Source organism: Chloroflexota bacterium, assembly GCA_018648225.1.
GTDB lineage: Bacteria > Chloroflexota > Anaerolineae > Anaerolineales > UBA11858 > NIOZ-UU35.
The window spans coordinates 1-43,121 of the sequence record JABGRQ010000113.1; the positions used below are offsets into that span (position 1 = coordinate 1).

The 43,121-nt window shown below is 52.0% G+C and carries 38 protein-coding genes; 16 read left to right on the plus strand and 22 right to left on the minus strand.

The genetic code is table 11. The annotated features are described in order from the left end of the window. Positions 1–159: 159 nt before the first annotated feature. The 7 genes from HN413_11095 to HN413_11125 all read left to right on the plus strand — a co-directional run bounded on the left by HN413_11095 (position 160) and on the right by HN413_11125 (position 9,673). The gene (locus HN413_11095) at positions 160–1,422 is read left to right on the plus strand and encodes a hypothetical protein (protein ID MBT3390942.1); all 1,263 of its coding nucleotides are present in this window, start codon (positions 160–162) and stop codon (positions 1,420–1,422) included. A gap of 129 nt (positions 1,423–1,551) precedes the next feature. Continuing rightward, the gene (locus tag HN413_11100; protein ID MBT3390943.1) at positions 1,552–2,307 is read left to right on the plus strand and encodes a MinD/ParA family protein; all 756 of its coding nucleotides are present in this window, start codon (positions 1,552–1,554) and stop codon (positions 2,305–2,307) included. A gap of 56 nt (positions 2,308–2,363) precedes the next feature. Further along, positions 2,364–3,104: an O-methyltransferase gene (locus tag HN413_11105; protein ID MBT3390944.1), complete on the plus strand. Its 741-nt coding sequence runs from the start codon at positions 2,364–2,366 to the stop codon at positions 3,102–3,104. A gap of 21 nt (positions 3,105–3,125) precedes the next feature. Then, positions 3,126–4,952 carry a GAF domain-containing protein gene (locus HN413_11110; protein MBT3390945.1) on the plus strand — a complete coding sequence of 609 codons (1,827 nt, stop codon included), beginning with the start codon at positions 3,126–3,128 and terminating at the stop codon, positions 4,950–4,952. 156 nt (positions 4,953–5,108) lie between these two features. Beyond that, positions 5,109–5,609, plus strand: a complete 501-nt coding sequence (locus tag HN413_11115) for a cyclic nucleotide-binding domain-containing protein (protein ID MBT3390946.1) — start codon at positions 5,109–5,111, stop codon at positions 5,607–5,609. 12 nt (positions 5,610–5,621) lie between these two features. After that, a complete protein-coding gene (locus HN413_11120; protein MBT3390947.1) occupies positions 5,622–7,235 on the plus strand; it encodes a DUF4231 domain-containing protein in 1,614 nt (537 codons plus the stop codon). A 134-nt stretch (positions 7,236–7,369) separates the two neighbouring features. Continuing rightward, the gene (locus tag HN413_11125; protein ID MBT3390948.1) at positions 7,370–9,673 is read left to right on the plus strand and encodes a DUF4071 domain-containing protein; all 2,304 of its coding nucleotides are present in this window, start codon (positions 7,370–7,372) and stop codon (positions 9,671–9,673) included. Between the two features lie 113 nt (positions 9,674–9,786). Here HN413_11125 and HN413_11130 read toward each other — a convergent pair whose 3' ends face one another. From HN413_11130 to HN413_11140, 3 genes are all read right to left on the minus strand, one after another. Then, positions 9,787–11,910: a hypothetical protein gene (locus HN413_11130; protein MBT3390949.1), complete on the minus strand. Its 2,124-nt coding sequence runs from the start codon at positions 11,908–11,910 to the stop codon at positions 9,787–9,789. 94 nt (positions 11,911–12,004) lie between these two features. Further along, a complete protein-coding gene (locus tag HN413_11135; GenBank protein ID MBT3390950.1) occupies positions 12,005–12,811 on the minus strand; it encodes an aminotransferase IV in 807 nt (268 codons plus the stop codon). Continuing rightward, positions 12,804–13,007, minus strand: coding sequence for a YwbE family protein (locus HN413_11140; GenBank protein ID MBT3390951.1), 204 nt, complete (start codon positions 13,005–13,007; stop codon positions 12,804–12,806). Before HN413_11140 ends, HN413_11135 begins: the two co-directional genes overlap by 8 nt. 302 nt (positions 13,008–13,309) lie before the next feature. On the opposite strand from HN413_11140, the gene ggt reads away from it, so the two are divergent. Together ggt and HN413_11150 are read left to right on the plus strand one after the other, a co-directional pair. Continuing rightward, on the plus strand, positions 13,310–14,947 hold the full coding sequence (ggt, locus tag HN413_11145) for a gamma-glutamyltransferase (GenBank protein MBT3390952.1): 1,638 nt from the start codon (positions 13,310–13,312) through the stop codon (positions 14,945–14,947). A 106-nt stretch (positions 14,948–15,053) separates the two neighbouring features. Further along, positions 15,054–15,563, plus strand: coding sequence for a ferritin (locus HN413_11150; GenBank protein MBT3390953.1), 510 nt, complete (start codon positions 15,054–15,056; stop codon positions 15,561–15,563). Between the two features lie 85 nt (positions 15,564–15,648). Here the strand turns inward: HN413_11150 and HN413_11155 are convergent, their stop codons facing one another. From HN413_11155 to HN413_11205, 11 genes are all read right to left on the minus strand, one after another. Then, entirely contained in the window at positions 15,649–15,930 is a 282-nt protein-coding gene (locus HN413_11155) for a hypothetical protein (GenBank protein MBT3390954.1), read from the minus strand. Positions 15,931–15,944: 14 nt separating this feature from the next. Further along, a complete protein-coding gene (locus HN413_11160; GenBank protein ID MBT3390955.1) occupies positions 15,945–16,193 on the minus strand; it encodes a NifU family protein in 249 nt (82 codons plus the stop codon). Position 16,194: 1 nt separating this feature from the next. After that, entirely contained in the window at positions 16,195–16,683 is a 489-nt protein-coding gene (locus tag HN413_11165) for a Crp/Fnr family transcriptional regulator (GenBank protein MBT3390956.1), read from the minus strand. Between the two features lie 199 nt (positions 16,684–16,882). Beyond that, positions 16,883–18,577: an ATP-binding protein gene (locus tag HN413_11170; GenBank protein ID MBT3390957.1), complete on the minus strand. Its 1,695-nt coding sequence runs from the start codon at positions 18,575–18,577 to the stop codon at positions 16,883–16,885. Between the two features lie 117 nt (positions 18,578–18,694). Continuing rightward, positions 18,695–19,525: a DUF3800 domain-containing protein gene (locus HN413_11175; GenBank protein ID MBT3390958.1), complete on the minus strand. Its 831-nt coding sequence runs from the start codon at positions 19,523–19,525 to the stop codon at positions 18,695–18,697. A 2-nt stretch (positions 19,526–19,527) separates the two neighbouring features. Next, positions 19,528–20,133, minus strand: a complete 606-nt coding sequence (locus HN413_11180; protein MBT3390959.1) for a hypothetical protein — start codon at positions 20,131–20,133, stop codon at positions 19,528–19,530. Positions 20,134–20,166: 33 nt separating this feature from the next. Then, positions 20,167–21,342, minus strand: coding sequence for a DNA double-strand break repair nuclease NurA (locus HN413_11185; protein MBT3390960.1), 1,176 nt, complete (start codon positions 21,340–21,342; stop codon positions 20,167–20,169). A gap of 139 nt (positions 21,343–21,481) precedes the next feature. Then, the gene (locus HN413_11190; GenBank protein ID MBT3390961.1) at positions 21,482–22,351 is read right to left on the minus strand and encodes a hypothetical protein; all 870 of its coding nucleotides are present in this window, start codon (positions 22,349–22,351) and stop codon (positions 21,482–21,484) included. Between the two features lie 565 nt (positions 22,352–22,916). Next, on the minus strand, positions 22,917–23,315 hold the full coding sequence (locus HN413_11195) for a response regulator (GenBank protein ID MBT3390962.1): 399 nt from the start codon (positions 23,313–23,315) through the stop codon (positions 22,917–22,919). After that, the gene (locus HN413_11200) at positions 23,312–24,592 is read right to left on the minus strand and encodes a HAMP domain-containing histidine kinase (GenBank protein MBT3390963.1); all 1,281 of its coding nucleotides are present in this window, start codon (positions 24,590–24,592) and stop codon (positions 23,312–23,314) included. The genes HN413_11195 and HN413_11200 overlap by 4 nt, the downstream gene beginning before the upstream one ends. Positions 24,593–24,611: 19 nt before the next feature. Continuing rightward, positions 24,612–25,049 (minus strand): MerR family DNA-binding transcriptional regulator, encoded by a 438-nt coding sequence (locus HN413_11205; GenBank protein MBT3390964.1) that lies wholly within the window; start codon positions 25,047–25,049, stop codon positions 24,612–24,614. Positions 25,050–25,205: 156 nt separating this feature from the next. Between HN413_11205 and HN413_11210 the strand changes: the two genes are divergently transcribed. Together HN413_11210 and HN413_11215 are read left to right on the plus strand one after the other, a co-directional pair. Next, on the plus strand, positions 25,206–26,114 hold the full coding sequence (locus HN413_11210; protein MBT3390965.1) for a hypothetical protein: 909 nt from the start codon (positions 25,206–25,208) through the stop codon (positions 26,112–26,114). Between the two features lie 67 nt (positions 26,115–26,181). After that, the gene (locus HN413_11215; GenBank protein MBT3390966.1) at positions 26,182–26,979 is read left to right on the plus strand and encodes a DUF92 domain-containing protein; all 798 of its coding nucleotides are present in this window, start codon (positions 26,182–26,184) and stop codon (positions 26,977–26,979) included. Here HN413_11215 and HN413_11220 read toward each other — a convergent pair. Both HN413_11220 and HN413_11225 read right to left on the minus strand, forming a co-directional pair. Continuing rightward, complete coding sequence (locus tag HN413_11220; GenBank protein MBT3390967.1) at positions 26,976–28,133, minus strand: glycosyltransferase; 1,158 nt, start codon at positions 28,131–28,133, stop codon at positions 26,976–26,978. The genes HN413_11215 and HN413_11220 overlap by 4 nt on opposite strands. Further along, positions 28,133–30,727, minus strand: a complete 2,595-nt coding sequence (locus tag HN413_11225) for an SMC family ATPase (protein ID MBT3390968.1) — start codon at positions 30,725–30,727, stop codon at positions 28,133–28,135. Before HN413_11225 ends, HN413_11220 begins: the two co-directional genes overlap by 1 nt. 85 nt (positions 30,728–30,812) lie before the next feature. Here HN413_11225 and HN413_11230 point away from each other — a divergent pair, with 85 nt between their 5' ends. Next, on the plus strand, positions 30,813–31,664 hold the full coding sequence (locus HN413_11230) for a hypothetical protein (protein ID MBT3390969.1): 852 nt from the start codon (positions 30,813–30,815) through the stop codon (positions 31,662–31,664). 10 nt (positions 31,665–31,674) lie between these two features. Here HN413_11230 and HN413_11235 read toward each other — a convergent pair whose 3' ends face one another. The 5 genes from HN413_11235 to amrB form a co-directional block, all read right to left on the minus strand. Next, positions 31,675–32,298 (minus strand): Crp/Fnr family transcriptional regulator, encoded by a 624-nt coding sequence (locus HN413_11235; protein MBT3390970.1) that lies wholly within the window; start codon positions 32,296–32,298, stop codon positions 31,675–31,677. A 92-nt stretch (positions 32,299–32,390) separates the two neighbouring features. Next, positions 32,391–32,897 (minus strand): phosphoribosyltransferase, encoded by a 507-nt coding sequence (locus HN413_11240; GenBank protein ID MBT3390971.1) that lies wholly within the window; start codon positions 32,895–32,897, stop codon positions 32,391–32,393. Between the two features lie 132 nt (positions 32,898–33,029). After that, positions 33,030–35,579, minus strand: coding sequence for a primosomal protein N' (gene priA, locus HN413_11245; GenBank protein ID MBT3390972.1), 2,550 nt, complete (start codon positions 35,577–35,579; stop codon positions 33,030–33,032). A 99-nt stretch (positions 35,580–35,678) separates the two neighbouring features. Further along, positions 35,679–37,016 carry an HlyC/CorC family transporter gene (locus tag HN413_11250; GenBank protein MBT3390973.1) on the minus strand — a complete coding sequence of 446 codons (1,338 nt, stop codon included), beginning with the start codon at positions 37,014–37,016 and terminating at the stop codon, positions 35,679–35,681. 10 nt (positions 37,017–37,026) lie between these two features. Further along, positions 37,027–37,881 carry an AmmeMemoRadiSam system protein B gene (gene amrB / locus HN413_11255; protein MBT3390974.1) on the minus strand — a complete coding sequence of 285 codons (855 nt, stop codon included), beginning with the start codon at positions 37,879–37,881 and terminating at the stop codon, positions 37,027–37,029. A gap of 512 nt (positions 37,882–38,393) precedes the next feature. Here amrB and HN413_11260 point away from each other — a divergent pair. From HN413_11260 to HN413_11275, 4 genes are all read left to right on the plus strand, one after another. Further along, positions 38,394–39,629: an MFS transporter gene (locus tag HN413_11260; protein ID MBT3390975.1), complete on the plus strand. Its 1,236-nt coding sequence runs from the start codon at positions 38,394–38,396 to the stop codon at positions 39,627–39,629. A gap of 57 nt (positions 39,630–39,686) precedes the next feature. Continuing rightward, on the plus strand, positions 39,687–40,694 hold the full coding sequence (locus tag HN413_11265) for a GNAT family N-acetyltransferase (protein ID MBT3390976.1): 1,008 nt from the start codon (positions 39,687–39,689) through the stop codon (positions 40,692–40,694). 117 nt (positions 40,695–40,811) lie between these two features. Further along, positions 40,812–41,828, plus strand: a complete 1,017-nt coding sequence (locus tag HN413_11270; protein MBT3390977.1) for a GNAT family N-acetyltransferase — start codon at positions 40,812–40,814, stop codon at positions 41,826–41,828. A 71-nt stretch (positions 41,829–41,899) separates the two neighbouring features. Further along, complete coding sequence (locus HN413_11275; GenBank protein ID MBT3390978.1) at positions 41,900–42,499, plus strand: HAD family phosphatase; 600 nt, start codon at positions 41,900–41,902, stop codon at positions 42,497–42,499. On the opposite strand, the gene HN413_11280 is transcribed toward HN413_11275, so the two are convergent. Next, on the minus strand, positions 42,496–43,121 hold a 626-nt coding region (locus HN413_11280), incomplete at its 5' end, for a GGDEF domain-containing protein (GenBank protein MBT3390979.1). The genes HN413_11275 and HN413_11280 overlap by 4 nt on opposite strands.

A 43,121-nucleotide genomic window follows, 5' to 3' on the forward strand; every position in this document is an offset into this window, starting at 1 on the left:
GCCTTGCGTTTGCGTTATCGAATAGAAATGCGCTGTATTTGCGCAAAAATAAGGTTTGAAACTGATGCTCTCTATCAGAATGATCCCAAATGGAAAGGTGTCAAACTGGGGCATGATAATAAAGAAACCATTGGTACGTGGGGATGTTTATTGACATCTATGACAATGGTGGCAAATGGATTTGGTAATAATGAAACGCCCGAATCGCTGAATAAAAAGCTAAAATCAGCGGGCGGGTTCCAGGGGGCATTGGTCATTCCGGCGATGTTGCCTTCGGTGTGTCCTGGGATTGTCTACAAAGGGTATCAACCCTGCGAGAATAATCCGGCGCCGTTGGCCCAGATTGATGCCGCGTTGGCTGCCGGGATGCCAGTCATCGCTCAGGTAGACTGGTCACCTAAAGCTGGTTTGCAAACACACTGGATCGTGATATACAGCAAAGAAGGCGACCGCTACTTGATGAAAGACCCTTATCGCTATCGCGGCGATGCGCCCGATAAAAAACTCTACCTCACTGACCGCTACAAACACACGGGGAAGAACCCAGGTCAGGCCATAACCGGCACAGTCTGGTTCGAGGGCACTCCTTCTGGGGGCGGCACTACCACAGTTACTGTGAACGCAGCCGCAAAGCCAGAGAAAGTACCTGTTCCCGATAACACATTTACTGCCTTTGGCACCGCCGATGGTTTAGCCTTCCGCGGCTCACCATCGATTGGAGGCGCGTTAATTACTCGCTTGCCCCTGCATGTTGAACTGACTTCGCTTGAACCGAATGCCCAAAACAAAATTGGCGTAATGAATGAGTGGCTGCATGTGCAAGCGCCGAGCGGCGACCAAGGTTACGTGGCGGCCTGGTATGTCTCAAAATCGAAAGAAGAGGAAGAAGAGAAAGCTGCGGCACCGAAAACAGGCGATAATAGCCTGGTGGTGCGCCCCACGACAGGTGGGCTGGCTTTCCGCACAACAACTCGGGTTTCTCCGCAAACTTTGATCAAACGTCTACCAGCAGGTGCTTCCCTCGTGGTGCAGGAGCCAATTGCCGTAGCGAAAAAGAAGATTGGCGCGCGCGGCAAATGGCTCAAAGTTAAAGATGTCACCGGGCAGGTTGGGTACGTGGCAGGTTGGTATGTGACCCCGGATGGAGAACCAGCGCTGGGTGTTCGTCAAGACCAAAAGAGCGCCAAACCCACCGACGACGATGATATTGTGTTACGCACCACAACTGAAGGTGTAGCTCTGCGCAAGGAGACGGTAGTGGCGCCACACACACTTATTAAGCGCATGCCCAATGCCTCCGAATTACTTTTGCTGGATGAAGCAGAAGAAAGCAAAATTGGCGCGAACGGGCAATGGCTGCGAGTACGGGATATTGAAGGGGATGAAGGTCATGTCGCAGCCTGGTATGTGACAAGGCGGTAAAGATTGAGTACGCTGCAAGGGTGACGATGTATGTATCTACAAGTCACCCTTGAACTTTGTATCTATCAAGCATCAGGCGAATACTCTTTGGTAGGTGCCAAGCGTTTTATCTCTTCAGGAGACAGCAATATGGCAAAAATAATTATGCTCCATTCGTTCCGCGGGGGTACCGGGAAGACCAATACGTCAGCAAATATTGGGGCGTTGCTAGCGATGAGCGGCCTTCGGGTGGCTGTCGTAGATGTAGATATTCAATCGCCAGGCATTCACACCTTGTTTGGCGTTGACGATAAATCTATGGGGAAAACACTGAATAATTATTTGTGGGGCGAATGTGCAATTGAAGATGCCGCCCTGGATGTGACCGATCAATTGGGCGGAAAAGCCGAAGGCAAATTCTTCCTGATCCCATCCAGTATCAAAGCCAGCGATATCGCCCGGATTTTGCGTGATGGCTATACGGTCAACTTACTTGATGAAGGTTTTAAAAGCCTGCAAAACAAGCTTGAACTGGACGCATTGATTATTGATACGCATCCAGGGCTAAATGATGAAATTTTGCTATCAATGGCGTTTGCCGATGCCCTGGGCATTATCTTGCGCCCCGATCAACAAGATTACCAGGGAACCAGCATCTCAGTAAAACTTGCTCGCAACCTCGAAGTGGAAAATATACTTTTAATCGTGAATAAATCGCCACAATTATTCAATGATGAAACGGTGAAGTCACGCGTTGAGGAAGCCTATAATGCAGAGGTTATTGCTGTAGTTCCGCATTCCGATGAAATGATGGCGCTATCCAGCGCGAAATTATTTGTGCTGGAATACCCGGATGATCCCGTAACAACTCACTTCAAAAAATTAGCTGTACGCTGTATGTCCTAGTGCTTCTGGTTCAGGGATGCAACGACAATAGTTCTAAGGAATGAACAAAAGCCAGTATGCAAATTCAACAAGAATTTTTCTCCGACAATGGTCGGTCGGCATTACCCATTGTCCCACAACAATCTGATGATCCACTAGCCGGATATGCCCTACAATTATTGGCGCGTCGAATCCCAGAATTGCCTCTGGATACTGTTTTACTTGAAATGGAAGCGCTCGCTGAACGCGAGCAAATCCCCATTATCGGCCCGCTGGAAGGCGCCATCATTCAGGCGCTGCTTCAAATGCGTCACCCAGCACCGCGCTGCGTGTTGGATATAGGTACATCCATCGGGTATTCAGCATTATGGTTGGCACGTGGCCTCCCCGCTGAGAGCAAAGTCGTCAGCATCGAGATTGATCCGCAGCGTGTTCGTCTGGCACGTAAGTTCGTTGAGAAAGCCGGATACCAGCACCAGATTGAGATCATCGAAGGCGACGTGATGGAGTTATTGCCCACCTTGGGGATGTTTGAACTAATTTTACAGGATGTCATTAAGCACGTATACTTTGGGAAAAGCGCACAATTATCGTTGCAATTGCTGGATTATTGCCTCGAACATCTGGTGGATGGCGGTGTGCTACTAGGCGATAATGCTTTTTGTATGGGTGAAGTACTTCTGGAAGATGCGGATGAACTTCCGGTGCAGGTGCTTGGCATCAAAGCCTATAATGATCTGGTTGCAACTCACCGTCAACTCGATAGCGTTATTCTCCCGGTACGAGACGGTCTGTGGCTATCGCATAAACGCGGTTAGCAAAAATATAAGGAGAGCCGCATGAAAATACTAAAATCAATAGGAATGAATTGGTCCTTGCCTACCAAGATCGCGGTCGCATTTTTATTGGCCGCGCTATTGCCCTCGCTTGCGGTTTCGGTGTATCAATTTGATACTGGGTCTACTTTGCTGCACGATTTGGCCCTAGATGAAATCCATTTACTGGCATCTGGTGTGGCCGGGCGCCTAGACCAACTTTTTGATGATACAGAAATTGTGGCATCGCAGATCAGTACAGACCCCACCGTACTCGGCATTCTGCTAGAGCCCGACAATGAAGCCGCGCGTACAGCCATCGAAGAACGCTTTTGGGATATTCTGCGCTCAAATCCAGACTATGAATATGTATACCTGCTGCAAGAAAATGGCGATGTAATTGTTTCAATCCAGCAGCCTGGGCTTCCTACAGTTCAAGGCGGCAATTTCAGTAATCGAAAATATTTTAGCGAGGCCATTGCAGGTCGCAGTCATATTGATGCGCTAGTTGGGCGAAATAGTATGCAATTGGGATTTTATTTTTCACACCCGGTCGTAGATGCCCAGGAAGGCATTGTGGGTGTAGTTGCACTTAAACTGAAAGGCAGTGCGATTACCAGTATCATCAACGATTTCGATGAGAGCAGCGGAGCGGTTTCTGTATTTTTGGTTGATCACGACGGTATTGTGGTCAGCGCTCCCAGTTACGCATCGGAGTGGCACCTCAAAGGGCTGGTTAAATTATCCGCCGATGAAGCCGCGGAAGTTGAAAAGCGCTTTGTCATGGATGAGCCACTTACATATTTAGACATCCCTGAACTAACCAAACTCACCAAGTATAACAATGGCATCACCGAATATCTCGATGAAGTGATGGATGCTATCTATATTGTTGGCTATAAAACCACCGAGAATCTGACCTGGGTTGTGGGGGTCTCCATGTCCGATGAGTATTTCCGCGCCCCGATGGTAGACCTGGCATGGCAGAGCCTCGCTGCGGTGGGAGTAATGATCGTTATCATTGTTTTGCTGGCCCTGATGCTGGGACGCGGTATTGCCCAACCGGTGCTAAAACTGGCTCATGTTGCCCAAGACGTTGAAGATCACAAACCCTATTCTCCAGAAGATATTGCCGATGTGATGTCTCTGGGCGATGAAGTCGGACATCTGGCGCGCGTGTTTAACGATATGATTTTGGCATTGCGGGCACGTATGGCTGAACTGCAAACCATCTACGAGATTGGCAATAAAATTAGCTCCAGCGTTGAACTCGAAGATACGCTCCGTGATGTAATTGATTCCCTCGGCAATGTGATCAGTTTTGAAGCCGCGGAAATTTGTCTTTACGATACCCGAGACAAACATTTGTTGCTCTATGTCACCCGCGATGATGTCTTCAGCGACGATGAAACGGTTGAAAAATCGATTTACAGCCCCAAAGAAGATTACTTCCCACGCCTCTTTACCGACCGGCACGGGTTGCTGGTTCCAAATATGGACGCGTTCGAAAAATATCGGATGACAACGGCGCGTTCCTGGGATGCTTTTGCTCCAAAATCCTATTTGGGTGTTTCCTTGCGCCACCAGAGCCGTGTCGTTGGTACAATTGAATTGGTTAGCAGTGTTGTAAATGCTTTTAATGAAGATAATTGCCGTATCTTAGAGAGCATCTCCATTCAGGCTGCTGTCGCTCTCAGCAACGCCCAAGAAGTGCGCGAGCGCGAACGTCGTCTGGTAAATATGGAAATTGTCGTCGATGATGGGCGTGTTGATAACGAATTAGAAGTTGTTACGAAACGCCCCTTCTTCCAGGAGTTAAAGCAAAAGGTTTCCAAGCGCAAATCTTCATAAAGCCTATACATTGCGCGCTCAAATTAGTGCATTTTTAGCACATTGAACAGGTCTCCGGCAACAGAGATGTATGGATCAGGTTTCGTGTCCAATACGTTTCTGTTGCCAGCTTTTTAGAAGCTCTAAATAAGGTTATTCGATTTCCGGGAGGAACCTATGCTCTCGATACCAGAAAAGATCAGTTTCCTGCGCAAAGTATCGGCATTTGAAGAATTGACCCGTGAACAGCTCATCGCGTTAGCAGAGATTTGCAACGAACGATCTTTTAGCCAGGGAGATAATATTTTCCGCCAGGGCGATATTGGCGGAGTTTTGCATATAGTTATTTCTGGAAAAGTGACTATTGAACGCGAACTTCAGCAGCAAAGTAATAAAGTTTCCATTATGCAGGTAGAACCCTACGACTATTTAGGTGAGATGTCGTTGTTTTATGACGCGCCACGCTCGGTAGCTGCGGCAGCCATGGAAGATACGATCACATTGGAAATGGAAAACGATGGCTTTATGAAAATTATCCGCGATGATCCTGATTTGTTGATTGAATTCTGCCGCGTACTCAGCGTTCGGCTGTGCGAAGCTTACGATAAAATAGCAGAAGCAAATATGGATAAAAAACCACGTGAATTACGTAAACTCTATGACAAACTCGATTTCTAAGGAAGGTACTCAATGAATGATGCGACGCCTCATAACCAATTGCTCGAAACTGCCTGGCGGCGTTTTGCTACTTTAGATAAAAACGCCATCAGTGTGCAAAAACAATATATCCGTCTGCGCAGAATTATGGCCGTCTTGGGAGTATTGGCTGTGCTCTTTGCCATTTTGGTAGATAACTATAGTCAGCCAAATACTGTGGTCGCATACATTTTGCAGGGGTTTCTTATTCTTATGCCAATTTCAGTTTCGATATTTGCCGCGTTTACCAACAAATTTCAGCAAGGACAGAAATACATCTCTTACCGGGCCGCGGCTGAATCTATTCTCAAAGAGATTTACCTCTACCGTACAGCGAACAAAAATGAGCCGAATCGTAATCGAATCCTCAGCGACCGCCTGGCAACCATTCAGCGAGATTTGTTTCGCGGCGCCGGTGGCGAGTTGGTGCTGACCGAATTTCAGGGTGATGTGCCCCCCTACTACGATCCCAAGAAAAATGTTGGCGACCCGGGTTTTGACAATCTTGCCGGTGATGCGTATCTAACGTATCGCCTGGAAGACCAACTGGCCTGGCACATCAAACAAAACCTGAAACTGCAACGCGACCGCAAGCGCATCCAGTGGGCCATTCTGATCTTTGGCGGGGTAGGGGCCTTCTTGGCAGCCTGGGGCGGTTCAATGGCGTTATGGGTAGCCTTTACCGCGGCAATTGCCTCGGCGCTGGTTGGTTGGGAAGAATTGCGCGGCCTGGATATGCGCGTGGGCAATTACAGTCAGGTTATTTTGGAGTTGAACATCATCCGCGACTGGTGGTTTACGTTGGGAGATGAACAGCGCGCCGACAAAAATATCAGCAGGCTGGCTGAGAAAACCGAAAAAGCGCTATTCGACAAAAACCTCGAATGGGCAGGCGCCATGCGCAAAGCCCTGGCAGAGGCTGAAGGCGATGAAGCTGATTTGGTGGAACATTTTGTTGAAGAGGGCCGTGAAGTTACCGCTCGCATTCAAGCAAAACTCTATGATGAAGTGGAAGAAATCTTTGATGAAAATATTGGCGAGGTTGCCGAGCGGGTTGAATCTGTAATTGAAGATTCGAGCGACGTTCTGGGTAGCCTGTTTGCGGGACTTACTGCCATCAATGAAGATGAACTCGATTTACCGCCCGAAGAAGCTGCGGCAGACATCATTGATGATGCGCTGGAAGGCGTTTTTGATGATCCTTTTGCGGCTTATGAAGATGAGGCTGTCAAAGAAGATGAAACCTTCTTTGATCTCCCCCCGGAGGCAGAATCGGCTCCGGAACCAGCATACAGCCCTCCCCCCGAACCGAAAACCGTTGAAAGCGCCGTTGATGCCGCAATTGCTGCCTCGTCGTTGTTTTCAGATGAATCCGAAGAAATTCCCGTGGAAGAAGCTACACAAGTCACACTATTTGATGATGAAGCTGAAATTGTGGCTGAATCTGAAAGCGAAGAACTGGATGATGACCCCGAAGCTGAAGGCGATATGCACGAAACCTGGGATGATGACGACACGGATCAGGATGGTGATATGCACGAAGTTTGGGATGACGAAGATGATGCCTTCGAATACGATGGCGATGTAAGCGAATCCTGGGATGATTAGCTTTTAGCTTCACCCCTGAGGAGGGCACAATGAGCAAACTTGGCGATGCATTCAAAAACTTATTGTCTGCGGAAGATGACGAAATAACAACAGTGGATGAAGTTGTAATAACACAAGGCGCGGAGGAAACTGAGATGGTTGATACGAAACTGGAAGAAGCTGCTGTTGAAAGCGCTGTCGAATCTGTAAAAGCCTCGGTGAGGGTAGCGGTAGAAGAAGCCGTTAGAGATGCGATTGCAGAGGCCAAAGGGACAGTTACAGACGCAATTCAGGAAGTGGTAGAAGACACGAATCTTGTTGCCATACCTCCAGCATCTCAACCCGGCAAAGAAGAATCGCGCGAAGCTCGCCCCCACGCCTTTGTAGTGATGCCTTTTGGCAAAAAGAAAGGTTTCGATGGTACCGAGATTGATTTCAATGCCATTTATCAAGACTTGATCAGACCTGCCCTGGAAGAAGCCGGTTTTGAACCTTTCCGTGCGGATGAAGAAACGACTACGGGCGATATTCTCACGGATATGTTTCAGGAATTACTCCTGGCTGATTTGGCAATCTGCGATTTGAGCATTGATAATGCCAATGTATATTACGAACTGGGCATTCGCCATGCGTTCCGCAAACGCGGCGTGGTGCATATTCAATCGGGGCGCGCCTATATGCCCTTTGATATTTTCAATGTGCGCACGATTCCGTATCACACAACTGATGAAGGCCTGCCTGACCCTGAATTTCTAGAGAAAGATATTCAGGCCATTTCGCGCGTTTGCCGTGATACTTGGGCTTCCGATCAGGAGGCCATTCACAGCCCGGTGTTCAATCTGCTAACCGGGCTGGAAGAACCCGATCGCAAAACCCTGCGCACACCGCTGGCAACTGGTTTCTGGCGCGAATATAATGAGTGGAAAGAACGCGTCACCGTGGCGCAGCGTCAGAAGCGCATCGGCGACATTATGCTGCTGACGGAAGAAATCAGCAATCCGCTGATTAAAGAAGAAGCCATTAATCAGGCCGGTCAGGCACTGCGCAGTATGGGACGGCACGAACTGGCTTTGCAGCAATATCGCCAGGGGATTGAACTGAACTCAAAAAACACCGAATTTCGCCGCCAGGAGGCTTTCCACCTGAACCGCTTGGGGCGCGTAGACGAAGCCATCGTCAAGCTGGAAAATTTGCTCGAAGAGGAACACAGCGACACAGAGGCGATCTCCTATTTGGGGCGCATCTACAAAGATATGTGGACCGAATCCTGGGAGCAGATCGGCGACGAAAAAGTGCGCCTGCAAGAAGCGTTTGATGCATCGCATTGGCTGGTCAAATCCATTCAGACCTACCTCAAAGGTTTTTACTTCAATCTCAACGAGTATTATCCCGGCATCAATGCCCTGACGCTCTCCATCATCCTCGACCACCTGGCTGAAATGTATGACGAGGGCGATGATCCCGATGTTCAGGCTGTGCGCGATTTGCTTTCCAACCTCAAAGGGACGCTGGAACTGGCGCTCGAACATCTCTCGCAAGATGACAGCAGCGATTACTGGACTTTGGTTTCCCTGGCCGAGTTATTGGTGATGACCTCGGATAACCCCAAAACTGTAAAACGCGCTTACAAAAAGGCGCTCACTGCGGCTCGCAAGAATATCTTCTTCCTGGAATCATCCATCAGCCAGCTCGAAATTTTGAGTTCGTTGGCCCTGCGTCCGGAATATGTAAAGGTGGGGGTTGAAGTTCTCAAAGATGAAATTCGCCGCATCCGTAAGGAACAACCCGAAGAAGAGAAGGATGAAATTGAAGACCCCAAAGCGAAAGACGAGCGCGTGATCCTGTTTGCCGGGCATAAGATGGACCGCGATGGACAAACCGAGCGCCGCTTCGTGACAGAGATGGAAAAAGAAGCCCGCAAGCGCATTGACGCCGCACTCGACAAATTCGATATTGGCAATGACGATTTGGGCGTAACCGCAGGGGCAGCCTGCGGCGGTGAGATCATTTTTATTGAGGCCTGCCTGGAGCGGGGGATGAAAGTTGAAGTCCACCTGCCTTATAGCGAGCCGCAATATATCAAACAGAATATTAGTTTCGCTGGCGATGCGTGGGTAGAGCGCTTCTACAATCTGCGCAATCACCCCGATGTCAATATCAGCTTCCAGCTTGACCATGTGGGTAAGGTAAAAACTGGAGATGATCTTTATAAGCGTAACAACCGCTGGGCGCTGTACTCCTCGTTGTTGTTGGGCATCGATCGAGCACGCTTGGTGGCTTTGTGGGATGGCAAGGGCACAGATGTAGATCGGGATGGCGAGTTGGTCAACCACATGGTTGAAGAAATGCGCCACATGGGCGGTTTTGTGGAGCATATCAACACCACCAAATTTGACTACTGGCAGGCCGGTGGCAAAGTTGGCGCTGCCCTCGATAAGCTGGCAGGGCTGGATATGTAACCCCCACCCCTGACCCCGCCCCCAATTTGGGAGAGGGGGATCCGCGAATAAAAAAACAGATGAGCCGTAACAATGTTGCGGCTCATCTGTTTTTTCGAAAATGAGCGTGAGCGTTACTCAGAAACCTTCAAAACACCAAATCCCTTCGTTGCATAATACACCAGGCGCGGCTGATTGGTGTCGAATTGGATCGCCTGGATTTCGATACCTGTCAACTCCGTTGGGCCTGCTTTCCAGGTTGCCCCGCCATCATCTGAAATAAATGCTCCCTCAGTTGTGCCTGCGTAAATCAGGTTAGCGCGTGTGGGATGCGCGGCAATACTCGTCACCACCGATCCGCTCAGCGCGGCAGGCACCCAGCCGATTCCGCCAATATATTTATAAACCCCGTTGCTGGTGCCCACATACAACACATCATGGTTAAATGTATCCAACGTCAGTGAGTAGGCTGCCACGCCCGCCAGCCCCATATCTCCCCAGGTCGCGCCGCCATCCAGGCTCATTTGCACGCTGCCCGCCCTGTTGGTGGCGGCGTACACCCGATTAGGTTCCCCAGGTACAACTACCAGCGCATACACGCTCGTCCCTGCCAGCCCCATCGCCGCCCAACTTTGCCCATCATCCATACTGCGGTAAACACCCCCGCCCGCCGTCCCCAGATAGCCCATCGCTGGAGAAGTATTGGTGAAGGTTAAGCATAGCAGGGGGATAGATGCCGCCTGGGGTAGATTGGTGGGCAGGCTTTCATCGGGGAAGAGTTGCTCGAAGACGTCATCCTGATGGAAGGGGTGAACGGACTCCTCCGCTGTGGGTACGGCTCCCGAAAGAAAATTCCCGCCCGCGGGCTGCCACCCTCCCCCGTTGAGCGTGTCCCGTCGATATAGGCCGGATTCATCTGTCAGGGCGTAGAGCCAGCTTGTTTGAACAGGATGCACCACCAGAGCGTGGACGCGCTTGTCCACTATACCTTGGTGATAATCTCCCCAGGTTGCGCCCCCATCCAGTGAGCGCGCTATCCATCCGGGATACAAACTGGCGTACAGCGTTTGCGAATTGCCGGGCTGCACCAACAGCGATGTGACCTTACTGGCATTCAGGCCTTGCTGGCTGTGCTCCCAACTGCCGCCGTTATTTGTGCTGCGGAACAGCCCGTTATGCAGCGTGCCGCTGAGAAGCTGGCTGTAATGTGCCGGGCGCGGAATAACATCGAGAATAATTTCGCTGCTCAACCCCGCCGTCGACCAGCTTTCACCGGCATTGGTGGAACGCATAATACCGTGGTCAAATGTGCCCAGGTAGAGAGTGTCTTTGTTGTTGGGGTTAACGGCGATGCGATACGTGCGCACTTGTGAGACGTTGTTGGTTTTCAAACTCCACACGTCGCCGCGGTTGGTGGATTTATAGACACCCGTAGGATGGAACACGCCCAGATAAACTGTGCTGGTATTGACGCGCGGATCGGGTTCAATGGCACGTCCGGTGCGATCGCCGACACCATTATTAACCGCCTGCCAGCTTCGACCGTAGTCAAGGCTGCGATAAGCGCCATGCTCGTGCGTGGCAGCGTAGACGATATTGGCGCTATGCGGGTAGATCGAGAGATCGTAGGCCCAATCTTGCTCGCCAGAGCCGCCCACGTTGGTCAGCACAGGCTGCCAGCTTTGGCCGCCATCTTCGCTGCGGTAGACCACCCCGCGCCACGGCGCCGCGCCGTTGTTGGATTCGCCGCGCGTGGCGGCATAGACGCGAGAAGTGCGTGCGGGGTCAATTTCAATCGCGTAGGAGATCGCCCCACCCTGAATGCCTGCATCGCTGCGATACCACGATTCACCCCCGTTGATCGATTTATAAATGCCGCCGCGATACGTCCCCGCGTAGAGTACCAGCCTATTGCGCGGGGCAATCGTCACCACAGTCACATCCCGGTTTTGCAGCCCGGCGCTGACATCGCGCCAGGTGAGGCCGCCATCTTCGCTCTTAAAAATGCCGTGCCCGTGTACCGCAGCAAAGGCGGTATTGGGATTTTCGGGGTCGTAGATCAAATCGGTAACTGAACCACCCCCCGGGCCAATCCACGCGCTGAAGGCAGGGTAGTTGATCTCACTGGCAGCAATGATGGGCAGGTAAACGCGGAAAGGCTGGTCGGCAGTATTATCGGCAGAACCTGCGACACTCACAAGCCAGAAACTTGTGAGTGCAACGAGCAGTGCGGGGATGAGAAAAATGCGTTTTTGCATAGAAGAGTGAGTGCAAGAAACTTGCCGACTTACCTGATATCATTCCAAACGGTAGTTCCCAAAGAGCCAATTTTTACCTGCACAGGCCTGCGATTTAACGATCAAATAAACCAAGTAACGTCTTCGTGCGTTTTCCAACCTTGCCATTCCCAATTGGAGCGCCATCGACTTCAACGATGGGTAACACGCGTTTACTGGTCGAAGTCACGAAGGCTTCATCGGCTGTAAAAAGCTCCTCAAGCGCAATCTCTCTTTCTTCCACAGAGTATTTTTGCGGCGCAAGTTTAAGCACAATTTTTCGGGTAATCCCGTGCAAAATATGCGCCTGCGCCGTCACCAGCGTATCGCCGTGAAAGAGAAAAAAGTTGCTGCGCGGGCATTCAGTAATGCCATGCACCCCATAAAAAAGCATATCAAACGCGCCTTTTTGGCGCAGCAGCGGCAGCAAGCGGATCGAGTTCATATAGTTCAGCGATTTAACCTGCGGCAATTCGCGCTGATACGCCACGGTGATTAAATTTTTGCCATGTATATATGTTTCTGGCGGGTAGGTTGGCAATTCTTCAGTACTGACGATAAAATTTGGATTTTCCAGCGGATGGGGATCATCAGCATAGCCCCCGGTGAGAATCAGTCGGATGGCAGGATTGGCGAAGCGGCTTTCAGCGATAAGCTGCCGGGCGATATCGCTGATCTCATCATCCGATGCGGGGGGCACGAGACCCAGCTCCGCAGCGGATTGCCGGAAACGAGCCAGATGGTCATTGAAATGAAAGAGTTCGCCGCGTAGTGTACGGGCATAGTCAAACACCCCATAGCTGCGCTGCAAGCCCAAATCTGCCACCCGGATCGTGGCTTGATCGCTGGGAAGAAACTGCCCATTGATAAAGCAATTATCCATGGGGCACGACAATCTCTTTTACCCGCCCAACTTTGCCATCGGCCAGCCGCACTTTAATCCCGTGCGGGTGTGATGCCGATTTCGTAAGAATATCTTGCACAATACCTTCGGTAAGTTTACCGCTGCGTTGATCTTGTTTTTGCACAATACGCACACATAGTCCGGGTTTGATCTGATTTCGTGGAATCGTAGTCATCATACAAGCCTCATTTCTGGTTTAATTGTAACTGCTCAGCCTCGAACAAAAAGAGGCCGAAAAAAGAGGTGTGCGTGGGGGCGTACGCCCCCACGCACACCTCTTTTTTCGGAATTCCCTCTGCGAAGGCGTTAGCCTGAGCAGTTACTTAGATTGCTGCTTGCGGCAGCCAAAGCTCTATTAGTATAATGGAGAAACCATAAATCGAGGTAGGCTGAACAGACTCCTTTTGGGGTTGATTCAGTTCCAGGAGTTTTCCCTTGCACTTTGAATATAATTTTTCTTCCCGGCGCTCCCCGGTGATGGGAATGCGTGGCATGGTAGCCACATCCCAGCCCCTGGCCGTTGCCGCCGGGCTTGAAATTCTCGCCCGCGGCGGCAGTGCCGCCGATGCAGCCATCGCCACTGCTGCCGCCCTCAACGTCACCGAGCCAACTTCCACGGGGATTGGCGGGGATGCGTTTGCGCTCTACTATGAAGCCGCCACAGGGCAGGTTACGGCACTGAACGCCTCGGGGCGCGCCCCCGCCGCATTGACCATCGAGCTCATCCAAAAAGACGGCCTGTTCACCAATTCCCAATCACCAATTAGCAATCCTTACCATCCCCACACCATCACCGTGCCGGGTGCTTGCTCCGGCTGGAGTGAGATGGTGGCGCGTCACGGGTGTTTGACCCTGGCCGATGTGCTGGCTCCTGCTATACGGCTGGCCGAGGCTGGTTTCCCGGTTGCCCCGGTGACAGCTCACTTTTGGAAGCGCGGCGCAGAGCGCCAATTAGCGCAGGCGCTCAATGGCCACGAACTGACTATCACAGGGTGCGCGCCAAAACCCGGCGAGATCTTCCGCAACCCGGGGCTGGCGCGCACCTTTCGGGCGGTCGCCGCGGGCGGCGTAGACGCGTTTTACCGCGGCGAAATCGCTGCAGCCATCGTGGCTGTCATTAAACAGGCGGGCGGCTGTATGACTCTCGATGATCTGGCCGCACATCAAGCCACCTGGGATGAACCGATCAGCACCATCTACCGCGGCTACCGCGTATGGGAGTGCCCGCCCAACGGCCAGGGTTTAGCTGCCTTGTTGGGGCTGAATTTGCTCGAAGGCTTCGACATTGCCGCGCTGAAGCCGCTTTCAGCGGAACGCTTGCACCTGCAAATTGATTCCATGCGCCTGGCTTTTGCCGATACGCGCTGGTACGCCGCCGACCCCACTTTCTCTCCCGCGCCGCTTGCCGAACTGCTCTCGAAAGAATATGCCGCTGAACGCCGCGCACAAATTGACCCACAGCGCGCCAGCCTTGACCAGCAGCGCGGCACGCCTGTGGCCTCATCGGATACCGTCTACCTCAGCGTGGTGGATGGCGAAGGTAACGCCTGCTCGTTCATCAACAGCAACTATATGGGCTTCGGCACCGGGATTGTGCCCAAAGGTTGGGGTTTCACCTTGCAAAACCGCGGCCACAACTTTAGTCTTGATCCCAAACACCCCAATGCACTAATGCCGGGCAAGCGGCCATATCACACAATTATTCCCTCGATGATTACCATTCCCTCTCCCCCAACCCATCTTCCCCAGGGAGAGGGGCAAAGGGGTGAGGGCCTATTCGCCAGCTTTGGCGTGATGGGCGGTTTTATGCAGCCACAGGGGCATCTACAGGTTGCCAGCGCCTTAATCGACGATCAACTCAACCCGCAGGCCGCTCTCGACCAACCGCGCTTTTGCATTGATGCTGCGACAGCCGGTGGCGCGCTCGACCTGGAAGAAGGCCTACTCCCCGCTGAAATCCAAAAACTGGCTGATATGGGGCACCCTGTTCGTATGGTCAATGGCTATGGGCGGGCGGTCTTCGGGCGCGGGCAGGTGATTTGCCGCGACCCCGAAAGCGGCGCGCTGACCGGCGGCAGCGATCCCCGCGCCGATGGCTGCGCGATGAGTTTATAGGAATGCTAATAAAGGTTTAACACCCGTTATAAATTACAAATGCTATAATCGAATGACATTCAGGTATAGATAAAAAGGTTCACAAAAAAAGAATAAGGAGACAAAAATGATTCTCAGCAAACAACTTGAAGATGCCATCAATGCCCAGGTGGGTGCGGAATTTGCAGCCAGTTTACAATATGTGAGCATTGCGGCTTATTTCGATGCCGATGACCTGCCACAATTGGCGGCTTTTTTCTACCGTCAAGCCGAAGAGGAGAAAGAGCACGCCATGAAGTTTGCCCACTATATCGTCGAGGCGGGCGGTCAGGTGCGTATTCCTGCAATTAACAAAACAGAATACGATTTTACATCTCCGAAACACTGCGCGCAACTGGCGCTGGATTGGGAGACCGAAGTCACGCGCATGATTAACGGGCTGATGGATATTGCCATTAACGATAAAGATTATATCTCTCAGGATTTCTTACGCTGGTTTGTTGCCGAACAATTAGAAGAGATTTCGACAATGGGCACGCTGCTCAAAACCATTGAGCGCGCCAAAGATAATATTCTGTGGGTCGAAGATTTTCTGGCACGCAACCCGATTGTTGAGCCGGAAGCGGCTGCTGAATAAACCAGCCATCCCTTTGAGCATAGACTTAACACAAAAACGGGCACCCACATCGGGCGCCCGTTTGTTTTTCCTGTTTTTTAGGTGATTAATCGTCCTCATCAGGTGCTGCTTCTGTGCGCAATCCCCAATAGAGCAATCCGGCTCCGGCGCCCAGGGCAAAACCGCCCAAGCCAGCCGCCGATGCGAAACGCGCCAGCAGCGCAGCAAAGAATAACAACCCCAGGTAAATGGCGATTTGCAATTGCCAGCGCTCACCCGACTGACGATAGGCTGTTAATGTAAACCAAGCTACAGCTACACCAAAGACCAACAACCCCAATAAGCGCAACGCATATCCAGCCAGGGCGACAAAATCCATAAAGTTCATTACGTATGCTCCTGTTATTCTACGCCGATCACTTCCACATCGGGAAAAAATTGCTTGATCGTACCGGCTACCCAACCTTGCAGGGTAGCGGTGGAAAGCGGGCAACCTATGCAGGCTCCGCCCAAGCGTACATTGAGTTGATTGTCCTTGAATGAAATCATCTCAACCGAACCGCCATGGTATTGCTCAATATAGGCGCTCACTTGCGCTACCAGGCCTTTTAGCATTTCTTCTTTTGAATAGGCTTGCGCGTTTTCTGTCATTTTACGCTCCCAAAGGTTTTACGCCATTTGTTAGTCCATATTCTAACATAGCAACCACCTGACTGTGGGTGTGGGCGCGCTGTAACCGTTCGGCAATTACTTTTGCCAGGCGTTCAAGAATTAGCTTACCGGTATCAGGAAATTTAATGTGGAAACGTTTCAGGGCTTCACCACTCACGCAAAGCAATCCGGCATCCGAAAGACAATAGGCTCCCGAAGTGTAATAACCACTGCCAAAGGCAGCTGACCAACCAAAAACACCCCCGGCTTCAATTTGCGCTACCGTCAGCATTTCGCCATCGTCGGGTTTGAATCGAATCGCCACGCGGCCTTTAACAACCAGATAAAGATAATTGGCAATATCCCCTTGTTTGAAAATTTCTTCATTTTCAGCGCACTCACTGAAAGAAAACAGCGGCGTTAAGCGATTGAGTTCCGCCTCCGTTAACCCTTCAAATAAGGGCATTTGTTTGAGTATTTTTGGTAACATCGTCCAGGGTCCGCTTTCATTGATTAGCTGGGAGTGTGACCACCCCATTCATCTCCCAAATGTATAATAACCCCCTCTTTCTTCAAAGTGGCATATTTCCTGAATGCAAAGACATTTGTCCATATAGCCCCCATATGAAATTACACTGCAACATGAGCTATATCATAGTCCGAAATTTTCGTGTGCGGCAGCGTAGGAACTAGAAGCCTAATTCACGTAAATTTTGTTCAGCATCAAATTTCTTTTTTCCGAGTAACTCATCCCAGAAGCGATCGTCATAACGACGGGAACGAACCGGCAACGGCATGGGAACTCCCCACCCGAGGAGCAGGACTTCCTCTTTCGGCTGGAGGCGGGCCAGCATTCCCCGAAGGGAATCTCGCCCCGAAAGGCCAGAGAGTACCGCGCGCAGATCATCTTCATCACCCAGCCAGCCTGAGATACGCGTCCCCAACTGCGACATGACTTCGTCGTAAATTTGCGAGGGGCGCTGGTCAATAATCAGCAGGGTGACGTAATATTTGCGCAGCTCGCGGGCAATGGTACTGAAGGTAGTCTGGCGTGCCATCTCACGGTTGAGCAGTTTGTGGGCTTCTTCCACGGCAATGACCAGGGGGCGCGGCTCATTTCTGCCCGAACTGCGAAAGGCATTAGCGCTGGCTTCCCAGCGATTGCGGATATGGCGGGTGAGCAAATTGCTGACTAAAAGATAATCGAGATCGCTTTCGTGGTCGCCAAAGGAAAGCACAATATGCTGCCCGGCTTCAAGGGCTTTAACAATTTCATTGATGCCGTCCGAAGATGGGTTTTCAACGATATATTCGGTATTGAACAAGCGTCGCATTTTGTTGTGCAGGCCTTCTGCGGCAGCCAGATTGACGCCTTCGGCATTGGCCCAATAAGCCACGCTATCGGGCGCGGGGATTTTCTTGCCATCTTCAGTTTCGATGACGGAGCCTACTTTGAGTTGGCGAAATTCGTTAAACCAGTTTTGCGGACCAAAGGTCTTTTGCAAAGCATCCAAAGTAGTGGGGGTGGTTTCGCGCAAATTTAGTTCGCGCGCCAGCAATTCCACATCGGCGGGGCGAATATCGCGCATGGCAATTTCCAGGTTGAAATCGGCGGCCTGCCCGCGGATCAGGGCGCCTGCACCCAGGCCCACCACGCGCACCTTCGAGCGGAATTTGGCCTTCAACCCAACCACACGCTCGCCAGTGTCAGAGGCGGTATCATCCAGGCCGTATTCATTGTGCATATCAAAAATCAGCACGGAGGCTTTATCATACTGGATCAATCCGGCCAGCACCATTCGGGTGAGGAAAGATTTTCCCGTGCCGGTTGCACCGAAAATTCCGGAGGAGCGCTGGATAAATTTCTCCATATTGATGCGCACGGGATGTCCCTGCTCGCGCGTGTAGCCGATGACAAAATTGCCTTTTTCATCCTTGCCAAAAATTTCAGCAATATCGCCCTCATGCGCCAAATAAACTTGGGAGTGATGCGGCGGTACGGTTTTGACGGGTACGGGGCGCGGTTGGTCACGCAAGCCGGAATCGATCGCTGAGAGCCAGCGCGCGTAGTCAGGCGATTCCATATCGGGGCCAACATCCAACATCAGGGCGGGGAGAATTTCCAAATTGGTGTAGAGGGTTTGTCCGTGGAGTAGTTTCGCGATTTCGGCAGGCAGGCGCGCTTGGCTTTGCTCATCGGCAAAACGCGGGTCGGTGGCGCCGAGTTGAATATCCGTCACCAGCCCGTAGAAATGCCAGGGCAGATTATCAATGACCACAAAGGCGCCTTCTTGCACCTCCTGGGAGGGCACTTGCAACCGGGCGCGGAAACTCTCTTTTAGTCCGCCGCCGACGATATAGCCAATGGATTTTCGATTTTGCATACTAATTCCTACTTGTGTATTCCTATGAAATCATGCTATACTGATCATGCGTGACCTAATTAGCCCATTTGGTTAAGGCGGCCATGCCCAGTGCCCGCTTGAAGCGGGCATTTTTCTTTAAACATGTACGATCCCCATGCCATATGGATCTTTTCTTGAGGCCTCTAATAGTAGGCGAGGATGCAATAAATCAAATAATCGATCCACATTGTAACGTTTGAGGCTTCCGCGTGGATATAGTTTCTGATAAAGTAGGTACGCAGATACATCAACCATTTGAACAAAATAACTATGTTTAGAATCTCGAATTACAGGATCATCGACAATCTGAGTACAAAGTTTTTGTCGGGTTCCCCCACCATATAGATTTGGAACCGGGTTGTAAGCTCGCATTTTTCGAAGCAAACGACGCAACATCGGCTCATCGTTTTGATCAGCAAAAATCATTCCATTAGCTGGTACAGTTATCCCTTCAAATCTTTGATATTCAAGAAAATTATGAAATCGTTGAATTAACCGTTCCCATGCAATTAGATTTATGGGAGTTTCCTTTCTATAGTTTACCTTATTGACATGAACATGAATAAACTGAATATCAATTAAATCCAAAGCGATTCTTTGAATATAATCTCTAAGAGTTGCAACTCGATTTTTCTTGTTCCCCATTAAATCATGAAATTTCTGTTTACTTCGATTTCGCCCTAACCAATCAGCAATATGAATTTCTGTACGCACGGGAAGTCCATAGGCTTGTTTCAAATAGTATCGTATTTGACGATGTTGCTCAAAAATAACTCTCCAGCGATCTACAGGAATAATCACACCTGAAAGTATGTAATGTTGGGAATTACTTCTATCGGGTTGAAGAATTCCTGGGTCACCGGATTCATCAACATAAATTAAATAAGTTCTGGGGCAAATTGTTACTCCTGAGATTTGATTACCCATCCTCACACCTCCCTGACATCGCTCAACGCGCCCAGCACACCCATCAGCGCAGGATAATCATCGCGCAGCAGGGCAATCAATTCGCGCGTGGCGGCTTCTGTCCATTGGGGAGAGCCTTTCTGGGCGTGGGCAGCGCTGGCTTGTTCAAGATGCGCGGCCAGCAATTCACCCACAGGGGCATCCTGGGCGCGTAAAATATGCCGAAAATAGCCGAAACGCCCCTGCGATGTAAAATCGCACAACTCTTTCGGGCTGCATTGGTAGATCACATCCAGGCTGAGCGGAGGGCGCGGCGGCAACAGGTGGCGAATCGCGCCATTCTGCTGGTAGCCCACGGTCAACACGCTAATTTCGATGGGAACATTGCGATTGATGCGATTGTCAGCGACTACGTTTTCGTCCACGCGGTCGGCGGTGACAAGTTGCCGCACGATTCCATCATCATCAATGCGGATGTCGTGAATCAGACCATACACATGGTAGCCCTCCCCCAGGGGCGCACGAACCAACCCCCCAAAGGTAGGCGCATCCACTTGCGAAACACGGCAACCGGCCACAAATCCAGTGGTTCCGGCGCGTAATAAACGTCCAATCTCAATCGCTGTCATCGTTATTCCCTCTCGTTCGTGTGCTTCGTGGTTTTACGAAACCGACACATCTTTTGCCGCTTGCTTGAACGAACCTTCGCTGAATTCGATGCCATGTTTCTGCAATTCCAGCGCGATCATATTTTCAACCTGCTGGGCTTCATCGCGGCTGACCACTGCAACCTCGTGCGAGCGGTGCAAAATATAGGGGTAAGGCCGCCCTCCCAGAATATGAGACTGGTGCAGCAAAATGGCGTGCAGTTGGTCGAGCATGGCGGCATTGGCAGCCACCCAGGCAGGAATTTCGACGCGCACCGTGTAGGGCTTGCGGGGGTTGCGGCTGACATTCAGATAAAAGAAATGCAACGCTAACTCCGCCGTATACAACTCGGCATTGCGCGATTGAATGCCCAAAACAGCTGAACGCTCGCCGGGACGCAAAATTTCGGCAAAGAGATCAGCATCGGCGAGTTGCAAAAATGGGCGATGCGTGCGTCCGGCTTTCTCAATTTCATCCAGGGGTAGAAGCGCAATCTCCAACAGGCGTACCAGCAAGTCGCCGCGCGGCTTGTCGATATACCCGGCAGTCGATGCGCCAATGCGGTGCAACCGGCGCAAGGCAGCCAAATATTCTTTGAAGCGTTTCTCATATTCCCCGGTTTCCAAAGAAACTTCGCTCCCCACCCAAAGCTCCAGCGGCCCATCCGTGAGCGTAATCGCGGGGGATGGCAAATCTTCGGCCAATTCCGCCAGCAATGTGCGCTCGCGCAGATCGCGCAGCAATGCTACCATGCGCTCGTTGATATACCCGCCGCCCACATACATTTGGTCGTCATAATACAGCTTACTCTGAACATCGGTAGTTGGGGCATCCGGCTCGCCATGCTGCATCTGGATAGCCCCCACATTAACCAGACAAAAATCGACCGAGGCATGCCGATTGGGATTGATCTGGGAACCATCGGCGGCGAGCAGCGTGGCGGCGGCGGGGACCTCGGGGCTGGCTGCACGGGTAAGCAGATTCTCGTCCCGGGGCAGGGCACAGCGCAAATTCGGATTCGCCTGAAGGGCAGCATCTACCTTGAGCTGCAATTCGTCCAATTTCTCAGCCCAATCGGAGAGCGCCTGGAGTGCTTTCTCACGAGTTTCGCGCATGTGCTGCGCTCGCAGAGGAGCATCTTTTCCCATTTCGATAATTTGTTGGCGCACTTGCTGGAAATCAATTGCCATAGCGATTCCTTTAGAACATTTGTTTGGGATTATAAAGGGAAATCCAATCTAGGGCAAGGCGCAACCAGACCCAGCGGCGAAAGCTACACTGGATCTGGTTTCAGGATAACCCCCATACTAGATGTGAGCGATATTTCACTTAGCGCGCCAGCGGTAAATCTTGGAATAGCCCTGAGTGTTTGCCATTTGTGCGATTGCTCTCTTTTTCAAGATGGCCTTCATCATTCAGTGGCACAATCACGGTGCTGTTGCCATGTTGTGCCAGCACGCGAATTCGTTCCAGTTCCAGCCATTGCATATCGGCATCAGTGAAATGGTCGAATGCCTGGCGCATAATCTGATAGGCTTCAGCATCTGCTTGTGCTTGGTGCCGCCGCTGATGCGCAGCCTCAATGGTTTGAATAACGCGTTGCGGCAAATTAACATTCAGCGCCGACACACGATATACCTCAATGCCAGAATTAGCCAGTCGCACGGCTGCCCGTTGACGAAGTTCACGCTTCAAGCGACTTTGCACACCGGTCTGCAGCAGTTCATCCATAAAACGCTGCTCAAGAAGCTCGCGCAGGCAATCGCTGACATGGGTGTTTACCAGCATATCGGCCTTTTTGGGTAAAACTCGCGTCATTCCTGGGCATCGCTCCGGGGCTAATTTTTCTGGCGTTAATTTGTAAACCAACATCCACTCCACCGAGAGCGTGTGTCCATCTCTGGTCAGCGCCTGAGTTGAACCTTTGGCAATTGTCACTGCAACCGAAATTTTTTCCCAGATATATTCAATACCCGGCGGAATCCAGCGCACCCCTGCAGGGAGGAAGCGCGAAAAGGCTTGCGTTTGCCGATAGCGCACAACTGCAACTTCCAGTTCGCGAACAACAGTAAATCCACGGAGAATATAAATCACACCGACGCTGATCGGGATGCTAATCAGCGCAACCATCCAGCCGCCTATATATGCGGCGATGGCTGCTAAACCGCCAAAAATAGCCATTTCACGTTTCCAGTTCACAGGCTCCTCCTCATGTTATTTTCGCAAGATTTGGAAAATAACCTCGACCTATTTACTCGAATTCTGCGTAATTAAGTGCGCCAGACAACTTCGCACGCCGCCCAAATAATCATGGCAGCAACTATCAAGAATATGAATACCTGCATCATCATAGCCATGTCGCGTCCTTTCACTTATGGAGAGTTGTTCTCGTTAGTAATGACTATACTGAATATAGCAAATATATGTATTATTGTCAATACCTAAGGTAACAAAAAAGCCGCTTTCACGGCTTTTTTTGGAGCAGGTATCACGGTACTTAACCGTGGAGCCGTTGATGGAGCGAGTTTTTCGACCAAAAACACACTTTATGGCGACAAAATTGCTGGATTTGAGCTATTTTCGGCCGAAATCCCGCTGATTTAGGCCAAAACGCAAGCATTTGCGGACCTCAATGCTCACATGCGGCACCTTCGGCACTGACCACGGTTAAGTGCGGTGCTACCTGGAGCACAAGCAGGATAATTCCTATGAATTCGCCTAAAATGGATGGCTAACACCCATACAGACAGAGTTATATGTGGCGCTATTCGCCCCCCAACACGCCATCAACAACTTCTTTCAAAGCAGAGGGACGCACCGGTTTACGGACAATCTGTGCTGTGCCTAATTCGTTGAGCCGCTGGCGAACTTCGGGGCGATCCACAACCGTCAAAACCACCACCGGCACATCAATCGCATATTTTTCGCGAAACAATCCTAGAATGTCCAGTCCGGGATAACGCCCAAATGTGTGCTCTTCCATACCGGGGCGCAAAATCATATCCAGCAACACCAGATCCGCGGCGCGGATTTTCTCAATGGCCCCCAGCACTTCTTGAACTGTATTCAAGCGAACGACCTGGTATCCGGCCCGCTCAAGGGGGCGAACCACGGGATCAATGATCTCGATATCATCTTCAATCCAAATAATTGTCTTGCTCATTTTTCAGTCTCCTTGGGCTGCCGGTAGGGCAAAGTCACTGTGAACTTGGTCAGGTGAGGCTTTCCTTCGGGGTCGGATGTTTCTGATTTTAACCGGCTCTCAACTTCGATCGTCCCGTGGTGCTCATGAATGATCTGTTTGACGAGGCTCAACCCCTTCCCTGCCCCCGTACGAAATTCCCCCTCGGTTAAAACGCCCTGATAGCCATCTTCAAAGATTTTGTTTTCAGCGATTTCTTCAGGCAAAATGCCCACGCCATAATTATTAATCTCAAATCTACAGGAGTCCTGCGCAGGATAGGCTCGAATCTCAACAAAACGATAGCGGCCATAGCCTCCCCGAAAAGAATATTTAACCGCATTATGCACAAGGTTATTGACGGCGTGCTGCATGTGGCTTTTAGAGATCTCCAGCTTCTGAGTGTGGATTTCTTGAATCTTGACCACAACATCCACCTGACGTCGCTTGGCTTCAGCTTCGTAGACGCGCTTGGCCTCATAGATCAATGGCGCAATTGTTTGTAACTCAAATTTATAGTCTCCCAAATAAAATCCTAAATTCTGAATTACTGTATCCAAAGCCAAAGCGCTAAAAAGCACATCGTTGGCAATTTGGCGAATATCTTGAGGAAGATCGGTTGCTTCCAGCATCATATTTTCGGCATTGGCGATCACGGCTTGCAAACGAGTTTGAATTTCATGTGTGATGCGGTCAACATTCGTTATAAGGCGTTCTTCTTCATCGATGAAGCGATAAAACCAGCGCTCGATACGCTGCAACATGTCACGCCGTTTGCGCAGTTCTTGAAGCGAGAAACTCTTTACATTTCCAAAAGCCTCCTGCACTTGTTGAATCTGCTTATCGTTCAGGTTAAGTTCGCCCACCGTCTGTTCCAGACGCGCCAGCGCTTCAAATTGATACGCATCATCCAAAATACGTATTTCGCCGTAAACCAATACACTGCGAGTATTGCCGCGCACTGTTACCGGAACCGCCTGGTTATACAACCCGGCATGACATAACATCAGGCGCGTTTCCGTTTCATTGAACGCCGATAAAGCCCGCCGACACTGATCGGCATTGCAGAGTTCTTCCCCTCCAAATTCATGAATTAATTGGCAAAACGGCTCAAAACGCTCTTTGGATAAATCCGTAATGAACTCATCAAGATCGCCATTCTTAAGCTCATACAACCCAATCGGCAGATTTGTCGCTTGGGTGAATAAATCGAGCAAATCTGCTTGGGCTTGTTTACGCTGAAGTTCCAGATCTATCATTGATACTCCCCTTTCTTGTCTAGGCACAACCACCACATGAATGTTCCCATAAGACACGTATAATCTCACAAAAAACCTTGTCCCCTGGTTCATACTGTTCGAGGGCAATTTGCATCAGTTGTTTCAATGTCTCGGGAGAAACTTCGGGGAACTCAGCCAGCTCATACAGGCCTGTCAGATCGTTCTCAAAGAATTTTCGCAAAGATACAGCTTCGGAAATCCGCCGCAGACTGGCGTTATCGCCCAGATTAATGGCGCGCTCATAGCGCTTGCTGAGTTGTTCTTTCTGGCGTTCGCTGATGGCATTGACATGCTCCTGCGCATACTCGCGCTGCCCTGAAATATCACGTTGAATTGGCGGTAGCAATTCCTCGCGCTCCCAGCGAAAGATGGTACTCTTTGAGATGCCGAACATCTGGCAAATTTCTACAGTGGAATAAACGGGTTCATCACTCATGGCGTTTTTTACTCGATTTAGTGTAGTCCCCTTCGTATCAATATTAAAACATATTAGCTATATCTATAGTATTTTCTCTTTCTCATGGTACTACTATCTTCATTTTTTGTCAAATCAGCAGATTCTTTGCGTGAAGCCGTGGTATAAATGTTCCCTATGAATGAAAGTAGCAGTTTCTATCCCCCGCGGCGCGCAGGCAGCATCTTCCAGGTTAGCGCAATCATTGTGTTGATTGTGGCAACTATCTGGGGATTTTGGATGGCTACCGAAGCGCAAGTTGGCCCGGTTTTCTTGCTCTATCTACTGCCGGCGCTGGTTGCTATCCCGCTGATCCCCACACTCGCTTATCGGCTCTATACGTTGCAAAATTCCAGCTATACCATCGAGCGCGATCATATTCGCTTGCAATGGGGCTGGCGCGTCGAGAAAATCCCAACCAACGATATTCTCTGGGTGCGCCCCGCTTCCGATCTGGAAATCCCCCTGCCCCTGCCGCGTTTCCGTTGGCCGGGCGCCATGCTAGGGATCACCCGCCTGCCCGACAGCCGGCCAGTGGAGTTTTTTGCTTCGGCATCCAAACAGCTTATTCTCATTGGCACGGTTGAGCGCGCCTATGCCATCTCACCCAATAATATCCAGGGTTTTCTGGAAAGTTACCAGCGAGTAATTGAACTGGGCTCGCTAAACCCATCGCATCCAGAAGCGATCTACCCCAGTTTTATCTTTTCACGCGCCTGGCAAGCCCGTCCGGCGCGGGCGTTGTTTCTCATTGGCGCCCTGCTCAATGTAGCCTTGCTGGCCGCAGCCCTGCTATCTATTCCGCAACATCCCCAAATCTCAATGGGCTTCACGCCCGGCGGCCTGCCCCGAGAGCCGCTGCCCGGGGTACAAATTCTGTTTTTGCCTGTATTCAGCAGTTTTATCTACATTGTAAACGGCGTGATCGGGTTGGTCTTCTTTCGCAATTCGGGCGAGCGCCCCTGGGCCTATATACTCTGGATCGTCAGTTGTGTTGCGGCTATATTATTCTCCCTGGCGTTTATTTTGATCTTGCAAACGGGCTAAAAAGCCATATTTTATCCACACATCACTACCATTTATCCACAGATATTCACAACTTATCCACAAATTTATGCAAATTCTAATTGGTTTCCTTGCCGGTATTGTCATTAGTCTGGTTGCCTGGCGGGCTGGTTCGCTTTCTCGCAGCGGTGCCATCGCCGCCGCGCTGACGGGCGGGCTGATCTTTGGCCTGGGCGGGCTGCCCTGGGCGGCGTTGCTGTTAACTTTCTTCGTCACATCCAGCGCACTTTCTAAAACTTTCAAACAGCGCAAAATAGCCCTCAGCGAGAAATTTGCCAAAGGCAGCCAGCGTGACTGGCAGCAAGTGCTTGCCAATGGCGGGCTGGGGTCAGTGCTGGTGATTTGGGCTTTTCTCCAGCCGGAAAACCCGCTGCCGTGGCTCGCCTATCTGGGGGCAATGGCAACCGTCAATGCCGACACCTGGGCAACCGAGTTGGGCGTGCTCAGCCGCAGGCCGCCGCGCCTGATTACAAATGGTCAGGTAGTGGAAGCGGGAACCTCGGGGGGAATCTCGTTTTTCGGGACGCTCTCAACCCTGAGCGGAGCCGCGTTGGTGGGGCTGGTGGGAGCAGCGTTCTACCTCGGGGCGGGCGCGTGGCCTATGTGGCTGGCAGCCACCCTCGGGGGAGTTTGCGGTTCCCTGCTCGATTCGCTGCTGGGCGCCACGGTTCAGGCGATCTACTTCTGCGCTGATTGTCAAAAAGAGACCGAACGCCATCCCGTGCATTCTTGCGGATCAGAAACCAGGCAAATCCGCGGCTGGCACTGGCTGAATAATGATTTGGTCAATTTCATCGCTTCGCTAGCGGGGGCCGGGATTACCCTGGCGGTTTGGCAAATTTTCTAACGCCCCTGATATTGCCGCCCTTTCCAGGTGACGCCACGGCCAAAGAGTACTTTATAGGCCGATGCAAACATCATCGCCGCGAAGATTGCCGCGCCGAGGGGTAGGGTGAACGCATACCAGCCTGAAATTTGAAAAGCCTGCGCTGAGCGAGCACGCCAGTAGAGCAAAAAGCCCCATACCAGCAGCGCTTCGAGTGTCACCACGAACGCGGGTAAGCCGCCCGCCGCGGCGAACCAGAGCAATCCGGCCAGCAGCCAGGCAGGCAGCGCCAGCGCGCCCATTAGCGCGGCGAAGGCGCCAAATGCCAGTAAACCCAAACGGTCGCGTAACCCTAAAAAAATATTCTTGGTCCAGCCTTCCCACATTTCGGGCAGGGATGTGTACATACGCGTGCGCGCCACGGCGCGCCCATCCGCAATGAAAAGACGATAGCCCGCGCCTTTGACAACTTCGGCGAAGGCTTTATCTTCGTCGATGCGATTATGAACGGCCCTATGGCCGCCAACGTCTTCATAGGCAGCCCGACAAATGAGGAAAAACTGGCCGTTGGCAATTGCTTCGGGTTTTGCGGGATCGTTGACTTGCCGGGCGGGAAAGCCAAAGGCCAACCCGGTGAATACCAGCGGCAGGACGGCTTTCTCCCAAAAAGTGCCCAACTCCTGATCGGTGAGCAGGGTGAACAGATCGGCTTGCTGTTCACCTGCTGCGAGACAAGCGCTGGAAATTAAATGTTGGTGGGCGAAGGTGTCCGCATCGACAAAGCACAGCCATTCGCCGCGGGCAATTTCGACGCCCTGCACCAGGGCATGGGGTTTCCCCGCCCATTCTGGGGGCTTTTCCCTGCCCGTCAATACACGCAAACGCGCAGCTTGCGCGGCAAGTTCTGCCAGAATTTGGGGGGTGGCATCGGTAGAGCGATCATCCACCACAATAAGTTCGAAATTGGGATACGATTGCGCCAGCAAAGTTTCCGCGCAACGACGGATATTGCGGGCTTCGTTGCGCGCCGGAACAATGATGGAAATTAGTGGGGCTGGTGCATCCGGGGGTAAAGGCGCCGGGGAGATGGCAACTTCAATAGCAACGCGGCTATGAAGCCAATAGATGAGTATCAGCGCAATCAAACAGGCAAGGGAAGAAAACAGCATGGGCATCAGATGACCTTCACCACACTGCCGTGTGGGGTTTTCTCCACTTCAATGCGCGCCGGGAAGGCATCTTTGAGCGAGTCGATATGCGTGATGACCAGAATTTTGGCAAAATCGGCTTTGACCAGGTTGATGGCTTCGAGTAAGCGTTGGCGTCCAACTTCATCCTGGCTGCCGAAGCCTTCATCAATGACCAGAGTTTGCAGCCGCGCTCCGGCACGCTGGGCCAATACTTCGGAGAGCGCCAGTCGGATGGCGAAATTAACCCGAAAGGCCTCCCCGCCGCTGTAGAGTTCGTAATCGCGCAAACCGGCGCTGTCGCTGATGCGAATATCGAGGGTTTCTTTGAGATGCTCGCGGGTTTTAAGTTCGCGTTGTGTATCAAAGCGAATGAACATTTCGCCGCCGCTGAGCCGGTCAAGAATATCATTGGCGCGGGTTTCAATTTGCGGCAAGGCCTGTTCGATGAGCAACGCGGGAACGCCATCTTTGCCAAAGGCGGTTTCGAGTTGTTTGTATTGCCCGCTGCGTTTGGCGAGGCTTTGGCGCTCGGCTTCAAGTTCTTTGCGGCGCAGGCGCAGATCGTCCAGTACCTGCACATTTTGTTGTGCTGCGCCCACTTCCATGCGCAGGCGATTTTCCTGTTCTTGCAGATCAAGCAAGGCTAACCGCGCCTGACGCAGATCGGGGGCGCTTTGTTCGGCCTCAGCTACTATCTGTTCGGCGGCGGTGAAATCTTGTTCCAACGCGGCGATACTTTGCGCCAAATGCTCAAGCTGCACTTCGATTTCGGCGATTTCACGCGCGATAGGCTCGTTGGCTGCTTTGGCTTTTTCCAAAGTCAACCGCTCTTCTTCGATGCTGTGTAATTCTCGCTCAGTTTTACGGGCAATATCGTGAGCGGCGGCATCGTAGCCGATCGCTTTGAGTTCAGCGTCAATCTGGGCCAATTCGGCGCGGGCAGATGGGTTAAAGGTTTCATGTTGAAGGTTATAGGTTATTTCATCAAGCCGCGGCTGAACTTCTTGTTCCCAGGCGGCTTGCGCAACTTCGGCCTGTTCGATCTGCGCGGCGAGTTGGTCGTATTGGCGCGCTTTTGTGCGCAGGTCTTCATCAACGGATTGGAGATTGGTAATTTGCAATTGGAGATTGCTGACAAGCTCGTCGGCTTCTTTTAGCAGATCACGATTGGAGCGGTGCTTGTCACCCATTTCAGTTCCCTGGGCGGCGAGGTCATCAATCAGGCGTTGGCGTTCATCGGGGCTGAGCGGTTGTTCGCACAGCGGACAGCACGACTCGCTTTCATCGGCGGCGATTAAACGGTCAATGCGCGCTTTGAGTTCGTCCATATCGGCTTTGAGACGCGGATTCTCGGCCTTTGCCGCGGCGAGACGTTCGTGAGCCGTAGTCAGTTCGGCTTCAAGGAATTGGCGCGTTTCGATTTGGGATTGAAGAGAAGTAATTTGCAGTTGGAGCGCATCACGCGTTGAGCGCTGATGGCTAGCCACTGACCACTGCTCACTGATCGCCACCTGTTGTTCCTGAAGGGTTTTTAATTCCTGAGAAAGGCGGGCGCTTTCGGCATCGATGCGGCTTAACGGTTCCTGACGGCGTTTTTCGTGCTCACGGAATTCTCCGGCGGTTTCATCCCAGCGCGCCAGGTCGACGCGGATTTGCTGCCAACGCTGATGATCGTGCTCGATTTCGGGGGCACGCGCCAAAATCTGAGCGTAGGATTCGCTCTCTTTTTGCCGATCCGCTAATTTTTCAGTCAATGAAGCGCGGCGCTCTTTTTCGGCAACCAGACGTTGAGCGAGCGCGTCGCGCCCTTTGCGCCGTTCATCCAATAATTGATTGAGTTGTTTGATCTGTTCCAGACTCGCTTCTTGCAGGGTGCGCCCTTCAGCAATCTGTTTAAGCGCGCTTTCCAAATCTTTCAGGCGTTTTTTGCGGACGGTTTCCTCAGAGAGTTCAGCATGAATTTCCGATAAACGTCCATCCAGGGCGGCGATCTGGCTTTCGATTTGTTTACGCTGATCACCCGCGCGTTTGCGGTAGGTTTCCCACACCTCGAGGCCAAGAATGCTGGCTAAAATGCGTTTGCGGTCACTGGCGCGTTGTTGAGTAAACTGGTCGGCCTTGCCCTGCAAGAAAAAAGCCGCGTTGACAAAAGTTTCATAATCCAGACGCAAAGTCTCTTCAATGCGTTGCTGTGTCTCGCGAATGGTGCGCTCACTGATCGATTTCCAGGCGGGGGCGCTCGGAACACTAACGCCTGACTCGCCATTCGCACTTTGCTGCGCAATATTGAATTCTAGCATCCCGGCCTTGCCGCGCGGGTTGTTGCGTTTGATCTGGTAACGGTTTTCTTCGTAGTGGAAGCTAAAAATGACTTCAGCCTGTTCGGATTGATTATTGATGATGGTATCGCCGCGCTGGCGAGCCTGACCAAACAAAACCCAGGTGATGGCATCCAAAATAGAAGATTTGCCTGCCCCGTTGGCCCCGGCGATACACGCCAGATCGAAAGCGGTGAAATCGATCTCGACGGGGTCTTGATAGGAGAGAAAACCAGAAAGTGTAAGGGAGATGGGGATCATAAAGGGTTTGAAAGTTGGCGAGTTGAAAGTTAATGGTTGGCAGGTTGATTATAACAAAGCAACAGGGGTATAGTACAATTTTGCCATGATAGCACCAAAGACGAAACAATCTATTCCCCGCCGCGTAGCCGCCGCGCTCGGTTGGACACGCGCAAGCTACTACTTGATGAGTGTTTTTTTGCTGACGGTTTTTCTGATTGTGTATGTCTGGTGGCCGCTGGCTGAGGCATATTTGGCCCTGATCGACTGGTCTGGCCCGTGGTGGCGCTATTTCGACTGGCTGCTGATCGGCATCTTTCTGGTGATGTCGCTGCTGATTATGGCCGGGGCAGACCTGCGCAAGGATGTGTGGATTGTCTTTGTGGGCATGGTCGGCGGCCTGGTGATCGAAAGTTGGGGCACGCAAACCGAAATTTGGACGTATTACACTGCCGAGCGCCCGCCGTTGTGGATTATCCCTGCCTGGCCAATTGCGAGCCTTTCGATTGATCGATTGGTGCGGATTTTGGATAAGTTAACCACGAAGACTCAAAGACACCAAGAGAAAAAACTTCGTGCCTTTGTGCCTTTGTGGTTCATAAAACTCAGTTACTGGTTGATATTCGGTATTTTTTATGGCCTGATGCTTGCCTTTGTCTGGCCGACGCTGGACAAATCGCTGACCATCATGGCGCTAATTTTGGTGGGTTTCTTGACCCTCACACCCACAGATCATCGCATCGCTGTGCTGACCTTCATCGCCGGGAGCGGATTGGGCTATTATTTGGAATTATGGGGAACCACACGCCTGTGCTGGACGTATTACACTCTGGAAACGCCCCCGCTCTTTGCTGTGCTGGCGCATGGTATGGCAGCGGTGGCCTTTTGGCGCACGGTGAAGGTTTTGCAATTATTTTGGTCGCTTCGGCTTCGTGGTCTAGTTGGTCAGACCCATTAGACCCATTCGGCTACTGAACGTCTCCGTCGGGCGAATGTGCCCATTCCATTAGTTTTTCTGCTTCCAGAATAACAATTTTGTTGCGCGAAACTGAAATTGCGCCGCTCAGTTCCAATTTGCGTAACGAACGTGCCACAACTTCGCGTACAGTCCCTACACGAACGGCTAAATCATCCTGTGTCAGACGCTGCCCCGGATGGCCGGTTAACTGTTCGGGCGATAAGCTGCTCAACAACCGCGCCAATCGCGTTGTCACCTGGTAAAACGATAGTTCCTCAACCATGCTTACCAGCATACGCAAATTTTGTGCTAAATTGAGTATGATCGTTTGCGCTAATTGGGGGTGTTCAGACAACGCTGCGCGAATGGCCGCCGCGTTGACAATCCATAATTCGCTTTCTTCAAGCGCCGAAACCGTTACTGGATTGCCCCCTTGATCGAAAACTGGCACTTCGTTGAAAGACTCGCCAGTTTCCAGCACGTTCAACACCAACTCGCGCCCCTGAGGCGATATTTTTGATAGTTTCACACTGCCGCGGCGAATAATGTACAACCCTTCGCTGAGATCATCTTCCAAAAAAATCATCTCATCGGCCGAAAAACTATGTAACTGCGTAGCGCTTGCCAATGGCATTAAAATTTCATCACCAATATTGGAAAAATAACGGCACCTTCGCAGTGCCGTTATTTTTTCTGTTTTACTGGCTGAAATCCGCTGCATGGCGATTAACCTTCGCCCATTGGCGCACCCAAAATACGGTCGGGGCCGCGGTCAATCTCCCAGGGGTAAACAATATGTGCATCGGTCACGGCGGCGTAATAATCGGGGCGTGCCGTGCCAAACAAATTGCGGTACGGATTGAAATGTAATACACCGGTATAAGGAACACCCCCCGCCGAGCCAACCCGATTACGCACCGCCGTGATGGTGCGGCCCGACCCCCAGACATCATCCACAACCAAAATGCGACGGGCTTCCAATAACTCATCCTCAGGGAACTGCATAAATTCCGGCCAGGCAAAGAGCCGCGAATAATCACGCTCCATCTCAGCCGGAAAATTCACCGCGGCGGTGAGTACATGTGTAATGCCCAACGCCTCCGCCAGCATTCCGCCCGGAATAATACCCCCGCGAGTAATCATCACCATACCATCGAACTCAAGATCAAATTGGGGAATCAGGTGATCGATCAACCGGTCAACTTCGTCCCAGGAAAGAAACTCGTGACGCATGGGCATTAGCATTATTCTCCAGAAGCGTTGCCCTCACCCCTGCCCTCTCCCACAGGGCGAGGGGGTTGTGTTAGGGAAAGCTTGTGTTTCCTCTCCCGCTGGGAGGGGCTAGGGTGTTTTTGGCTTATCAAATTATAGCAAAGAAATCGGATCCACCTCAACGCGGCACGATTTTAGCAGATATTCATCCAGCCCGGCGGTGGGGTTCGGGCCGCGCAGTAAAATTTGCCAGCGATAAATGCCAGAAACGCGGCTAAAAAAGCACGGTACCGGGCCAATAATTTCATTGCGTTGATCGTCCAGGGCGGCGAGCTGACGAGCTGCGCTCTGGGCGGATTCTTCTACCTGGGCGGCATCCTGCCCACGGAATTCTAAACGCGCCAAACGCGCAAAGGGTGGATAACCCAACTCCCGACGATAGGCGATCTCCTGGCGGTAAAATTCCCGGTAACTGTGTTGAGACGCAGTCTGAATGACATAATGCTCCGGCTGGAAAGTTTGTAAAATCATCTGCCCGCCCAACGGACTGCGCCCGGCGCGCCCGGCCACCTGTGTAAGCACCTGAAAGACGCGTTCCGTGGCGCGGTAATCGGGTAAATTCAAGCCCACATCGGCCAGCACCGCCCCCACCAGCGTCACCAGCGGCAAATCCAGGCCCTTGGCAAGCATCTGCGTGCCGATCAGTACATCGGCTTCGTGGGCGGCGAACTGGCTCAAAATGGCATCGTGAGAACCTTTTTTACGGGTTGTACTCCAATCCCAACGCAGGGTGCGCGCGCCGGGGAACAAGGCCTGCACCTCGCTCTCGACCTTTTCGGTTCCGGTACCATATTGCCGAATTTTGGTTCCGCCGCACTGCGGGCATTTGGTGGGCATTTGGCGGCGATAATTGCAGCGATGGCAAAGCAGAGCGTTTGAACGTTCATCTGCATGAACGTGATACGTTAGCGGAATATCACAACGCGGGCACTGGAGCGAATAACCGCATTCGCGACAAAAAACATACGTGGCTGTACCGCGCCGGTTGAGAAACAGAATCGCCTGCTGACCGTGTTCCAGCACATGCGCCAACGCAGCCTGCAAAGATTGGCTAAAAATAGAGCGGTTGCCCGCTTTCAGTTCAGCGCGCATATCCACAACGTTCACCGGGGGCAGATCAATCGTCTCGGCGTCATGCTCCAGGGGCTGATAGCGGCTATGCGAAACCTGCCAGGCAGCAATCGCTTGTTTGTGTGCCAGAATGCGGTCGGGGAGGCTCAGGGGCGTCCACTCGCCGCGGGCGGCGCGGTAGGTGCTGACTACATCGGGAGTAGCCGATCCCATCAGGCAGACCGCACCCACCTGGAGGGCGTACGCCGCCGCCGCTTCACGCGCATGGTAACTCGGCGCAGGTTCCCCCTGATAATACGAGCCATCATGACACTCATCCACCACAATCAACCCGACATTGGCAAAAGGCGTAAAGAGCGCGCTGCGCGGCCCCACTACCACATCAATCTCGCCGCTGCGGGCGCGGCGCCAGGTATCATAACGCTCGCCTGCCGACAGCCCGGAATGCACCAGGCCCACGCGATCGGGGAAGCGCGCCACGAAACGCCGCACAGTTTGCGGCGTGAGGGCGATTTCGGGAACCAGGATGATGGCCTGCCGCCCTTGCTGCAAGGTTTCGGCGACGGCGCGCAGATAGATTTCGGTTTTGCCCGAACCGGTGACGCCGTAGAGCAGGCAGGGCGCCGCGGACTCGCCCGCGGCGGTTTGCCGAAGAGCGGCTTCTACCTGCGCCCAAACATCGGCCTGTGCCCGCGTCAACTCGGGGGGAGTCTCGGCAACGAATTCTATCCCTTCGAGCGGGTCGCGCCAGACTTGCTCTTCCTCGATGGCAATCAGCCCGCGGGCGGCGAGCTGATTCAGGTCTGCGGAATTTCCCCCGCTGAGTTCATATAATTTTTTCGCCGGGAGTTTGTCTTGCTGCGCCAACAGCGCTTGCAATATTTTCTGCCGCCGGGCCAGCGCCGGGCTGTCTTTGCGCCCCAGCGAATCCATTTGGGCCGCGGCTGCCTCCGGGGAGGCCAGCAAGCGCGCCACGCGTTCTTTTTTTACGGATACGGTCGGTTCGGTGAGGATAGCCTGACTGGTCAGCATACCGCGGCGCGCCAACGCCCCCGCAGTTGCCCGCCAGCGTTTACGCGGCAAATGATGGTCAATCTGACGGCCGCGCAATGGGCCGCGCTCGGCGAGCAGGGCGAGAAGTTTCCATTGGGGTTTGGTCAATTCTTGACCGGAGATCAGAGACGGAAGACCGCTGACATCGGTCGTTGCTTGCTTCCCGCCTTCTGTTAACTCGTACAACGTATCCGCCATCTGGCTGAGGCCGGGCGGCAGCATCAGATTCAGACAAGCCGCCAAAGGGGTCAGCGATTGTGTGGCGATATGCTGCGCCAGCCGAATTTGCGCCGCTGAGAGCACCGGTTGCGGGTCTAGAAGTGACATCACCGGGCGCGTTTCCGGTGTGCTGGCTTCGGTCACAGTCTGCAGCACCACGCCCTGCACGGTCTGACGTCCAAAGGGCACCGTGACCAAATGCCCGGTTGAGATTTTTCCTTCCAGTTCAGGGGGTAAATGGTAATGAAAAACCCCAGAAACCTGGGAGATATTCACAACCACTTCTACAAAAATGGTCATAGAGAAAGCGTAACGCAAAGTCGCCAGGATGCGAAGGCGCAAAGAATTTTTACAGCTTTCTTTGTGTCTTTGCTCCCTTGCGGCTTTGCGTTAAAAAAATTATGCATCCGCCGGGGCTTTTTCAACACGACTTAGGGAGAGCTGTTCAATGCGCATCCCATCCATTTTGATCACTTTCAGACACAAGCCCAGGCCAATATTGATGCTGTCTCCAATTTCGGGCATTCTGTCGAGCATCCCGAGGACATAACCGGCAATCGTATCGTAATGTGGCGCATCGAGCGTCAGCTCCAGTTTTTCGTTGACTTCTTCGATGAGCGCCAACCCCTCGATGATAACCGTGCCATCGGCCTGGACTTGTATTTCAGGATGCGGCGAATCAAAGGGATCGCTGACTTCACCGATAATTTCTTCCATAATGTCTTCAAGCGTCACCACGCCTGCTGTGCCCCCAAATTCGTCAATCACAATGGCAATATGCTGGCGACGGTCGCGCAATTGTTGTAACACATTCTTAAGCGGCAAACTCTCCGGCACAAAAAGGGCTTCGCGCGCCAGCGTGCGCGCCGTGCTGTTTTTGCGATCTGGGTCTTGTTGTGCGCGCAACAGGTCGCGAATATGCACCACGCCCAGAATTGTGTCGAGATCATCCTGATAAACCGGGAATTTACTGAAGGTGGACTCAATTGCCACGGCGATGCTGTTTTCTAACGATGTGTCGGCTTCGAGCGCGGTAACTTCGGTGCGCGGGTTCATTACCTGACGAACGAGGAGATTATTAATATTAAATATAGCGTGCAGCATTTCGCTTTCTTCAGAACCGACCACGCCGCCTTCTGCGCTGGCAGTCACCAGCATTTTCAATTCTTCTACGGAATGAACCAGTTCATGACCTTCGGCAGGCTCCACGCCGACAAGCTTTAGCAAATAATTCCCAGTACCATTCAACGCCCAAATAAAGGGTTTAAAAATCCATTCGGTCCAAAGGGTGGGGCGAGCTACCCATAGTGATGTACCCTCTGGATTTTGAAGTGCGATTGATTTCGGCGCGAGTTCACCAACCACAACGTGCAAAAACGTAATGATCGCAAAAGATATCCCCGCGGCAATACTGTGCGAAACATCACTTTGTATATCGATAGGGAATAGTTGAATCAGCGGTTCCAGAAGATGTGACAGGGCCGGTTCACCCACCCAGCCCAACCCCAAACTGGCTAATGTGATCCCTAATTGCGTAGCCGCGATGACACGATCCGGGTTTTCCAGCGCTTTTTGCACCCAGCGCGCCGCCAGGTTGCCCTGAGCTACCAGTTCGGCAATGCGTGTACGGCGCACACTCACCAGAGCAAATTCGGCGGCAACAAAAAAGCCATTGGCCAGAACCAGAAAGAAAACCCCTACAAGTTTGAGTAAATCTATTCCGATGGTTTGTTCCATTATTTTTTCTCTACCTTTGATCGAATGTTCGCGTGATTACCGCTGCGCCGTAACCCACGACCTGCGAAAAATCGCCGCTGATATCGCCAGATGTGGCATAGTTGAGAATCGTTGCTGAGGTAGCGCCGAGTTCTTTGGCTGCCCAAATCACAGCGGTCAACGCGCCGCGCCCGCAAGCAAAGCCCTTTCCCTCGCGCTCAGCCTGGAAAATAGCCTCCGGTTCGAGGGCCGCGATATGTTTCAGGATGACCTGGTCGAGGGAGTGGGCCACACTTCGAGGGTAGAAATGCGACAGGTCGGTGCTGGCCACAAGGAGGGAGTCACGCCCGGCCAAAATTTTAGCCAGCCCCTGCCCCAGGGCACGCGCAACCCGCGGAGTTTGATCGCGCACCATCACCGGCAGCAGGGAAAATTCCCCAACCAATGCTCGTTGCAAGAAAGGCAATTCAATCTCCAGAGAATGTTCATCGTCATTACGAACAGGTGCAAGCCCAAAACCCAGCGACTTCGTGAGGCGGGTATCTAACTCGGCAACCGCGGCCTGATCGATCATAATTGGCCCCAGCGGAGTTTGGTAGGCATCATGCCCGGAAGTCAGCAGGGGTTGGCTGTATGCGCGATGCATGGGAGAGACAACCACCACCAGTTCGGGGGACATGCCGCGAGCCAACGCAAAAGCATGCCCAGCTACCGGTCCGGAATATCGATGCCCCGCATGTGGGACAACGAAAGCCATAATTTCTTTCGGCTGCACAAGAGACTCTGTGCAGGACATGTATCCATCCAGACTGGCAGCCAATTGTTTCGGGTTATCTGGATACCAGCGTCCCGCAATTGGTGAAGGGCGAATATCAGTTAGCGTCATTATATATTCCAAAAATGGGCGATCATTCTCGTGCCACCTTGATTTTAGCACACCAGAGCTGCGATTCGGGGTATGTGTTTGGGGTCGAGCAAAAGACCTCCGAGATTTTATTGGGATTAATTTTGGATGCGCATTCTGATGTAAAAATCTCGGAGGTCTGTGTGCATAAATGAGTAGAAGATTAAAACCTTGACACGTCTTTTGCACTCATGATAGACTCCACGAGCTAAAATCTTTGAAAGGAGAGCGCACGAAAATGACAAGCTATTTCACGATGCAAGTTAAAGTCCGCCGCTCTGCCAATATTGGTGGAGATGTTTTGCTGGCTCGGAGTGCGCCTACTGCCTGAGAGATTTAGTCTAGCCTAAATCGCCAAAGCCACGGGTGTACTTCAAGCCCCGTGGCTTTTTGATTCGCTCGCGCGCGAAGTTGAACCTCTATAAAAGGTCACGGGAAAGATGCCCCGTGGCTTTTTTATTTTCTTCAAACGAGGATGAGAGAGAAGGACAAACATGCAAACAACAACGAAGAAAGAGAAGAAAGAACCGCTGCTCAGCAATATCCTCAAATTGTTTATGTTCGCTATGGTGTTGGCAAATATCGCGGGCAGTATGTATGGTTCATTGCTACCGCTTTACCTGAAAAGCCTCAATGCCAATGTGCTGCAAGTTGGGTTGTTTTTTACCCTGTCGAATATTCTGCCATTAATTTTGCAGATTTTGGGCGGATGGATATCGGACTCGCTGGGTCGCTTGCGTAGTATCGCCATGGGCAGCGTTGCCGGAGTCATTGCGCATATCGGCATTGTGTTGGCGCCTACCTGGCAGTGGGTGTTGTTCGGGGAAGGTTTTGGCGCTATCACCCGTTCGCTGGTTGGCCCCAGTTTTAGTTCGTTTATCGCCGACCAGTCAGCCGAAAAAAACCGCGCCCGCGTCTTTGGCATCACCGAGAGCATTTTTATGCTGGTGGTCGTCATCGGCCCGCCGCTGGGCGGCTGGTTGGCCGATGCGTACGGCTTCAAGTTCATGCTAATTATTGCAGCGGTTCTGTATACCTTCGCGGCGTTAATTCGCATTGGCATGGCGCGCACGGCAGCCAAAGGCGCGGAAGCAAACCCCGAAAAACTATCGCTGGCTAGTTTGAAAGAAAAGCTTAGCGCAATGACCGTGCTGCTGCTAGCCGGGGGTGTGATGACCTGGGTGCTAGTTACCGATGGTGTACGCGATATCGCCTATACGATGTCTTTTACACTGGAATCACTCTATCTGAACGAAATCGGCGGGCTGACGATGAAGCAAATCGGCTTCCTGGGATCAATTTTTGGCATTTGTAATATGATCACCACCATTCCAGCGGGCAAATTGGCCGACAAGAAAGGCGAACGCGTCGCTATTGCGGGCGGTTTTTTGCTGGATGCTATCGGGCTAATTATCTTCCTCAATGTATACAGTTTTTGGGGTTACGCGATCGCCTGGGGCGTTTTTGGAATTGGGGTAGGCCTGATGTCACCCGCCTACCAATCGCTGATCAGCAAAGCTGTCCCCGAAAAATTGCGCGGCACGGCCTTTGGTCTGCTGCATAGCAGCCTGGGGCTATTCTCGCTTCCTGCTCCGGCAATCGGCGCGCGATTGTGGACTCGCTACACGCCACAGACGCCCTTCCGCATCACAGCCGGTGTCGCCTTGCTTACCATAATCCCGGTCTGGCTAAAGTTTAAGCTACCGGATGATGAGAATGAAGAAAAATAAATTCATAAGTCCCAGTGCCCATACACTGGGGGACGCCTTTTCGCACAGGAGAAAAACATGACGACAAAAAAAACGCTGATTATCCCAGAATCACCCCCAATTCCAGGATTGAACGTCCGCTACTTTGAGGGTGAATCGGATTATCCAAACATCATCGCAGTTTTCGATGCTTGTAAAATTGTTGACGATGTGGAGTACAGTCTCACACTGGAAGGTGTGAAGCACCACTTTGAACATATCATCAACAGCGACCCCTTCACAGATATGATTTTTGTGGAAGTGGATGGGCAAGTGGTGGCCTACGGGCGCGTGGGATGGTATGAGGAGAGCAACGGAAATTACATCTACTATACCCTGGGGTGGGTACACCCCAAATGGCGGCGCAAAGGCATTGGCACGGCAATTTTGAAGCACAATGAGCGCCGTGCCCGCGAGATTGCGGCCAAACATCCAGCGGACGCGCCCAAATTTTTCCAGACCGATCACAGCGACAAACAACCCGGCGTGGCAGCCTTGCTAAAGGCTAATAGCTACGAAGAAACTCGTTGGGGCTATGAGATGCAGCGTCCAACCGATGCCCCCTTGCCCGATGCGCCTATGTCGGAGGGTTTGGAAGTGCGCCCGGTGGATGAAGCGCATTATCGCCCGATCTGGGATGCGGACAACGAAGCTTTTCGCGATCATTGGGGCCACAGCGAGCGCACAGAAGAAGAATATCAGCGCTGGCTGGCCGAACCGGTAATTTTCACGCCCCACCTATGGAAAATTGCCTGGGACGGCGACGAAGTGGTCGGGATGGTGCGCAATTTTGTAGACGAAGATGAAAATAAAGAATATGACCGCAAACGCGGCTACACCGAATTCATCTCTGTGCGCAAACCCTGGCGACGACGCGGCGTAGCCCGCTCGCTGCTGGTGCAAAGCATCGAAATGTTCCGCGAGATGGGCTTTGCTGAGACCGTTTTGGGCGTAGATACGCAGAACCCCAACCACGCGCTCAATTTATATGAGGGTGTAGGGTATCAGGTGATACGCAAAAATACATTGTATCGGAAAGAATTGTAGTAAAAAGCCCTCTCCCACCCCCAATCACTATGTTAGTTTCCCCCTCCCTCTCCCAATTGTGGGAGAGGGAGGGGGTGGCCCGAAGGGCCGGGGGAGGGTGAGGGCAAGGAGAATATCATGACAACAACACTACCAGACGGCTTTACTGCCCGTCCTTCATCGCTGGACGAAATCCCTGTCGCGGTTGAGTTTTTCAATGCCCATTCGATGCATTATTTGGGCATTGAGAATCAACAGGAGAGTTCCACCAGAGCCGAATGGACGATTCCAAAATACAACCCCGCCACGGATTCCCGCATGGTTTATGCTCCCACGGGCGAACTGGTGGGCTACATCGAAGCATGGACGATTGATAACCCGCCGGTGCAATCCTGGGTATGGTATCGCGTGCATCCCGACTATGAAGGTATAGGCATCGGCGAGTGGCTGCTGGAGTGGGGCGAAGCGCGCGTTCGTCAGGTCATTCCGAGTTGTGCTGACGATTTACGCGTAGTCTATCGCAGTGGGGTTAACACCCAGATCACTGTAAATAAACAGCAGATGGAAGCTTTTGGGATGCAGCTCATTCGGCATTTCTTTCGTATGCTCATCGAGTTTGACGCCCCGCCCCCGGCTCCGGCATGGCCTAAGGGCATCACCGTACACACGCCGGATGATCCTGAAGCTGAAATTGAAGCCATTTACCGCGCCGATAATGAAGCCTTCCGCGATCATTTTGGGCATATAGAGCAGCCCTTTGAAGACGGCTTCCCTGAATTTCGGCATTGGTTTTTGAATAATAATGAGATACATGATCCATCCATGTGGTATCTGGCAATGGATGGCGACAAAATTGCTGGCATTGCCTTGTGCATCAAACGCGATCCCGAAGACAAAGAATGCGGTCACATAGAGAGCCTGGCAGTGCTGCGCCCGTATCGGCGGCGTGGGTTGGGGTTGGCGCTGCTGCATCACGCTTTTGGCGAGTACTATCACCGCGGCTACAAACGGGTTTCGCTGGGCGTGGATGCACAGAATTTGACCGGTGCTTTAGGACTCTACAAACGCGCCGGGATGCATGTCAGCCGTCAATTTGATATGTACGAGAAAGAACTGCGCCCCGGCAAAGAAATTAGTGTAAAATCATTGACGTAAATCTTTAGCCACAGAGATCACAGAGTGATTTATTATTTCTCCGTGATCTCTGTGGCAGAATGGAGAATTTTATGATTACTACAATATTATGGGACATTGGCGGCGTGATTTTGCGGACAGAAGATCCTGGTTCGCGCGAGCAACTCGCCGCAGATTTGGGGCTGACGCGCCACGAGTTAGAGAAACTGGTCTTTGGGGGCGATCTCGGCACGCGCGCCCAAAAAGGTGAGATCACCCCCGAGGAACTGTGGGCCTCTGCAAGGTCCGCGCTGAAGCTTCCCTCCGATGCCTATCCAGACTTTGGCGAGCGTTTTTTCGGCGGTGACCGCATAGATCACGATCTGGTCAATTTTATCCGCAGCCTGAAACCGCGCTACAAAATCGGCATTATCAGCAATGCCTGGAAAGATTTACCCACGGCACTGACGCGCTGGGGCATCGCCGATGCGTTTGAAATGGTGGTGGGTTCAGGGGATGAAGGGATGATGAAACCCGATGCCCGCATTTATCAACTGGCTTTAGCACGGGCAGACGCCCAAGCCAACGAATGTGTTTTTGTTGATGATTTCCCCCACAATATTGAGGGCGCGCAAGCTGTGGGAATGCAGGGCATTCTGTTCCGTAGCGCTGAACAGGTAAGGAATGAGCTAAAGAATTTGCTCGAAGCTTAGCCCCTGGGGGTATATTTTTCGGCCTTCTTGGCATAGAGCGCCTGATCGGCAATGCGATATAAATCGTCGAGTGCGCGCGCATCATCGGGAAAAGTTGCGCACCCATACGAAATCCCCACTTTCAGGCCATCGTGAAGTTGTAACTCTTCCATAACTTCTTGTAACCGACGCATCAGCCTTTTCGAAATTTGGCTGTCAGCTTCGGCAAGTAGCAGTACAAATTCGTCGCCGCCGAACCGCGCCAAATAATCAGAATTACGAATGGATGCCTGAATATGCCGGGCGATCTTGCGCAAAACCTGATCGCCGCGGGGATGCCCATATAAATCATTTACCGCCTTGAAGCCATCCAAATCAAGGACAGCCAAACTAAATGAATGCCCATAACGTTCAGCACGGTGTAATTCATGGGTCAGGTGTTCGTTAAATGCCCGTCGGTTGGGTAGCCCGGTCAACATATCAGTGCGCGCCTGTCGATTGACCAGATCGTGCAAACGAGCGTTCTCAATCGCCACAGCGGCCTGATCGCCCAACAAGCGCAGCATGTGCAATTCATCTTTTGAGAAAGCCAGCAATTCCCGGAAGAAAAGGGGGAAAGAAGTTGACGGGAGATTTCGCGAAG

Bases quoted from the DNA above. Each gene is read 5' to 3' on its own strand.
- HN413_11175 (MBT3390958.1), bottom strand. From the start codon at position 19,525: ATGGGTAATCAAATCTCAGGAGTAACAATTTGCCCCAGAACTTATTTA.
- HN413_11235 (MBT3390970.1), bottom strand. From the start codon at position 32,298: ATGCCATTGGCAAGCGCTACGCAGTTACATAGTTTTTCGGCCGATGAG.
- HN413_11105 (MBT3390944.1), top strand. From the start codon at position 2,364: ATGCAAATTCAACAAGAATTTTTCTCCGACAATGGTCGGTCGGCATTA.
- HN413_11215 (MBT3390966.1), top strand. From the start codon at position 26,182: ATGCAAATTCTAATTGGTTTCCTTGCCGGTATTGTCATTAGTCTGGTT.
- HN413_11250 (MBT3390973.1), bottom strand. From the start codon at position 37,016: ATGGAACAAACCATCGGAATAGATTTACTCAAACTTGTAGGGGTTTTC.
- HN413_11230 (MBT3390969.1), top strand. From the start codon at position 30,813: ATGATAGCACCAAAGACGAAACAATCTATTCCCCGCCGCGTAGCCGCC.
- HN413_11185 (MBT3390960.1), bottom strand. From the start codon at position 21,342: ATGGCAATTGATTTCCAGCAAGTGCGCCAACAAATTATCGAAATGGGA.
- HN413_11130 (MBT3390949.1), bottom strand. From the start codon at position 11,910: ATGCAAAAACGCATTTTTCTCATCCCCGCACTGCTCGTTGCACTCACA.
- HN413_11160 (MBT3390955.1), bottom strand. From the start codon at position 16,193: ATGACAGAAAACGCGCAAGCCTATTCAAAAGAAGAAATGCTAAAAGGC.
- HN413_11240 (MBT3390971.1), bottom strand. From the start codon at position 32,897: ATGCGTCACGAGTTTCTTTCCTGGGACGAAGTTGACCGGTTGATCGAT.
- HN413_11170 (MBT3390957.1), bottom strand. From the start codon at position 18,577: ATGCAAAATCGAAAATCCATTGGCTATATCGTCGGCGGCGGACTAAAA.
- ggt (MBT3390952.1), top strand. From the start codon at position 13,310: ATGGGAATGCGTGGCATGGTAGCCACATCCCAGCCCCTGGCCGTTGCC.
- HN413_11225 (MBT3390968.1), bottom strand. From the start codon at position 30,727: ATGATCCCCATCTCCCTTACACTTTCTGGTTTTCTCTCCTATCAAGAC.
- HN413_11100 (MBT3390943.1), top strand. From the start codon at position 1,552: ATGGCAAAAATAATTATGCTCCATTCGTTCCGCGGGGGTACCGGGAAG.
- HN413_11205 (MBT3390964.1), bottom strand. From the start codon at position 25,049: ATGAGTGATGAACCCGTTTATTCCACTGTAGAAATTTGCCAGATGTTC.
- HN413_11140 (MBT3390951.1), bottom strand. From the start codon at position 13,007: ATGACTACGATTCCACGAAATCAGATCAAACCCGGACTATGTGTGCGT.
- amrB (MBT3390974.1), bottom strand. From the start codon at position 37,881: ATGACGCTAACTGATATTCGCCCTTCACCAATTGCGGGACGCTGGTAT.
- HN413_11125 (MBT3390948.1), top strand. From the start codon at position 7,370: ATGGTTGATACGAAACTGGAAGAAGCTGCTGTTGAAAGCGCTGTCGAA.
- HN413_11265 (MBT3390976.1), top strand. From the start codon at position 39,687: ATGACGACAAAAAAAACGCTGATTATCCCAGAATCACCCCCAATTCCA.
- HN413_11200 (MBT3390963.1), bottom strand. From the start codon at position 24,592: ATGATAGATCTGGAACTTCAGCGTAAACAAGCCCAAGCAGATTTGCTC.
- HN413_11115 (MBT3390946.1), top strand. From the start codon at position 5,109: ATGCTCTCGATACCAGAAAAGATCAGTTTCCTGCGCAAAGTATCGGCA.
- HN413_11135 (MBT3390950.1), bottom strand. From the start codon at position 12,811: ATGGATAATTGCTTTATCAATGGGCAGTTTCTTCCCAGCGATCAAGCC.
- HN413_11155 (MBT3390954.1), bottom strand. From the start codon at position 15,930: ATGAACTTTATGGATTTTGTCGCCCTGGCTGGATATGCGTTGCGCTTA.
- HN413_11275 (MBT3390978.1), top strand. From the start codon at position 41,900: ATGATTACTACAATATTATGGGACATTGGCGGCGTGATTTTGCGGACA.
- HN413_11095 (MBT3390942.1), top strand. From the start codon at position 160: ATGACAATGGTGGCAAATGGATTTGGTAATAATGAAACGCCCGAATCG.
- HN413_11260 (MBT3390975.1), top strand. From the start codon at position 38,394: ATGCAAACAACAACGAAGAAAGAGAAGAAAGAACCGCTGCTCAGCAAT.
- HN413_11150 (MBT3390953.1), top strand. From the start codon at position 15,054: ATGATTCTCAGCAAACAACTTGAAGATGCCATCAATGCCCAGGTGGGT.
- HN413_11195 (MBT3390962.1), bottom strand. From the start codon at position 23,315: ATGAGCAAGACAATTATTTGGATTGAAGATGATATCGAGATCATTGAT.
- HN413_11120 (MBT3390947.1), top strand. From the start codon at position 5,622: ATGAATGATGCGACGCCTCATAACCAATTGCTCGAAACTGCCTGGCGG.
- priA (MBT3390972.1), bottom strand. From the start codon at position 35,579: ATGACCATTTTTGTAGAAGTGGTTGTGAATATCTCCCAGGTTTCTGGG.
- HN413_11220 (MBT3390967.1), bottom strand. From the start codon at position 28,133: ATGCCCATGCTGTTTTCTTCCCTTGCCTGTTTGATTGCGCTGATACTC.
- HN413_11165 (MBT3390956.1), bottom strand. From the start codon at position 16,683: ATGTTACCAAAAATACTCAAACAAATGCCCTTATTTGAAGGGTTAACG.
- HN413_11110 (MBT3390945.1), top strand. From the start codon at position 3,126: ATGAAAATACTAAAATCAATAGGAATGAATTGGTCCTTGCCTACCAAG.
- HN413_11270 (MBT3390977.1), top strand. From the start codon at position 40,812: ATGACAACAACACTACCAGACGGCTTTACTGCCCGTCCTTCATCGCTG.
- HN413_11210 (MBT3390965.1), top strand. From the start codon at position 25,206: ATGAATGAAAGTAGCAGTTTCTATCCCCCGCGGCGCGCAGGCAGCATC.
- HN413_11180 (MBT3390959.1), bottom strand. From the start codon at position 20,133: ATGACAGCGATTGAGATTGGACGTTTATTACGCGCCGGAACCACTGGA.